Origin of the sequence: Clostridium ihumii AP5, assembly GCF_000612845.1 — a bacterium.
Classification (GTDB): Bacteria; Bacillota; Clostridia; order Clostridiales; family Clostridiaceae; genus Clostridium_J; species Clostridium_J ihumii.
The window spans coordinates 1-57,671 of record NZ_CCAT010000040.1 but is presented as its reverse complement, the minus strand read 5'-3'; the positions used below and the strand labels follow the sequence as shown (position 1 = coordinate 57,671).

The window sequence follows — 57,671 nt, the reverse complement described above, 5'->3', positions numbered from 1 at the left end:
CTACTTTATTTTTCTCAATTTCAGATACAACTTTACTAATTTCCTCATAAGTTCTTATAATTATATTTGACTTTTCTAATTCATCTTTAACATTATTAGATACTTTTTTATCATCAACAAACAAATACGCTTCATAAAGTGTAACAATTGCATATGAAATTACTACTGGATTAGCTTTTACATCTCTTCCTCTAATATTATAAAGCCATGCTATATCATCTAAGGATGATATTATAAAATAATCTGCATTTTTCTTTTTCATTTCTAACCTAACTGCTTCTAGCTTTTCTTCTCTAGATTTTCCAGCATATTTAATTTCATGAATAAAAATATCTGTACAAGGTATTTCTGGTCTATCTTTCCATATTTCATCTATTAAATCAAATTTTGTTTCAAAATTCAAATTTTTAGATGCAAACATTATTTTCATATTCTTATACATTGCTGTTGAAATTACTTCCCCGTTAAATCCAACCGTAGCATTTTCTTTTGCTATATCTTTTATCCATTCTTGATATGTTGGAACATTAGGTTGTCCCATTTTAAATAATTCTATCTCCGAATTTTTTAATTGATTTGCTGCTTGTATAAAATATCTACCATCAGTCCATAACCCTGCTTTTTCCATAGTAACTACCACAGTTCCTGCAGAACCAGTAAAACCTGAAATCCACTCACGACATTTGTAATGATCTGCTACATATTCACTTTGGTGAGAATCAAAACTTGGTATAATATAAATATCTATATTATGCTTTTTCATCACACTTCTTAATTCTTCTAATCTCTCATTTATTTTTTTCATAAAACCCCTCCTTATATAAGGTTCCAAGTTCAAGTTCAAAGTAATCTCTTTCTCAAATAATAATACTAATCTTACAGTTTATTTCTATATTTATATTCGGAACCAGTTGACAATTGAAAATTGACAATTGACAGTTATGGTTAATATTACTGATTTCATTCATAATATTTAAAATAGAAATACCTAAAAACTACGTTTTTATATTGTTTTCAATTAATTTGCTGTGCAAATTTAATAAAAAATCATTCTTTAAAATTGGAAATCCAATTTTTACATTCACTGTCCATTGTCAATTTCTAAAATATAGATTAATAATTAGCGTTAAAATTCTCAATTGAAACATGAATAACTTAAAGTTTTAACTTGGATTCCTATATAGAGTTACAAGTTTGAAGTTTAAATAATACATTTATCAATTGAAAAACTTTTTTATTTCATCAAGGAACAGGACTTATTTAAATAAGTATTTCTTTAAAAATTAATTTAGAAAATCTTATTAATTTGCGTTTTATTTTCAAGACCTGAACCCAAGGACGGGTTCAGCGACTGCCTAGATAGGATGTCGTGTGAACTAAATTTAGAAATATGTAATTCAAAATTCAATGTATATTTTTTATAAATCAAGGAAGTAATTCGCATTAATAATGGCATTTTATTAATGTGAATTGCTGACGAAGAGTTATGAAAAATAGACTAGAATTTAATTACATAGCTCTGAATTCAGTTCACTTATAGCCGTTTAGTCTTGGAAATAAAATGGCAAATTTATTAGAGTTTCTTTGAGATTTTTATGAATAACGTTTTAAATAAGTCCTGTTTCCTTTACTACCATTATTATCATTTAATATTTGAATAACTTAAAGTTTCAACTTGGAACCCTATATGAAACATTATAATATATATTTTACACAATTTTCTAAACATTTTAAAGGTTTTATTTTTATATTTTTTATTTATATAAAAGAAAATTTCAATATGTTGAAAATTACTTTTAAAACATATTGAAATAAATTCTATTTTTCATCATTTTCACATATTAAAAATTTATCTATCATTCTTTCTGCTAACTTTCTTTGAATATTGGCAGAGTAAATTAATATTAATACTGTTATAAATACTTTTCCGTAATCATCTGATTCCATATTATTTATATTATTTATCTTTTCCTCAATATTTTTTAAATTATCTTCAATTTCATTTTTTTTAATTTCATAAAAACTTTCATATAATTTACTTAACTTTTTCTTTTCATCTTCTTTTAAATTTTCATCTTCAAAATTAGCAATCATTGGATTAAATAACTTTTTTATATCTTGAATACTTAAACTTTGTTTTAAATTATATATTATACACATTAATATTATGTGCTCTTTTGTATATTTCTTTTTGTCAGGTGCCATTAAAAGTTTATCTTTTGCGTAATTATTAATCATGGTTTTAGTAAGTAATTTGTCTTCTTCAGTTCTTTTATTTTCACCTAAATTTTTATCAAATAATGTTATAATTTGATCCATATATAAATCAATATCTGGTATTTTAGATAACTCCATATAATCATCTAGTTTCATTTCATTTAAAGCACTTAAAATTTCATTTTTATTATACATACTTCCTCTCCTTATCATAACTCTACCATTTTTAACTTCTATTTCTAATAGCAAAAGAAATTTAAGAATGAATTTTTTTAAATGGTGGATAATATATTTATTCAAAATTAATCTTCTATAAACAATTCTTTTAAATTTTCAACTTAATTATCTAGTATATAGAGTTCTAAGTTCATATTTTAGTTTCTATATTTATCAAATAAAATATGAATAACTTAAGTTTTCAAATTAGAATCTTATAATATATTTTCTTTTTAAGTATATTGTCACATTATAGATTCATTATGTCAATATTTATATTGTATTTTGTGTTTTGATAAACTATATTATTAAATATTATTTTTTATGTTTATTTTAATTTCATTTGTGTTATAATATAAATATACTAAAACATAGTTTTTAAAACTACATTCAAATTTATTAGGAGGTATTTTAATGAATAAATATTTTCGCGAACCAGTAAGTGGTTTTACACATCTTTTTGGAGCTGTATTTTCTTTAATAGGATTAGTTTCACTAATCCATAGAGAGTTTATAAATAGAACGGGAATCTCTTCCTTAGTTGGAGTTATAATTTTTGGTTTAAGTTTAATATTTCTTTATACTGCAAGTACAATTTATCACTTAGTTGTTTCTTCTGATAAAGTTATAAAAGTGTTAAAGAAACTAGATCACTCTATGATTTTTATATTAATTGCTGGAACTTATACTCCAATATGTCTTATAGGTCTACAATCTTACTTAAAGTGGGGTTTACTTATATTTATTTGGACACTTTCTATAATAGGAATCATATTGAAAGTAAAATGGATAGATTGTCCTAAATGGGTTTCATCTGTTTTATATGTAAGTCTTGGTTGGATAGCAGTATTTATATTATCTCCTTTATCTAAAACAGTTGCTCCTGAAGTTATATATCTTCTAGTTTTAGGTGGAGTCTTATATACTATAGGTGCAGTTATATATTGCATAGAGAAAAAAGGTTCCAAAAGAACTTTCGGTGCTCATGAAATTTTTCATATATTCGTAATGCTTGGAAGTTTAGCTCACTATATGTGCATTTTTAAATATCTAATCTAATTTTAAATATAAATGTAAGGAAATCTCTGTACTTTCCTTGCATTTTTTCTTGTTTTTATGGATAATGATATTGATTATTATTTTAAAGAGAGGATTTTAAAAAATGAGTAATAGAAATAAAGGTATTTTATTTATAATTTTATCGGCATTTGGATTTGCCATGATGTCAACCTTCGTCAAGCTATCTGGAGATTTACCATCTTTTCAAAAAACTTTTTTCAGAAATTTAGTTTCATGTGTTATAGCCTTTTTCATGATAGTTTATCATAAGGAAAGTTTCTTTGGTAAAAAGGAAAATCGTAAAACATTACTATTAAGATCTGCCTTTGGAACCATAGGAATTATATTAAACTTTTATGCAATAGATCACTTAATACTTTCTGATGCCAATATGTTAAATAAACTTAGTCCATTTTTTGTAATAATATTTTGTGCTTTATTCTTAAAAGAGAAAATTAAAATCAATCAAATTTTAGCTGTTATAGTAGCCTTCATAGGTGCTCTATTTATAATAAAACCAGCCCTTAATATAGATATGGTTCCATATTTAATAGGTTTATGTTCAGCTATATTTGCAGCTGCTGCATATACTTTTGTAAGAATTTTAGGTGGAAAAGAAAAATATTATACTGTTGTTTTCTTCTTTTCATTTTTTTCAACAGTAGTTATATTGCCATTTTTCCTTCTTACATATAAACCTATGACACTTATACAATTTTCTTATCTAATTCTAGCAGGGGTGTTTGCAACTATTGGTCAATTTGGAATAACACTTGCTTATAAATATGCACCTGCTAAAGAAATATCAATTTTTGATTATTCTAATATAATTTTTTCAGCAATAATAAGCATGCTATTATTTAATCAAATACCAGATAAATTTAGTTTCTTAGGTTATATAATTATTTTTTCTGCATCATTTTACATGTTCCTATATAATAAAAAGCTAGATAAAGTTGTAAGAAAAAGCTAGGAATACATAAACTTCTTTAGTGGAATACTATTAAAAACAAGTTAAAAGTTATACCTCTTTCAATTAAGAAATTAATTTTTAACTTTCAAACTATAGGAGGTTTCTTATGGATAATAATAAGAGTAGAGTTAAAGAAGATTATAAAACTAGTGCAGAACTTAGAAAAATGTATCCAAAAGATGGTGGCGATGTTGGCATAATCAATGGTCATAAAATTTCAAATCCAAAAGGAAAAAAACATCAATAAAAAATGAGAAGACTAAAATCTTCTCATTTTACTATTTTACAGCAGCTATTACTGACATTTCTACTAATATTTCTTCTCTTGCCATTTTAGCTTCAACACAAGCTCTAGCTGGCTCAAATCCATCTATAACCCATGCATCCCAAATTTCATTCATTTCACTAAACATAGCCATATCTTTTACATATATTGTAGTTGAAAGTATGTGTTTTTTATCTGAGCCATATTTCTCTAATAACTCTTCAATTTTCTTTAAGACTCCTGCAGTCTGTTCCTTCATATTTCCTTCTCCTGAAGTTTGACCACATAAGTATATTGTGCCATTATTTATAACACAACGGCTCATTCTTCCAGTACCTTCAAATCTTTCAATTGTCATAGTCTAATTTCTCCTATCCTTGATAAAAATTTATTATTAATTATCTTGTAGTCAAATTATACTAGACATTTTATATTTTTTCAAATATCAGTGAATGAATTTACTGATGATGATGCTCTCCATGATGATTACACATCACTTGTCTGTCTTTTAAATTTCCTAATTTATATTCATTAATTACATCTTCAATATTTCCTGATGCTCCTCTTATAACTTCTAATCCTTTTAATTTTAAAGCATCATATGCACCTTTACCGATTCCACCTGTTATAACTACAGATACACCCTCTTTAACAAGAAGTTCAGAAAGTCCACCATGATTATGTTGTAGTTCTAAAGCAGATATCTCTTTACCTTCAACTACATTATTATTTTCTAATTCTACAATATAGAAACTTTCACTTCTTCCAAAATGTTGATTTATTACTTCTCCGTTCTTTGGCATAGCTATTTTCATTTTTCATACCTCCACAATATCTTTATTGACTTAATATTACCATAATACTATATGAATTTACCAAATTGCTTTAAGTTTGTATATTGGCATACGCCATTAACTTCTTCATGTTTTCTTTACCTTTCTCCGTTTTTTTCAATATACCTCCAATATAGTATTATAATTTAAGTTTAGAACCAATTAACAATGATGTTGGATATCCCCGGGGATTGAAATCCCCGCTACAATGTTTTATTTGTACTTCAAATAAAATTAATATAATATTTATCCATAAAAGTTCATTTTAGAGAATAAATTCCCCACCATAATGTTCTTACTAACCATAGTTTTAATAGTAACTATCACTATTACTTTTTTATATAGTTTTTAAATATCTCTTTGTGAACTGAAATACGCATAATTAATTTTTTGAACTTGTATTCCTATATAGGATTTGAAATTTAAAATAATCTTTTTACAAATTAAATAATTACTGTTTCCTTTACTACTACTATTCTCATTTATTATTTGAATAATTTCATTTTTCAGCTTGGAACCCTATAATATTATCTTAGAATCAATCAAATTTACTACTCCATTACTTTTAAATTTAATTTTTATTTTTTCATCTCTTTCTGTAGTTTCTATTATAAGAAGTTCCCCACTTTTTAATATTCCTTCTTTTTCATTTACACTAAACATTAATTCTTCTTTTGGAAGATAAAAACATTCAAAACTTACTCCCTTACTTTTTTTATTTATAGTTATTTCTTTAAATCTATTTAAATTAACTATACTCACATTCCCTTTTGCACCATTTTTCAGCATAAGATTGAAATCTCTTGCTTTCCCAAAGCTTTTTGTACTATCTTCTCCTGAAAAATTATGAACTTCAAATGGTTTTAACTTAATTTCATCATCTTCATTATGAGTAATAGCTAATTCATTATCTAATGACAATATATATCTATCAACACCTTCTAAATATGTAAATTCAGATTTTTCAACTTCAACAGTTGCAGAACTTAATCTAAATAAAAATTCTCTTTCATTATAATTTCCATCTTCAGGATATATATATATTTCATTAGTTTTTCCCCCACTCCAGTTAGAAACCTTTTGCATATCTTTCTTTATTAATTTCAAGTTCATATTTACACCCCATTTTCTATATTTTTAAATTGAAAAAAATGAACTCAAAATTTATTGAGTTCATTTTCTATTTTTAATTATAGTTTGCTATCATCTACATTTTTTAACCATTTATCAATTTCATCTATTATAGAACTAACGCAACCATCTTTAAATGGTGATTTAAGATTTGCACATTCTACAAGTTCTAAGAATGATTTTGTTCCACCAACACTACATAATCTTAAATAGTCACTCCATGCTTCTTCTCTGTTATCCATCATCTTTTTCCAGAATTGAAGTGCACATATTTGTGCTAATGTATAATCTATATAATAGAATGGCATTTGGAATATATGTCCTTGTTGGAACCACCATCCTCCTCTTTCAAGGAAATCACAATCTTCATAATTTTTGTGTGGTAGATATTGTCTTTCTAAATCTCTCCATGCATTTTTTCTTTCTTCTGGAGTAGCAGTTGGATTTTCATAAACATAATGTTGGAATGCATCTACTGTAATTCCATAAGGTATAAATTTAATAGCTGATCCTAAATGTATAAATTTATATTTATCAGCATCTTCTTTAAAGAATAAGTTCATCCAAGGCCATGTAAAGAATTCCATACTCATAGAATGTATTTCACAACTTTCAAATGTTGGGAAGTTGCATTCTGGAATTTCTATCCATCTTGATTGATATGCTTGGAAAGCATGACCTGCTTCATGTGTAAGCACATCTACATCACCTGATGTTCCATTAAAGTTTGAAAATATAAATGGTGCTTTATAGTTTGGAATATAATCGCAGTATCCACCGCCTCTTTTTCCTTTTTTAGTTACAAGGTCTAAAAGATTGCTATCAACCATAAAATTAAAGAATTCTTTAGTTTCTGGTGATAATTCTGAATACATCTTCATTCCATTATCTATTATCCATTGTGGCTCCCCTTTTGGTGTAGCATTTCCACTTAAAAATTCAAATTTTTCATCAAAACATCTTAATTTATCTAAATTTAATCTTTTTTCTTGTCTTTCATAAAGTTTATTTGCTACTGGCACAATATAATCTAAAACTTGTTTTCTAAAATTTGATACCATTTCAGGATTATAATCACTTCTCATCATTCTTACATAACCAAGTTCAACGTAGTTTTTATATCCTAATTTTTTAGCCATTTTATCTCTAACTTTAACAAGTTCATCATATATTCTATCAAATTCAGCTTCATTTTTTACAAAGAAATCATATTTAGCTTTAGTAGCTTCTTTTCTAACTTCTCTATCTTTATCTATAGTAAAAGGTGCAATTCCTGGAAGGTTTCTTTCTTCACCTTTAAACATAATCTTAGCTGAAGCTATTAATTTTGAATACTCTGTTACTAATTTATTTTCTATTTGCATATCTTCTATAATTTCTGGTGAAAAAGATTTTATTGAAAACTCTGCTAAGTTTAAAAATTGTTTTCCAAATTTTTCACTAAGTTGTTTCTTAAATTTAGAATCTACTAATGCTTTATAGAAATTAGAATTTAACTCTTCATATAATGGATCATATTCATCCCAATACTCTCTTTCCTTAGCATAAAATGGTTCATTTGTATCAATATCATGTCTTATATTTGAAATTATTCTCATACTCATTAAATCATTTCTAAGAGTATTTATGTTTTTCATATCTTCAATTTGTTCTTCTGCACTATTAGCATTTTTAAATTCTTCTATTAATGCAGTAAGATTATTTTTGTACTCTTCATAATTAGGTCTTTCATATTTGTAATCTTCAAATCTCATACTTTCTCCTCTTTTCCTTTATCTTTTAAAATAAATCTTATTTCAATCCCTCACTTATATACTAAAGTAAAATTTAAAATTTTCCAATATATTTATGAAATTTTTTTTATTTTTTTATTTTTCTAAATTATATTATTTTTTTATAATTATTTTTTCAAATATTTAACACTAATTATGTGAATCTTTAAAATTCACATATATATTTACTAAAAATTTCATAATCTATAAGGAAACAAGTTTAAACTTTAAGTTATTCATGTTTCAGTTGAGAATTTTATTTTTAAGTTTTAATCTATATTTTTTAAAATTGACAATGGACAATTGACAGTGGACAGTGAAGGTGAAAATTGGATTTCCAATTTTAAAGAATGATTTTTTATTAAATTTGCTAAGCAAATTAGTTGTAAACAATATAAAAACGTAGTTTTTAAGCATTTCTATTTTTAGATATTAAAAGCGAAGTGAGTGATATCAACTATAACTTTTCACTTTTCACTCTTAACTCTTACTTGGTTCCAAATATAAAAATAAAAATAAACTGTAAGCTTAATAATATCATTTGAGAAAGACATTACTTTAAATTTGAACTTGGAACCCTATATAAACATTGATTTTTCAATTTTTCTATTAAATAATATTTTTTAAGTTTACAAATAACATATTTTAAAATTTATTCATTAAAAGAATAATCTATAATAACTTTTAACTATATTTTATGTTAAGATGTTTTTAGATATTTATTTTGGGAGGTATATATTATGTATTTTGATAAACCTGGTATAGAGAATACAGAAAAAACTATAGAATTAGCAATAAAAATAGCTAAAGAAAGAAACATTAAAAATATAGTAGTTGCAACTAGTACTGGTGAGACTACTAAATATTTTAAAAATACAGATGACTTAAATATTGTTTGTGTAACACACGCTTATGGTTTTCAAGAAGGCGGAAAAATTGACATAACAGATGACGAAAGAAAAAATCTTATAAATAAAGGATTTAAAGTTTTAACTACAACTCATGCTTTAAGTGGTGCTGAAAGAGGACTTTCTAAAAAATTTGGTGGTATATCCCCTATAGAAATAATGGCTCATACTTTAAGAATGTTTGGTCAAGGAACTAAAGTTGCTGTAGAAATAGCTATCATGGCTTGTGACAGTGGATTAATTCCTTATATGGAACCAGTTATTTCTATAGGTGGTAGTAGCCGTGGTGCTGATACTGCTTTAATTTTAAGATCTGCTCATGCTAATAATATTTTAGACACAAAAATTGATGAAATAATTTGTAAACCTATTCTTTAGTCTGTTAATTATATATTTTTTCATTCTACAAATGTACGTAAAATAACTAGTATTGAACTTTGTTGTTTTACGTACATTTATATTTTATTTTTTTTATCATTCGTATTATTTTAAAGCATTTTGCATATTCAATGATTTTAAGTTTCATTTTCTTAATTTCAAGTTCTAAATTAATTACTTTTTTTCTTAAACTTGTTCATATGTTATAAATTTTTAATTTCACATTAATTCTTTACATTGGAATCAATAGAATCGCACTCAAAACATGTGATTATAACTATTAATTGTAAATTTTTAAAATCTACATCAAAAAATATTTTATAATTAAAGCTTATTTTACACATCTCTTTTTATTAAATAAAAAATGTTTTGTTTTACAACTTTAAAGCCTTAAAATACAATATTACTCGTTTGAAATTTCATTTTATATATTTTTCTTTTTATTTTTTATTGACATTGTTCGCAACATTGCATATATTATATATTAAATTTAATTTTAATTAAGGGGATGTTTTTTTATGAATACAGATTTAATTTATACAATACCAAAAGATTTACATACTAAAGAATATCTTAAAACATTGCTTATTAATCATCCTGAGATAAAATTCGTATCTCTTTTAGGAGTTGATTTACTTTTTAACGATATAGACGAAAAAATTCCTGTAAATTTATTTTTAGACGATTTAGATACATTTTTACATAGTACAGCTATAAAAACAGATGGTTCATCTGTTAATCTACCTGGAATAGCTACACTTAATAATGCTCAAGTTGATATTAAAGTTGATTTAGATTCAACTTGGTTTGTTGATTATAATAATGAACATATAGATACTATTACAAATAAACCTGTTGGAACATTAAAAATTCCGTCTTTTCTTTTCCACGAAGGAATTGCCGTTGATTCAAGAAGCATATTAAAAGAAACAATAGCTTATTTAAAAAGCGATTTACTTGAAAAATTCAAAGATTCTAAAGTGCTTAACTTTTATGGTATAAATTTTGAAGATATTTTAGATGTAGATGTGACTATGGCAACTGAATTAGAATTTTGGGTTAAAACTCCAAATGAACTTGCAGATATAGAAGAACTTTCTACATCACAAGTTTTAAAAGAACAATATTGGAAAAGAACTAAAGGTTCTGTTCGTACTGCCTTAGAGCAAACATTACTGGCTATGGAAAAATATAACCTTAAGCCTGAAATGGGACACAAAGAAGTTGGTGGAGTTAAAGCTCAACTTGATAATAGTGGAAATTTGACTCATATAATGGAACAACTTGAAATAGATTGGAAATATTCTGATGCAATAACTTGTTGTGACAATAATTTAATAGTTAGAAATTTAATAAAAGAAATTTTTAGACAAAATGGACTTGAAGTAACATTTATGGCAAAGCCTATTGATAATGTTGCTGGAAGTGGAAAGCATATTCATCTAGGTATAACTTTAAAATTAAGAAATGGTAAAAAAATAAATCTATTTCATAATGATGATGATTATATAAGTCCTTTAGGTTATGGAGCTTTAATGGGTGTATTGAAAAATTACGAAGTCATTAATCCTTTCATATCAAATTCAATAGATGCACTTAAAAGGTTAAAACCTGGCTTTGAAGCACCTGTTTGTACTTGTACATCACTTGGATTAAGTAGTGATCTTCCTTCAAGAAATAGAACAGTTCTTATAGCTCTTATACGTGAGGGAGATAATCCTTACAGTACACGATTTGAACTTAGATCGCCTTGTCCACACACTAATAGTTACTTAGCTACAACTGCATGTATACTTTCTATGCTTGATGGAATGACTTATGTTATCAAAAATAATAAATGTAGCGAAGAATTATTGAATGAAATTTCTAAAGACTATGAAAATCCTGCATCTTACTTAGAAAGAAATCGTAAATATAGAACAGAGTCTAATATATTTACTGATTATTCAACTATGGAACTTGAAAAATATTTTGGTATTTCGCCAAAAACAGTGCTAGAAAATTTAAATGCTTTTGATATGTATAGAGATAAATTAGAAGTTTTAAAATATGGTGATATTTTAACTAGCGCCATAATAAACAGTTATAAACTTGGTGTTCTTGATAGATATTTAAATGAACTTACAGGTAGAGTAATTCCACATTATACAAAAGATATTCGTTCGTTTAAAAAATTAACTCATGATGACTCGTGTGCATTTGACGTAGAAAATTGGAATAAAGTTCAAACATTAAAAGAATATTTAATGAAAGATAGCTATGATAATTTAAGTTTATTTTCAAAATTGAAAAATGCTATAAAGAATAATAATTTAGAAGATGTTTCTAATTTACAATTAGAACTTGACGAAAAAATGATTATTCTTAGAAAATTATATAACAAATATAAACAAAACATAATCTAAAAGAAAAAGTACATATAATTTATATGTACTTTTTCTATGATAAAATTTATATATATTTTCCACTTTCTTCATCTACAATTAATGTAACATCATCATGAAGTTGTAATATAGATGCTGGCAAATTAGGTGTGATACTTCCATAAACTGTTTCTCTTATTATCTCAGCCTTTTCTTCGCCACTTGCAATTAATATTATTTTTCTAGCACTCATTATAGTTTTCACACCCATACTAATAGCTTTAGTAGGTACATCTTCTAAACTATCAAAAAACCTTGAATTAGCTTTTATTGTATCGTCCTTAAGTTCTACTAAATGAGTATGTGCTTTAAACTCTTCACAAGGTTCATTAAAACCAATATGGCCATTTCTTCCAATTCCAAGCAATTGTAAATCTATTCCACCAGCTTCATGTATCTTTCTTTCATATTCCTCACATTCTTTTTCAACATCCTCAGCTAATCCATTTGGAATATTTATATTCTCTTCTTTTATATCTATGTAATTAAACAAATTATTTTTCATAAAATAATTATAACTATTTTTATTCATTGGATTTATACCATAGTATTCATCTAAATTAAAAGATTTTACATTTTCAAATGTTATTAAATCTTTATTAAAAATGTTTATTAGCTCTTCATATGTACCTATTGGTGTAGATCCTGTAGCAAATCCAATAACACTTTGCGGTTTTAAAAGCACTTGATCTCTTATAATTTTAGCAGCTTCAAAACTAATTTCCCTGTAATTTCTTAATTTTATAATATTCATTTTATCACCTCTGTTTTTAGGATTCCAAGTTCAAAGTTAAAATAACCTCTTTATCAAATTACAATTTTAAAGCTTTAGTTCATTCCATTATAATATTGGGACCAATTAACAATGATGGTGAATATCCCAGGGATTGAAATCCCAGCTACAATGTTTTATTTGTACTTCAAATAAAACTAATATACTATTTATTATAAAATGTTCAATTTGAAGAATGAATTCCCCATTACAATGTCTATTTAGTGGTTATAATTATGTTTTTCTATTTTTTTCAATTACTTTATTCTGCAAATTTCACATTCCATATCCACTATCAATTATTCATTGTGAATTTTTTAAAATAAATCAAAACTTAGAATTAAAATTATCAATTAATAAATTTGTAGACTAAACTATTAACTTGGAGTTCTATACTTTTTTAATATTTACATTATACTACATTTTTCTTATTTTTCTAAATTTTATTAACCAAACTTCATATATTTTAATAAACTAATTGTAACAATACTTTTATAATTTGGAGGTCTTGATATGATTTGTGCTTTTGGTGGATTAATTTTCATTTTCATAGGAATCATTTTTTGCTTATATCCTTCAAAAAAAGAAAGAACATTTGCTTATGATTCTTCAAATACTAATGATAAATTATCTTTTAAAAAAGAAAATTTTTATGGCAAATTTTTAATAATTCTAGGAGTTTTTTTGTTGTTGCTAGGTACACTTTTGTTTTATTTTATAGATAGTAGTATTTTTATGTATGTAGAATTCATAGTATTTATATCATCTGTAATATTATCTATCTTGTTTTGGGATAAGTATATTAAATTGTTAATTAAAAATTTGAATAATAAAAATAAATTTTAAATAAAGGAGTTGTTATAAATACAATGCTTTCTATAATTCTTTCATTATTTTCACTATTTGCTGGCATTCTCTTTATAATATACAGTCCTAGAAAACCTAGCTTACCTACTAAAAATGATTACTACGGAGAAGTCCAAAGATACCTTGGAAAGTATTTAATAACACTTGGAATATTTTTAGGTTTAATTGGTATCTTCTTTTATTTATTAAAAAATCCAAACTTCCTTATATATGAAATAATTTTAATAATTATTTCAATATATCTATTTCTTATTTCATTAAAATTACAAATAAATAAAAAATAAATTAAAGAAATTAAAAACAAGAGATAAACATAAAATTTCAATTAATTTTATTTCTATCTCTTGTTTTTATAAATATTGTTATTCTATTCCTCTAACAGAGTCTACTATGCTTTCTTTAAATAGTTTTCTAAGGCTAATAACGATGCTATTACACATAATTAATACAGTTCCAAATAAAGTTATTATTACAGTTGCATATGGCAAACTACATTGAATACCCCTTATTCCTTGTCTTTTTTATTTAAATATAAAATGCCCTTTAGTGATATTCCAACTAATTTTTCACTTTCATTTTTTTATAATTTTAAAAGCCATAAATCTTATAAATTTATGGCTTCTTTAAGTTATTTATTTATCATAGATTTTATTTTATCTACATATATGTTTTGGAAATTTTCATTTTCTCCTAGTCCTTTAAGATATGTATTAACTTTAAATCCTTCTTTTTCTAAGATTGATTTCCATGAATCCTCTTCATCTGATGCCATATCATTTTTTGCATGATCTCCTGCTACAAGCATTAATGGCATTAATGTTAATTCTTTTACTTCTTTTTCTTTTAAATCTTCAAGTACATCTTCTATTAATGGATATCCTTCAACAGATGCAAAGAATAATTTTTCTAGTCCCATTTTATGTGCTATATATTCAAATTGGAAATAAGCTGAATTAGCTCTATGTGCTGTTCCATGAGACATAAGAAGAACTGACTCATTGTTTGGAAGTTGAGATTTTAATGCTTCTACAGCTTTAAAATAGTCTTCATTATCATATAAAAGTGGAGTTCCAAGTTCTAATTTTTCAAAGTCCTCTTTATATACTTTAACTCCATCTCTTATTTTGTCATATTCTTCACCATATATTATGTGTAATGGTTGAACATATACTTCTTTAAAGCCTTCATCTTTTAATTTATCTAATGCTTCTTTAACTGTATCTATAGATAAATTATCCCTATTTTTTAATTTCTTTATTATCATATTTGAAGTAAATGCTCTTCTTACTTCAAAATCCTTAAATTCATTTCTTATTTTATTCTCTGTAGCTTCTATACAAGATTCTAATTGGCATTTAAAACTAGTACCAAAACTAACAACTAATATTGCTTTTTTCATTTCCCCAATCTCCTTTGTTTTTACTCTACATATTTTGTTGGTATAGCCTTAACTAAAATAAGTGCTAGTAATATATTAAATATTGCTGCTGCTGTTAATATTGGAATCATTGCAATTATTCCTGCTTTCATTTCTGCTGGTACAACAAATGATACAATATATGTTGATATTGGAGCATTTAATAATGTTCCTACAATTAATAAAACTATATCTGTAACTTTAGATTTTTTAGCTTTAAAATAATTATATATGTATCCAAAGACTAGCATTGTAACTGCCATATTAACTGCTATTACACTATGTACTGGTATAGTTAATGGAAACCCACTTGTTATAGCTGTTAAAAGATGTCCTATTGCTCCTATAATTGCCCCATACACTGGTCCTAACATCATTGCGCCTAAAAATCCTGGCATAGAATCAAATGCTATACTTCCTCCAAATATTTTAATATTTGCACCAATAAAACTTATTGCAATAAACATTGCCATCATTACTAACTTTTTAGTTTTGTTATCCTTCATCTAAAATTTCCTTCCTTCGTAACTGTGACTTTAACTACATCAATTTCAGAGGTTAAAACCTCCTCTACAGTAATTTAATAAACTGTACTCTAATCTTAAACTTCATTTTATAAATTATATATTCAAATAGTATTTAACTATATAATTTACTAATTCTTCTTCATTGTTAAACACAACTTTATAATTAGTTTTATTTCTACCTATTACTATAGACAAAATATTTCTTTCTTTTGCTGCTTCTAACTTTTCAATAGTTCCACCATTTACTCCACTATCTTTTAGTAGTATTGCTGAAACTTTAAACTCATCTATAAAGCTTAAATTAAGCTCCTTAGAAAAAGGTCCCTTCATTCCTATTATATCTTCTACTTTTACACCTTTTTCTTCACATTCTGTAATTACTTTTAGTGTTGGTAGTACTCTATGAATTATCCTATTTTCTAGATTTAAATTTAATATTTTATCTATATTTCTACTTCCTGTAGTATTTAAAATACAGCCTTCTATATTCTTTAATACATCATATAAAGCTTCATAATTTTCAACTTCTACTACATTTTCTAAATGAATATAATCTTCTACTATAGACTTTCTTTCAAATCTAATATAATTTATATTTAATTCACTACAAACTTCCATAGCATTTTTAGTAATTTCTAAAGCATATGGATGTGATGCATCTACAAGTGTATGAACATTATTCTTTTTTAAAGTTTCCTTTAATTCATCTTTCGTCAAAGGCTTTTCATTTAACGCTTTATACTTATAATTTTGAAGTAACTCTCCACCATAACTACTAGCTACAGACAAAAACAAATCATCAGTATACTTATTAAGCTTTTCTACTATAACCTTACCTTCACTTGTACCTAAAATAAGACCTATCACTTAAACCACCAACCCTTCATATTTGGAACCAGTTGACAATTGAAAATTGACAATTAACAGTTAGCAATTAACAATGATGGTGAATATCCCCGGGGATTGAAATCCCCGCTACAATGTTTTATTTGTGTTTCAAATAAAATTAATATAATATTTATCCATAAAAAGTTCATTTTGGAGAATAAATTCCCCATTATAATATTCTTACTAATCATAGTTTTAATAGTAACTATAACTATTACTTGGGATATTTTTTTATATAGTTTTTAACTAATTTGTTCTACAAATTATTATAAAGATTTATTTAAAAAACTGAGACTTCAGTTTTATCCTTCATTGTTAATTGTTAATTTTTGTACAATAGTTTAAATCTCCTATTTAAACGTGATATCCTCTTGGTGTTATGAATTTATCGCCTTTATAGAAACTGTTAGTGTTTCCGATTATTACTATAGACATCATATCTACTTTTTCATCAGTAAAGTTACCTAATTTATATAAGTTTACTTCTTGACCATCTCTTAATGCATGTTTTACTACTGCTATTGGAGTGTCCTCATTTCTATATTCTTTTATAATTTCTATAGCTTCTTTTAAATAATGAGGTCTACCATTACTTTTAGGATTATAAAGAGAAATTATAAAATCTCCTTCAGCTGCTAATTTTATTCTTTTCTTTATTAAATCATATGGAGTTAATAAATCACTTAAACTAATATTGCAGTTATCATGCATAAGTGGTGCTCCTATTATAGATGCAGCTGCACTTGAAGCTGTAACTCCTGGTATTATTTCAACTTCTACTTCATCTTTATTTTGAAGCTGCAAAATAAGTCCTGCCATTCCATATATTCCTGCATCTCCAGTACTTACAACTGCAACAGTTTTGTCTTTTGCAATTTCTAGTGCTTTTCTACATCTATCTTCTTCTCCACGCATACCAGTTGCAAAAACTTCCTTATTTTCTAGAAGTGGTTTTATCATTTCTAAATACTTTGTATATCCAACAACAACATCTACTTCTTCTATTACTTTTTTTGCTTTTAAAGTCATATAATCAAGTCCGCCTGGACCAATTCCTACTACATATAATTTTCCCATTATTTCTTCCTCCAAATTTTATAATTTTCCTATACATAAAGTCATTCCATTTAACTTTAGTTTATCTATAAGTATTTCTGCTCCACTTAATTCTACTGAAGGTTCACATACTGATCCTACACCAATAGTTTTTCGTACAAAATCGCTACCTTCATATTTATGTTCTACTTTTCTTATATCATCTATGGAAAATATATTTAAATCACAGCTTAATCTTTTTTGTAACCTTAATATAGCCTTTTCTTCTGCTTTTATTTCCACGGTTCCAATAACTTTTACACTTCTTATATCTAAGTTATATTTCTCTAAAACTTCAAATACAGTTTTCTCCATAGTATCTTCATCATAATCTTTTCTACATCCAATACCTAAAACTATATTTTTTCTTATAAGCTTTAATGTTTTTTTAGAAGTATTTAAATTAAGTTTATTTGTAACATACATTACTCCATCTACACCCTCTAAAGAATCTCTATATCCCTTAGGTATATCTAATTTATTATCTTCGTCATAAAAGGCAACTTTTTTTCCTTCTACTAAAAGTGCAGCAATGTCTTTGCAATCTTTTAAACTATCTATAATTAAGTTGTTTTCTTTTGCAAATAAATCTGGTGCTTTAATATTTAAGTTATCTGTAGCTGTGGTTATTATAGCTTCTGCTCTTAATGTTTCTGACACTAAAGCTGTTAGCTCATTAGCCCCACCTAAATGTCCACTTAAAAGACTTATTGCATACTTTGAAGAATTATCAACAACAACTACTGCTGGATCTTTATCCTTACTTTTTATAAAAGGAGCTATTCCTCTTACTGCTATTCCTGTAGAACTTATAAATATTACTGCCTCATAAGATGTCATTGCTTCTTTGCATACATTATTTAATCCTAAAGTTTTTACTTCAGATTTAAAATATATTTTTATATTCTCACTAAACTCTTGTAATTTTTCTTTTAATACTAAAGAATTACTATCGCCATTTTTTGTTACACTAATTATTGCTATTTTCATCTTTTGCCACTCTATATTCATGTGAAAAGCTCTTGTCATAAAGTAAACTTTTCTCATAATCGCAATCTATGAAATCTCCAACTAAAATTTGTGCTGTTTTTGTTATGTTAGCTTCTTTTACTTTTTCTGCTATGTCATCTAAAGTTCCAATAACATATTTTTGGTCACCCCAAGTAGCTCTTTGTATAACTGCTACAGGCACATTTCTTCCGTATCCTTTTCTTAACTTGCTAACTACTTTATCAATCATTCCAACGGATAAGAATAATGCCATTGATGCTCCTATGCCTGCAAGTCTTTCTAAATCTTCTTTTTCTGGAACTGGAGTTCTTCCTTCCATTCTTGTAAGTATTACTGTTTGTGAAACACTTGGAAGTGTAAATTCTTTTTTTATAGCTGCTGCAGCTGCTGTAAATGAACTTACTCCTGGAATTACTTCATAACCTATATTTAATTTATCAAGTTCATCCATTTGTTCTTTTATAGCTCCATATATAGCAGGATCTCCTGTATGTAATCTAACTATTTTTTTTCCTTCTGAATGAGACTTCTTTATAACCTCAATAACTTCATCTAGTGTCATTGATGCTGAATTATGTATTTCAACATTTTCTTTGCAATATTCAAAATGCTCTTTGCTTACAAGTGAACCTGCAAATATTATAACGTCTGCTTGTTCTAAAACTTTTCTACCTTTTACTGTAATTAAATCTGGATCTCCAGGACCTGCACCTATAAAATAAATATTATTTTCCATAACTTTGTTACCTCCAAATTGTTTAACTAAGTCTTTAGTTAACTTTTCTCATTTAAATAATAATTCTAATATATAATCTACACTTTCAATGAAATAATTTATTTATTAAAATTCACTGTTTCTATGTGCTATTATAAGTGACATATAGTCTTTATTTGCAAGAATTTCTTCTCTAGTTGATAATATCTTTTCGCCTTCTCTATATGCTCTTTGTACACATACATAATCAAATTTATTTTCGTCTAAGTAGTTTAATACTTTTTCTTCTTGATTATAGAATTTCATTATAACTATGTACTTTTCATCTTTTATTGCATCTAATCTACATCCTGGAACTATAAGTAGTGGTTCATCACCTATTACAAGTATTTTATCTGCTACAGATGCACTAGCACAGAAAGATGTTATTCCTGGTACTGTTTCTGTTTTATAGTTTTGTTCTTTAATATATTTTAATAGATATATATATGTACTATATACAAATGCATCTCCTATAGTTAAAAATGCAACATCTTTACCATCATGTAAATATCCTTCTATTGTTTTAAATGCATCAAAAACTTTTTCTTCTTTATCTGGTTTTCCCATTGGAAAGTGACTTATAATTACTTCTTGATCTTCTCTTATAAAATTTTTGCAAGTTTCATAAGCTATACTCACTCCACCATTCATAGCACTTGGTGCTATAATAACATCACATTTCTCTATAGTTTTAACAGCTTTTAATGTTAAAAGTTCTTCTCCACCTGGTCCTACACCTATTCCATATAAAGTTCCTAAATTATTCATACTTTTCCTCCAAATTATCTGTTTTATCTCTTTTTTAATTATTGTATTTTCTCTGCTGTAATAATAAATATTGGATTTGCTGCTATAAGCATCATAGATTTTCCTTTAGTTTTTGATACTGCTACTTGGCATACATCTATTTTATAACCTAAGCTTTTTAATGTTTCTATAGCATTATATAAGTTTCCTATAGTTATAAATGTTAATATGATTTTTCCATTAAGCTTTAGCATCTTTCCATATTCTTCTATAATTTCATTTATATTTCCGCCGCTTCCCCCTATGAAAATTCCATCAAAAGTTCCGCTTACATCTTCTAATGCTTCTAATGCTTCTTTTTCAATTAATGTCATATTGTTAACATTAAATTTTTCCATATTTTTTTTAGTTGTGTCTATTGCATCTTCATCCATTTCAATAGATACAACTTCACCGTTTGTACAAATTTTACTCATCTGTATTGATATAGAACCAGTTCCTGCTCCAACATCTAATACTCTTGAGTTTTCATCTATTTCCATTTTACTTATACTTAAAACTCTTACTTCTTCTTTTGTCATAGGACAATTACCACGAATAAATTCTTCATCTTTTATAAATCTCATTTTTTCACCACTCTTCTTATATTTTACTTTTCTAAATTTCTACATATATTACTGCAATTCCACTAAATTCTCTATCTTTAAGCTCTTCTGGTGTTCCCTTTGTTATAACTTCATCAGGATAAGATAAGTTTTCTCCTACATAAACAGTACATTCTAAATTGTTATCATATAATAATTTACAAAGATTACTTGGAGAGTTGTTTTTATCTGTTAGAAACACTCCACTTTGCCCTCTTTTTATAGTATCTAAAAATTCTTCTTCTCTTCCATGTAAACTTCCTAAATGAATTCCATTCCAAATTTTACAAAGCTTACTCATAAAATATTGAAAAGAACTTATTCCTGGTATTACCTCTATATTGCCAGTAAAATTTTTCTTTATATAATTTGTAATTCCATAAAAACATGGATCTCCTGAAGCTATTATTGATATTTCTTTATTCTTATTTTTTTCTATATAATCTAAAATAGAAGTTAAACTATTTAAAGGTAATTTTTCTCCATGTATATGTTCTATACTTTCAATTGCTCTATTAAATCCTAAAATTATCTCGCTATTTTCCATAGTTTTTTTTGCTATAGGCAATATATAATCACTATGTCCTGGACCTAATCCTACAATATAAACCATACCTTACCTTCTTTCCTCTATAGAGCTAAATAATATCCCTCTTTTCATTGAATACATAATTGCATCAACTTCTAATTCACCATAAGTGAATATTTTCATTCGCTCTATAACTTTTCTTCCTATATTTTCATATAATTCTTCAAAACCATCACCTAAAAGTTCCACAGCTCCTTCAGTAGTTTTTTCACTGTAAACTTTTCTAACAAGTTCTGTGTCATATCCCATAAGTGCAAGTTCTAAGGCTAATGTTTCAAGTCTAACATCACAAACTCTACTATGTGTATTAAATGCACCACTAGCTACTTTACAAAGTTTACCTATGTGTCCTACTATAGTTACTTTTTTTATTTTTTTAGAAACTACACATTCCAGTGCCTTACCTACAAAGTTTGATATAATCACCATATCTTTTGTAGGTAAGTTATATTTTTTAGCAAAGTCTTCACCCATATTTCCAAATAATAATATAAGTTCTTTGCTACCACTTTCAACTTTTTGATTAATCTCAAGTTTTACTGATTCTATAAGCGCTTCTTCTGACATTGGCATAACTATTCCAGTAGTTCCCAAAACTGATATTCCACCAACAATATTAAGTCTTGGATTAAAAGTTTTTTTGGCTATCTCTTCACCATTAGGTATAAATATAGTTATTTCAACACCACAATTTTCTTTAAGTACTCTTTTAACTTGACTTTCTATCATTGCTCTTGGAACAGGATTTATAGCTGGTTCTCCTTTTTTTATGTAAAGACCTTCTCCCATTACAGTTCCTACGCCTTTTCCACCTTTTAAAGTATAACCATTTTCTTTTTTAGTAGCCCTTGCAAAAATTTTTATTCCATTTGTTATATCTATGTCATCGCCACCATCTTTAATTACAGAGCATTCTACATAATCTTCACCAAATACTACATCATGTATTTCCAAATTTAAATCAATGCCTTTTGGTGTTTCTATACCTATACTTTTTAATGGTGTTTTATGTTCATCATATAACATTATTGTAGCTGCTTTTGCTGCTGCTGTTGCACAAGATCCTGTAGTATATCCACATCTTAATTTTTTTCCGTTTGCTTCTACATATAAATCTAACATTTTTTATCTTTGTACCATCATATACATAATCGCATTCATTATTGCAGCAGCTACAGTACTTCCACCTTTTCTTCCTCTTATTGTTATCATTGGTATATCATACTTTTCTAAAAGTTCTTTACTTTCTTTAGCTCCTACAAATCCTACTGGTGCTCCTACTACAAACTTAGGTTTAGCTTTTCCTTCTTCTACAAGTTCTAAAAGTCTATAGATTGCAGTTGGTGCATTTCCAAACACGAAAAATTCTACGCCTTCTTCTACAGCTTTTTCAACACCAGCCATAGATCTTGTTATAGCTCTTTCTTTAGCTTCTTTTGCAACGTCTTCTCTAGCAACAAAACATTGAACGTCACATCCTAATTTTTTTAATGAAGGCTTGCTTATTCCTGAAAGAGCCATGTTAGTGTCTGTATATATTGTTACACCTTTTTTTAATATTTCTTTAGCTTTTTCTATAGCATCTTCACTAAAATGTATTATGTTTTGGTAATCAAAATCTGCTGTTGTATGTATAACTCTTTTTACTACTTTTAACTCCGCCTCATCAAAATTATGTGGAGCCATTTCACTTTCAATTATTTCTAAACTTTTTTCTTCTATTCCCATAGGGCTTTTTACATAATCAATCATTTTTTATTCTCCCTTTGTATGAAATTATTTCGTATAATTCTTATTAACTAATTATTATTATCCATTAAAAAATTCAAAAATGCAATATTAGAAAAGAAATGTATATGACAATATCCACCTAATGTGTTATTTTTTTTATATCCACATTTCCACTCTTTGATTGTTCCATTATAAGTTTCTTTTTTAATGTTATATATTGTATTTTCATTAAGTTCAACTTTAGATTTATGAAATTCATGTCCATTAATGTTTCCATTAATTTTATCTATATAATTTGTACAATATCCAAAATTCTGAAGTCTTTTAGTCATTATACTTTTTCCATTAAAAAATCCTACCATTTCACAAATGTTACCATTTAAATCTTCTATGCCCTCTGTAAGATACATAAGCCCTCCACATTCAGCATAGCATTTTAAGCCATTATCTAATGCATTCTTTATGGATAACCTCATACTTTCATTACTTGAAAGTTCTTTTGCAAAAACTTCTGGATATCCACCACCTAAATATAGAAAATCTATATTTTCTGGTAATTCTTTGTCTTTTAATGGACTAAAGTAAATAATTTCTCCAATTTCAGATAGAAGTTCTAAGTTTTCTTTATAATAGAAACTAAAGGCCTCATCTTTTGCAATAGCAATTTTCATACTTCTATTTTCTATATGAAATTTATCCTCATATTTAGCAGTTTCTTTAAAATCACTTATTAATTCATCTATATCTATATTTTCTAATATATGATTACTACATTTTTCTATTTTAAAATCTATATCATTAATTTCACTGCACTGTACTAAACCTAAATGTCTAGATTCTAAAGATAATTCCTCATCTTTTGGTATATATCCATAAACTTTAATATGACAATTTTTTTCTATAATTTCTTTTAAAAGATTATAATATGCTGGTGATATGTTATTTAAAATTACACCTTTTATATTAGTTTTTTTTACAAAATCATCTTTATAATTTAATATTCCTTGAATTTCAGCTGCTAATGTTGCACTTTGTGCTTTAGGACTTAATATTAAAATAATTGGTAAATCTAATACTTCAGCTACATGTGCTGTTGAGTACTTACTATCAATTCCTTTACCATCAAAAATTCCCATAACGCCTTCAACAACTGCAACATCTCCATATCCCCTTGAAAATGCAGATTTTACTCCCTGTTCACCCATTAAGAATAAATCTAGATTTCTACTAGATTTTTTAGTAATATGTGAATGGAATGCTGGGTCTATGTAATCTGGTCCAACCTTATATCCTTGGACATCGTACCCTTTTTTCATTAATGCTTTCATTATTCCAAGAGTAGTGGTGGTTTTTCCGCCACCACTACAATTAGATGATATAACTATACCTTTCATATCTTCACTCTCTAATTTTCATTTAGCCATTCTGATGCTTGTAATGCATAGTATGTTATTATTAATTTTGCTCCAGCTCTTTTTATAGATGTTAACATCTCAAGCGCTGCTGCTCTTTCATCTAATAAGCCATTTTCACTAGCACATTTTATCATTGCATATTCACCACTTACATTGTAAGCTGCTATTGGAATATTAAACATATCATATGCTGCTTTAACTACATCTAAATATATCATTGCTGGTTTTACCATTATAATATCAGCACCTTCAACAATGTCTGCTTCTATTTCTCTTAATGCTTCACGACCATTTGCTGGATCCATTTGATAAGTTTTTCTATCGCCAAATTGTGGAGCTGAATTAGCTGCTGCTCTAAATGGACCATACATAGCTGAACAATACTTAGCACTATATGCCATTATTGAAACATAATCATATCCATTTTCATCTAAAATATCTCTTATTGCCCCAATTCTTCCATCCATCATATCTGAAGGAGCAACCATGTCAGCACCTGCTTTTGCATGTGATAATGCAATTCTAGCTATTACTTCTACTGACTTATCATTAACAACTCTTTCACCTTCTATAATTCCACAATGTCCATGACTAGTATATTGACACATACAAACATCTGTTATTACAAATAAATTTTTATCTAATTCTTTTATTTTTCTAACAGCTTTTTGAACTATACCATTTTCTTCAAAAGCAGAAGTTCCAACTTCATCTTTATGATCTGGTAATCCAAACACTATAACCCCTCTTACTTTTGCTTTTTTTACATCTTCTATAACTTCTGGTAATCTATCTAATGACCAGTGATAGTTTCCCTTTAAAGATGATATTTCCTCTTTTATATTTTCTCCCTCAACAACAAAAATAGGGAATATAAAATCATTTGTATTTAATATAGTTTCTCTCACCATTGATCTTATTGCATCATTTTCTCTTAGTCTTCTTAATCCTGTTAACATAAAAAACACCCCTTATAAATCTTTCTTACTTCTTAAGTTTTTCATCTATTCATCATTAAAGCTTCAACTTATTTGCATTATTACATTTGCAACCAATTAACAATAATAGTGAATATCATTCACTCCGTTTTTAATATTTAAAATAGAAATACCTAAAAATTATCTTTTTAACTAATTTGCTATATAAATTTAAAATAACAAACTTATCAATTCAAAACTTCAATTCAAAACTTTTTTCATCAAGGAGCAGGAATTATTTAAATAAGTATTTCTTTAAAAATTGATTTAGAAAATCTTATTAATTTGTGTTTTATTTTCAGGACCTGAACCCAAGGACGGGTTCAGCGACTGCCTAGACAGGACGTCGATTCAGCCGTTTAGTCCTGTAAATAAAATATCAAATTTATTAGAGTTTCTTTGAAATTTTTATGAATAACGTTTTAAATAATTCCTACTCCTTGTAATAACATTATTCTCATTTTATATTTTAATTATATAATTCAATAAGTTTATTTATTAAGCCTTCGTTGCTACTTTCATCACATACTATATGATCTATTTGATTTTCATTAAGTTTTATAGACGTTATTGGCCCTATAGATACCACTGTTTTCTTTTTTATATCCTCTACACTAGTTAGCTTTATCATATTTTCTACTGTACTTGGGCTAGTAAATATTACCGCATCACACTCTGAAAATCTATTTACACCTAAGTTGTCACCAACTTCTGGTTCATATATATGACATTCATCAACTATACATCCCTTATCTTCTAAAGCTTCTACTAAAAAGTTTCTTGCTTTTTTAGATCTTGGAAGAAGTATCTTATCATTTGGTTTTATGATATCCTTCATTTGTTCAAATAGTTTTTCAGCTACATATTCTTTAGCACATAACACAGGAATTACACCATACTGTCTTACTTTTTTATCACTTGCTGGTCCTATTGTAACAAACTTAGCTTTTATATTTCTTATATCAATTTCTTTTTCTATTAAATGTTCAAAGAATACCTTTGCTGCATTTGCACTTGTTATAACTATGTAATCATAATGTGGTAATTTTTCTACATATTGATCTAAATTCTCTCCAGTTGGCTTTATCTTTATAGAATTTATTTCTGTAACTTCAGCACCTAAGTCAACAAGTTTTGCTCTTATTTCTTTGCTTTGTTCTTTCGTTCTTGTTACACAAATATTTTTGCCAAATAAAGGTTTATTTTCAAACCAATTTAACTTATCATTGAACTTAACAACATCACCAACAACTATTATACTAGGATTAGAAAGTCCACCTTCTATAGCTTTTTCCTTTATATCCTTTAATGTTCCAATTGCTTTTTTTTGCTTTGATGTTGTTCCCCTCATAACTACTCCACAAGGTGTAGTCTCATCCATTCCATTTTCAATTAAGCTTTTAGTTATTAATTCTAACTTTTCAAAACCCATCATAAAAATTAAAGTTCCTTTTAGCTTGGATATAACTGAAAAGTCTAAGTCCATATTATCTTTGCTTTTTGCTGTAAAAATATGAAATCCTCTTGCAATTCCTCTATGCGTTACTGGAATTCCACCATAATTTAAAACTGATATAGGTGATGTTACCCCTGGTACAACTTCAAATTCTATGTTTTCCTCTAATAAAGAAAGTGCTTCTTCTCCACCTCTTCCAAAAACATATGGATCTCCACCTTTTACTCTTCCAACAATATGTCCTTCTTTTGCAAGTTTAACTAGCATATTGTTTATTTCTTCTTGACTCTTATAATGACATCCTGGCTCTTTTCCACAATAATAAATTTCAGCATTGCTATTTACATATTGTAAAAAACTTTCTCCACAAAGTCTGTCATACATTATAGCTGTACAATTTTTAAGCACATTTACAGCTCTTAACGTTATAAGTTCTTCATGTCCTGGACCTGCACCAATTAAATATACTTTGCTCATATAAACTTCCTCCTATGAATTTAATATTAAAGAGGCAAGTTCCTCTCCTAATTTTATATTATCTTCTACTTTCCCATTAACTTCTTTTTTTACAAGTTTCCCATTTACTTCATATATTCCAATGATATTCATATTATCATCTTTTATTTCAGCATATGCACCTATTGTTGAATGACAATCACCCTTTAATGCTTTCATAAAACTTCTTTCAGCATCTACACATATTCTAGTTCTTTCATCATTTAATGATGTAAATACTTCTTTGTTTTTAAGTGTTTCATGAACCTCTATTCCTAATGCACCTTGTGCTATAGCTGGAACTATTTCTCTAACATCAAAATAGTTAGTTATTATGCATTCCATGCCAAGTCTTTTTAATCCAGCTGCTGCTAATATAATTCCATCTAAATTTTCTTTCTCTATTTTATCAAGTCTTGTTTGAACATTTCCTCTTATTGGAACAATTTCTAAATCAGGTCTTAATGCCTTCAATTGAGTAGCTCTTCTTCTACTACTTGTTCCTATTTTAGCTCCATTTTTTAACTCATTAAACTTAACTCCATTTAATGAAACAAATGCATCTCTAACATCTTCACGTATTGGACTTGCTGCTATTATAAACCCTTCTGGCAATTCATAAGGCATATCTTTCATACTATGCACAGCTGCATCCGCTTTTCCTTCAAGCATTAGAACTTCAAGCTCTTTTATAAAAAGTCCCTTGCCCCCTATTTTATCAAGTGTTACATCTAATCTTTTATCTCCTAAAGTATCTGTTAATACTTTTTCACACTTTACATTATGAGTTTTCTCTACAAGTTCCATTACATACTCTGTTTGAACTTGTGCTAATTTACTTTTTCTAGTTGCTATCTTCAAGGCTAAGACCTCCATAAAATAATTTTAAAATTTTTTCTCCATATCCTTTATTAAAAAAGTATAAAAAATCTTTTGTGCTTATAAAATTCATGACTTCTATTTTTTTCTTCATATCATCTATTGAATTTCGTACTTTCAAAGAAAACTCTACATAATCATCATATTTCATTAAACTCTCGCTCATAATATCTCTTACAAAAACAGATGTTTTTGGACTTTTCCCTTTAGTATGAAGTGCAAATACTATATTTTTGCTTTCTCCCATCGTTGGAGTTATACAAAGACTTTTCTCTACTTCCGTAGTATCTATATAGATTTTATAAGTTTTTTCACAATGATTCCTTATTGTATCGTTTAAGTTTTTATCACTGGTAGCAATAACTACTATATGACATTGATTTATCAAACTTTCACTATACATTTCACTAGATAGTGAAAGTCTTTCATATTCTAATAAACTTTTAAATTCACTGCAAAATTCTTGTGATATTACTTTTACACATGCACCTTTATTTAGGAAAGACTTAGACTTTATAAAACCCGCCTTTCCTCCACCTATAATAAGTACTTTTAACTTATTTGATTTTACTGATATAAAGCTCAATTCATCATTCATACAAAACACCTTTTATTACATTTTTATGCTTTTTAGTGCATCTATTAATTTTAAGTTTAAATTTTCATCTTTTATAGCGACTCTTATAAATTTATTATCTAAACCTTTATAATTATCACATTTTCTAATTATTATTTCTTGTTCTTTTAATTTTTCATATAATTCATTACAATTAATATCTCTAAGTTTAATAAGTATATAGTTTCCATATGTATTATATACTTTATCTATAAATTTAATATTTTTTAATTCATTAAGCATCATCTCTCTCTGAACTCTTATCCAATTTATAGATTGTTTTATGTATTCTATGTCTTTTAATGAATACTTTACAGCCACTTCTGCAAAGCAATTTACATTCCAAGGATTTTGCATTAAATTAAAATAATCAATGATTTTTTCATTTTTTGTTATTCCAAATCCAAATCTTACTCCTGGAAGCCCATAAAATTTTGTTATTGCTCTTACTATGAATAAACAATTATAATCATTAACAAGATCTATAAAGCTATTATTTATATCCAGTGTAAACTCAATAAATGCTTCATCTATTAAAATAATTTTTTTATTTTCTTCACAATAATCTAATATAGCTTTAAATTTTTCTTTATCAATTTTACATCCATTAGGATTATTAGGATTTCCTATAATCAATCCCTCTGTAGTTTTTACTTTTTCTAATATATCTTCATAATCATAATTAAAGTTTTCTTTTAAATATGAATATTTTAAAGTTACTCCATGCTTTCTTGCATTATCTTCATACTCAACAAAAGAAGGAACCACAATAGTTATTGATTTTAATGATTTTATTGCTAAATCCAAAATTTCCGATGCACCATTACCAAGTAATATGTTTTTATCATTAAATCCAAATTTTCTTTCATTTTGTCCAAAATAACTATAAGATTTATCTAGATACTCTTTTATATTACTTTTTAAAGCTCTATACTTTATATCTGGATAAACTGTAAGCATTGATACAGCTTCTTCTATATGCTCACTAAAACTTTTAGGAACACCTAAAGGGTTTATATTAGAACTAAAATCTATTAATGTTTTGCCCTTTAGTATTCCATCACTATAAATATCTCCTCCGTGTTTCAAAAACACCACCTCAATCTTTGAAATTATTATTTAAAATAAATTCATAACATATTTAGACTTTAATCTAAAAAGCTCCATTATTAAATAAATCATATATGCATATATTGAAATTAGTACAATAACCATTATAAGAACTAATAATACTTCACTTGCATACATAAGCTTTACTGATTTTTTTATATGTTCTTCTGTTAACTCATTTATATTATCTCCAATAGTTGGTTTATAAACAACTTCTCCAAAATATACATTTGTTCCACCAAGTTGAATCTTCAATGCTCCTGCTGTTGCTGCTTCTGGGTAAGCACAATTAGGACTTTTATGATTTTTTCTATCTCTAATCATAATTTTAAAGCTCTTAATTATATTTCCCTTAACAACAAAAGCACATAAACACATAAGAAGCCCTGTTAATCTTGCAGGTATAAAATTAAATACATCATCTACCTTTGCTGGGAAGAATCCTATATTCTTATACTTTTCATTTAAGTATCCAACCATAGAATCCATAGTATTTACACCTTTATACATCATTGCAAGTGGTGCACCACCAATTAATGCATAAAATATAGGTGCAATTATTCCATCTGAAGCATTTTCCGCAATTGTTTCTATATCTGCTCTTATTATTTCATGCTTAGAAAGTCCACTAGTATCTCTTCCAACTATATATGAAAGCTTAATTCTTGCATCATCTATATCATCTTTTTGCAAAGAATAATATACTTCCATAGCCGCTTTATCTAAACTTTTTGCTGCAAGTGTAGTCCAGATTATTAATACATTTAATATATGAAAAATTGGCCTACTTATAAGTGCAAATCTTAGGAGTATATATGGTATAAAGTAAGTCACTAAACATACTATTATAACCATAATTCCTCCAGCTCTTTTCAATTTTTCATTGTTACCATATTTATCTCTAAATTTCTTTTCTATTTTACTTATAAGTTTTCCTATATATATTATTGGATGAGGTAGCCAATTAGGATCACCTAATATAAAGTCTATAATCATGGCTACAAATACATAAATAATATTATTCATTAAATTAAAATTAAACAAAATATCACACCTAACTATAACTAGGACATTATTTTAGTCCCATAATTTTATATACTTTTTCCATATCTAAAGATGCACGAACTATATCTGCTAATTTATTTAATTCTTCTTCTCTTAAATTTTCATATGTAGAAGATTCTTTACATTCTATTCCTTTTTTACTTCTTAATTTATTTACTATAACTTCTCTAAAATCTACATTATCAAAAACTCCATGTAAATATGTACCTATAACATTTTTCTCATTATTTATAACACCATCTACATGACTACATTTCTCTTCATTCTCACTTGTTATTTCAAATAAAGGATTTGCATTTTCACCTAATTTTGTAACGCCCATATGTATTTCATATCCATATACATTTATTTTTTCTCTATCTGTTATAAAATTATTCTTATCTATTACATGTCCTTCAACTCTAGTTGTAACTTTTTTATCTTCAAAAGTAGTTTCAACATCTAAAAGACCTAATCCCTCTGTTTGTAGGTTTTCACTTTCTACTCTGTTAGGATCATTAATTTTTTTACCTAACATCTGATATCCACCACAAATTCCTACAACTTCACCAGTTTTGCTATATTCTTTTATTCTATCAAAAAGCCCACTCTTTTTTAGAGCATTTAAATCTTCTATTGTGTTTTTACTTCCTGGTATAATTAGTAAATCTGGATTTTTAAAATCATCTACAGACTCTATAAATCTTACTGATACATCTTCCTCAATTTTTAAAGCATCTATATCTGTAAAATTTGATATTCTAGGTAATTTTATAACTGCTATATCTATTTTGTCTGTTATTTCTTTATTTAACTCAACAGCTCCATCTTCATCTTCTAAAGCTAATCTAAAATGTGGTACAACGCCTATACAATCCTTTTTAGATATATCTTCAAGCATATCTATACCTGGTTTTAGTATATCCACATCACCTCTGAATTTATTTATAATTGTACCTTTTACTCTTTCTTTTTCATCATCTTTTAAAAGCACTAAAGTTCCAACTAATGATGCAAATACTCCACCTTTATCTATATCTCCAACTAATAATACTGGGGCATCTACAAGTTCTGCCATTCCCATATTAACTATATCTCTATCTCTTAAATTTATTTCTGCTGGACTACCTGCCCCCTCCATAACTATAACATCAAACTCTTTTTCTAATTTTTCAAAATCTCTTTTTAACATATCTCTAAATTGAAGTTTCATATTATGATATTCCATCGCAGTACTATTTCCATAAACTTCACCATTAACTATGATTTGACATTTTTTGTCACTAGTTGGCTTTAAAAGTATTGGATTCATATATGCTTCTGGTTCTAATCCACATGCATATGCTTGAAGGACTTGTGCTCGTCCCATTTCTTTACCATCTAAAGTTATGTATGAATTTAAAGACATATTCTGAGATTTATATGGACATACCTTATATCCATCTTGAGTTAATATTCTACAAAGTGCTGTTACTAATATGCTTTTTCCAACGGAAGATGCCGTTCCTTGAACCATTATTTTTGCCATGATTAAACATCCTTTCTAATACTGAGAATTTTCTATTTTTAGTATTTAAATTTTAAATACACTAAATTTAGTATAAATATTGAAAATTTAAAATGCATTTTCAATATTTTGCATAAAATAAATAGATATGCCATAAAGGGCATATCTATTTGTATAATTAAATAAATTATATACTAAATAGTTCTTTCCCTCCGAAAGCTTTTCTAATTTAGGCAGGTCTCCTGGCTCATGAGTCATCCTTGTCTTATCCTTCCCTATTTATCTCAAAATAAGTGGTTTTTTAAGACTCGTCATCAATTACAGTAGCGGGGGCTGCTATGGAATTTAACCATATTCCCTTTTCACTTATGTATAAGCACCTAAACACAATATTACATTGTTATTATTTTAATTATTTACGTTTTGATTATAAAATTAAATGGAAAACCTGTCAAGTAACACACTATAGGGTTCCAATATCAAATTTTAAATCACATCTTTATCAAATGATAATATTAATCTTACAGTTTATTTTATTATCATGATTGAAACCAATTAACAATTAACATTTATCAATTAACAATGATGGTGGATATCCCCGGGGATTGAAATCCTCGCTACAATGTTTTATTTGTGTTTCAAATAAAATTAATATAATATTTATCCATAAAAAGTTTATTTTGGAGAATAAATTCCCCATTATAGTATTCTTACTAATCATAGTTTTTAACTAATTTGTTCCACAAATTATTATAAAGATTTATTTTTAAAACTGATACTTCAGTTTTATCGTTAATTGTTAATTTTAGTACTATACCTTAAATTTTTAAAGTTCTATAGATTTTATTACATTTCCACATATATCTTTTATATAAAAAATATTGTCTTCTAATATTCCATAGCTATGCGGATTATTTTCTTTTGGATAAGATATTGAACCTGGATTGATTACATAAATATCATTTTCCTTTTTAGCTACTGGTATATGAGTATGTCCGTATATTAATACATCGCCTTCAGCTATGTTCAGCATATTTTTTTCACTGTATATGTGCCCATGTGTTATAAACACTCTCTTATTATCAGCTAGAATCACATTGTAATCCATCATGCAAGGATATTCTAAAAGCATTTGGTCTACATCTGCATCGCAATTTCCTCTTACACCTATAATTTTATTTTTATATTTATTTATAAGATTTGCAACTTCCTTTGGATTATATTCTTCTGGCAATGGATTTCTTGGGCCATGATATAAAACATCTCCTAAAATAACCATATAATCAGCATTCTCTTTTATAAATGCATCTACTCCTAATTTTGCGTATTTTAATGATCCATGAATATCTGACATAAAAAATAATTTCATTCCTTCAATTCTCCTTTTCATAAGTTTAACTAATAGAATAATACTATATTTTTCTAACTTTTATCTATTTTCATTGCATTAAATTCTTCTTTAGTCATTCTAAATAAAACTTCATTTTCTTTTTCTTCTACTATTGAAAATCCTACTTTTTTTAGTGCTTCAATTCCTTTTATATTCATTACATTGTCAAAAATAACTTCTCCACCAAATTCATTGAAGTAATAATCTAATATTAAATTTATTGCTTCAACTCCATATCCTCTTCGCCTAAAATTACTTTGTATTTTTACATTTAAGTCTGCACTTTTTAATTCATCATCATACCCATGAAAACTAACTTCCCCTACAGGCATGTCTTGAAAATTATATATAAGGGTGTAAAAATTCTTATTGTCACCTGGATATACCATTCTCTCATACCATGATATCCATCTTTCCTCATCAAAATTTATAACTCCACCAACATCACCCATGGTTTCTTTATCATTCCATAAAGTTTTTATATAGTTAAGCTCATTAAATTTTGGTTTTTTTATATAAACATTTTTTCCTTTTTTGATAATTTTATTTATCATACTTTCACCCCATTTATTAAAAATTTAGATAATTTTAGTTATGGAACTTTATGTCATGTAGACTCTTAATAAGCTATGGTGATTATAAAGTATTAGTTCATCTTCTTTACTTAAAATATCGTAATCTCTATATAAACCTTTTATACTTTATTATTTTTACTATATTTTTACATATAATTAATTATATCATAAATATTTATATCTTAATTTAAAATACAAAAACAAATAAATTATTTTTTATTTATTAGTTAATTTTTCAATATATTTTTCTAATTTTTGAATTAAACTTAAAATTTAAAACTATTTTACAATTTAATATTTTTTTCCTTATACTATCTTTTATTTTCTAATATTATATGTTATACTTTCCTTGACAAAAAATTTTATTTAAAATTTAATATGGTTATACTATTTATGGTACTAAATTTATAGTTTAATAGGGAAAGTGGTGCAAATCCACTACAGCCCCCGCTACTGTAACGGAGACAAATTTTGACCACTGAGTAAATTTTACTTGGGAAGGTAAAAGGAGAGTGACCCGTAAGTCAGGAGACCTGCCGTAAATTCTATCACACAACTTCGGGCGGAAGAAAAGTGTCGTTTATTGAATCTTAATGCTTGCTTATATAAACTCACACTTTGGTGAGTTTTTTTGTTTTTTCATAAATATATTATAATTAATTAAGATTATAGAAACAGACTTCTGCCTTTGCAGTTTGTTTCTCCTTTAGATTTTAAGTTATTTTATTATAAGTAACTTGAATCTTACAATACTATTTGGGAGATGATTCACAAATGTTTAGAGTAATAGGATTAAATAAAGATGTATCTTTAGATATACGTAGTAGATTTAGTATTAATTCTTCTGAACTTGAAAATTACTTACTAAAATTAAATATTTTTCTCGATGAAGTTATAATACTATCAACATGTAATAGAACAGAAATTTATTTTAATTCTTGTGAAAAAAATGATGATCTTTTATTAGACAACATATTTAGAACGTTAGATTGGAACTTAGATGATAAAAAATATACTTTTATATCTACTGGTGAAAATACTGTTCGTCATATAATGGAACTTTGTTCTGGTTTTCATTCTAAAATCTTAGGTGAAGATCAAATTTTAGGTCAAGTAAGAGATTCTTATTTTAAATCATTAGAACTTAACACTATAAAAGGTGAACTTGGTAGATTATTTTTAACTGCTATATCTTGTGGAAAAGAATTTAGAACAAAAACAGCATTGTATAAAATACCTGTTTCTTCTTCTTCAATTGCCATTAAAGAAGCTATTAGCAGTAATAAACGTAATTTTATGATTATTGGATTTGGAGATGTTGGAAAGCTATGTTTTAAAACTCTTACAGGTAATGAAAATAATTATGATAAACTTTACATAGCTTGTAGAAATGTTGAAAAAGTTAAAAATGATATGCTTCTACAAGACATTAATTCTAAAATAGAAGTAATAGATATTAAAAGTAAAAATACTTACTTAAACTTTATAGATGTTTTAATTAGTTGTACATCATCTAAAGAGTTTGTAGTACATAAAAGTGATGTTGAAAATTTAAATGAACTTCTAATTTTTGACCTTGCTGTTCCTAGAGATATTGATACCGCTATAGATAATTTATCTCATATCAAATTATATGATATTGATATGATTCATCTTATAGATGAAAAAAACAAAACTTTAAGAAAAAATATTATGAATGAACATTATGATATTATAAAGACTCATATGTATGAATATTTAAATTGGTATAAACTTAGAAGTCTATCTCCACATATTATGAAAATGGTTGAGTATAGTTCTAATATTTATAACCCACGGTTTAAAACTTACAAGCAAAAAAAGTTTACTAAAGACAATGATAAATTAGTAGAAACTTTAATAAAAAGTACTAGTAATGCTTATGTTAATAAAGCAATTGAAGTTTTAAAGGAAGAAACTTTAAATGGTAATGGAGAAGAAGCACTATATATAATAAGTAAAATTTTCTCTGATAAAAATTAACACATAAAAATTTTTGTATTTTTTTATCATTTGCACTTAATAATGTATAATTATAAAGAAAAGCATATAGGTTACAATAAAACTTATATTATTTTAAATACATATTGATGTTTAAATAATATCAATTAAACACGGGAGGATTTATCATGAATTTACAAAAAAGCACTGAAATTTTTGAGGAATCAAAAAAATACATACCAGGCGGAGTTAACAGTCCTGTTAGGGCATTAACAAATATGGGAATAACTCCACCAGTAATAAAAACTGGTAATGGCGGAACTATTACTGATGAGGATGGAAATACATATGTAGATTTTATAGGGGCATGGGGTCCAATGCTACTTGGTCACAATGATCCAGATATTATAAATGCTATACAAGATACAGTATCTAAATCTATTGCTTTTGGAGCACCAACAGATTTAGAGTTAAAACTTGCAAAACATTTGTGTACAACTCTAGATAACATAGATTTAATTAGAATGGTTAACTCTGGTACTGAAGCTACTATGAGTGCTGTTAGACTTGCTAGAGGTTATACTAAAAAGAATAAAATAATAAAATTTGCTGGTTGCTACCACGGTCACTTTGATGACTTTTTAGTTAGTGCTGGTTCTGGAGTAATGACTGAAGGGATTCCTGGAAGTGCCGGTGTTCCTACTGATAGCATAAAAAATACTTTAATAGCTACTTATAATAGCATTGAAAGTATAACTGAAATATTTACAAAGTATGGTGATGATATTGCTGGTGTCATTCTTGAGCCAGTAGCTGGAAACATGGGTGTTATAAAAGCTTCACCTGAATTTATGAAAGAACTTGAAAGACTTTGTAGAAAACATGGTTCATTATTAATATTTGATGAGGTTATGTGTGGATTTAGAGTTGCTTATAAAGGCGCTCAAACATTATTTGATGTAACTCCAGATATAGTAACTTATGCAAAAATTATGGGTGGTGGACTACCTTGTGGTGCATATGGTGGAAGAAAAGAAATTATGGAGAAACTTTCTCCAGTTGGTCCTGTTTACCAAGCTGGAACAATGTCTGGAAACCCAGTAGTTATGGCAGCTGGACTTGCAGCAGTTACTAAACTTTATAATCACCCAGAGTACTACACTCACCTTGAAAAATTAGGTAAAAAATTAGAAGCTGGAATGATTAAAATAGCTAAAGAAAAGAACATTCCATTAACTATAAATAGATGCGGTGCTATGATGACTGTATTCTTTACTGATTTAGATGAAGTTAGAAATTATGAAGATGCTAAAACTTGCAACACTGAATTATTTAATAAATACTATCTTCATTTACTAGAGAATGGAATATATGTTGCACCTTCTCAATTTGAAGCTATGTTCTTATCAGTTAAACATACTGAAGAAGATATTGATAAGTACTTACATGCATTTGAAACTTTTGAAATATAAAATTTAATTTTGTTTATTTTTAGGGAGTTATTAGGTTTTACCTCAAAGTCCATTCCCTCTTAACTCCCATTTTTTTATACTATAGTATTTTATAAAATTATAGTAATTATTTTTGTGTACTTCTTGCTGTAATTTTATTGAAATTATAACATTTAATTCATATTTATAAGGGGGTATTTTTTATGAGAAAGAAAACTTTTATGTTTTTAACACTATTTCTTTTACTTTTAGTGCCTAGCACAGCCTTTGGAATGCACATAGCTGAAGGTTTTTTAAGTCCTATGTGGTGTGCAGTTTATTTTGCACTTTCAATTCCATTTGTTATAGTAGGAATTAAAAGTATTAAGAAAAAAACTAGCACTAATAAAGATTTAAAAATGTTACTTGCTTTAGTTGCTGCATTTTGTTTTATTTTATCAGCACTTAAATTACCATCTGTTTCAGGAAGTAGTTCTCATGCTACTGGTACAGCTCTTGGTGCTTTAATTTTCGGACCATTTGCTATGAGTGTTATTGGTACTTTAGTTTTACTATTCCAAGCATTATTACTTGCTCATGGTGGTCTAACAACATTAGGTGCAAACGTATTTTCAATGGGAATAGTTGGTCCTTTTGTTTCATTCTTTATATATAAATTATTAAAGAAAAAAAATAAAAAATTAGCTATTTTCTTAGCAGCATTTTTAGGTGATTTATCTACATACTTAATAACTTCTATTCAAATGGCGTTATGTCACTCTGGTGGAAATGTATTAGCTGCATTTACAAAATTCTTCTCTATATTTGCAGTTACTCAAGTTCCGCTTGCAATAATAGAAGGAATATTTACTGTTATAGTTTTTGAGTTCTTAGCTAATCATTCTAAAAACGAATTACAAACTTTAGAGGAGATGATGTAATATGAAGAAAAAAAATATTATAATACTTGTTTTACTGTGTGTTCTTCTTGTAGCTGGACCGCTTGTTTATTATGGTTCTAGAAGTGAGTTTGTTGGTGGAGATGATCAAATGGAAGAAGTTATTTCAGAAATTGATAGTAGCTATGAACCTTGGGCTAGTAGCTTTTGGGAACCACCATCAGGTGAAATTGAAACATTATTATTCTCATTACAAGCAGCTATTGGTGCAGGATTTATTGGTTATTATATAGGAAAGAAGTCTAAATGCTCAAAACAATAATAGCTTATTCTAAAATTAGTAAAGAAAGTCATAGGCATCCAGTTGAGAAACTGTGTCTATGCCTTTTTCCAATGATTTTAGTTGGTTTTTGTAATAAACCTCTCCCTATAGCTATAAATATAATTGTTTTTTTAATATTACATATCATTGCCAATAATCCTAGAAGTATAGTTTTTAAATTTGCTCTTACAACTTTTAGTTTTGCTATATTATCATCAATCACATTTATTTTTATTTATAATATTGAATATATAGTAGTTATAGTATTAAAAGGTATATCCGGTGGATTATGTATATCATATTTGGCACTTACTACTCCACTTGATCATATTATTGGATTATTATCTAAATTTGATTCTTTAAGAGACATATGTGATATTGCCAAAGGTATGGAAACATATATATTATTAATTAATGATGAAGCTTCTAGTATATATACTGCAATGAAATCTAGAAATGGCTTTAACTCTTTTAAAAGTCAACTTTTCAATATGGGAAAACTTGCTGGTCTTCTGTTTTCAAACACACTTAAGCGTTGGCCTTTAATAAGAGATAGCTTAAATAGTCGTTGTTATAAGGGCTATCATTATTATAAGTCATATGAATTTATTATAAATTATAAAATGTGTCTCTTTACATTTACATATACTATCTTCTTACTAATGTTAATATAAGTAAACAATGTTATTTCAAAACATGATAATATTGTTTATTTATTTGTTTTGTAACCAAAATGCCACATTAAATGGTATAATATATTATATAGGGAGTTAAATAAAATTTAAGTATATTATATTAGTTGGAGGATGATTTCATGAATATTGCTTTTTTTCTTACTCCAAAAAGTCAAGTAGTCCATGAAAAAATAACTTCTACATTACGTAGAGCCATGGAACGTATGGAATATCATAGATATACTGCTATTCCACTAGTAGATGATAAAGGAAAATATATTGGAACTTTAACGGAAGGTGATATTCTTTGGAAAATAAAGAATGACCCTGATATTAATTTGAAAAATACTGAAAAAATATTAATAAAAGATGTGCCTAGACATGTTCAAGCAAAGGCTGTTTCAATAAACTCAAATATAGAAAATTTAATTATTGCAGCAAAATCTCAAAATTTTGTTCCTGTAGTTGATGATTCTAATATATTTATAGGAATTATAAAAAGAAGTGATATAATTTCTTATTGTTATGATCGTATTTTTAATGATAATAATATAAAAAGTTCAAAAGCTTATCAATTACTAGATTTAGATCTTGAACTTGAAGATGTTGCTAATAATTAAAAACTCAGTTAATACTGAGTTTTTTTATTTAAATCTATTTACTTTTATTATCATATAATTCTTTTGCTTCTTTATAATGTTTTTTAAAGCTTCTTATAAGATTAAATACTATAATTGCTACCACATTCATAGTAATAACAAAAATCATAATATTTTTTCTTTCTGTATTTTCTCTAATTTGAGGTATTAATGCTATTGGTATAAGTACTGTTAATATCATGTATAGTATGTATTTTTTATCTTTACTTTCTTTTAGACTGTTATATAAATATTTTAACCAAACTAAAGCCGTAAATCCCCCACATATAACTGGTAAATATTCTCTCATTATAATATATTACTCCTATAATAATTATTCATTTACGTGCATTAAAGCTTTATCAAAGATGTATTTTACATGATCATCATCTAATGAATAATAAACCACTTTTCCATCTTTTCTAAACTTTACAAGCCTTGCACTTTTTAATACTCTTAACTGATGAGATATAGCTGATTGTGTCATTTCTAATGTTTCTGCAATGTCGCATACACACATTTCTTTTTGAAACAATACATAAATTATTTTTATTCTAGTCATGTCGCCTAGTGCTTTAAATAATTCAGATAATCTATTTAATGTATCTTCCATAGGAATGTTATTTTTTACTGATTCTACTATATCTTTATGTATTTCTACACAATTGCATGTTTCTATATTTTCCTCCATTTTATCACTCCTCGTAGTAAATTTTAAAGCATACCAATACAAATTATATCCATATAATAAATTATTATATCATAAAAAGCCAAATAAATCTGAATAAGTCTTATAAATTGCAAAAAAACAGATGGTGTAACACCATCTATTTTAATACAATTTAAAATAATAAATTTATATGTTTTAAAATACTATTAGTCATTAATAAATTCTATAGGTATTTGTATGTTATTTATTTCATTTATTGTTATGTTAAAATAATCCTTTCCTGTATATAGTGGCTTTATTTGTGATATTACAAATTCATTTTCAAATAAAGATAATATTTTTTCACTACTACTTTTTTCCTTTGCTTTAATTATAGCAAAATTATCTGAAAGCATTATGCTATTTTCTTGTACTAGTGCTATAGATAATTTTGTTGATCTGAAGTCTTGCTTTAATGGTAAAATTATATCTCCCTTTTCAATAATAGGAATATCCTTTTCTAATTTAATATCATTTTCTTTGAAACTCTTAGTTATCCTATGTATATTTTCATCTATACACTTTTCATTTACAAACTTGTAATCCTTTGCATTTAAATTAGAAATTGACATTCTTTTCTTCGGTAAGTTTACTTCTGCTATCTGATATAAATAAAATGTTTCACTATTAATATCCATTACAGTCCCCCTAAGCAATTTTTACATTTCTACTATAATTATATAATATTTTCTAAATTTTATCCATATAATTTTCTATAAAATCAAAAAATATTGAATTTTATTTATTTTAAAGGAATTAATTCTTTTTTGTAGAATATATATTTTGACTTATTATTTGCTATTTTTTAATATTTCCCTAAAACTTAACATTTTTTATTATTACAGAAAGGATATGTTGTTATGAAAATATCAAAAAATAAAGCTTTAATTTCTGATATTGCTCTTCTAATTGTTGCTATTATATGGGGTGGCGGTTTTATTGCAGTTAAAGATTCTGTAAATTTAATATCACCATTTTATCAAATGACATTAAGATTTTCTTTGGCATCGTTATTTATGGTAATATTATTTTTTAAGTACTTAAAACATTTAAATAAAAACTCTATATTTCAAGGTATTATTATAGGCTTTTTTATGTTTTTGGGGTTTGCTCTTCAAACTGTTGGAATTGTATATACAACAGCTAGTAAAAGTGCTTTTTTAACTGCAACATATGTATTACTAGTTCCATTTTTTAATTGGCTTATATTTAAATATAAACCTGACAAATATGCTCTTATAGGTGCTTTTATTTGTATAATAGGTATTGGTATGTTAACACTTCAAAAGGATATAAACATCAATTTTGGTGATATTTTAACACTTTTATGTGGTATTGGGTTTGCTGCTCAAATCATTGCAACTGATATATATGCAAAAAAAACTGAACCACTTAGTCTTACAATAGTTCAATTTATAACTGCAAGTATATTATCATTTATTGTTGCAATTATCTTTGAACCTAAACCAACTCTAAGTATTAAAGTTATGCCTTCAATTTTATACTTGGTGATTTTTAGCACTATGTTATGTTTTATAATTCAAAATATTGCTCAAAAGTATACAACAGCATCTCATGCAGCTATAATACTTTCACTTGAAAGTGTGTTTGGTTCCATTTTATCTATAATTATTTTTAAAGATAAATTTAGTTTAAATATGATTCTAGGTTGCCTATTAATATTTATTGCTATAATAATTACTGAAACAAAGCTTAGCTTTTTGAAAAAGAAATACTAAAAAAAGCGACTAAACATTTTACTAGTTTAGTCGCTTTCTTTTCTAATCTTGTATTTCTTTTTCTAATTCTTCTAATAATTTTTCAAATCTTTCTATAGTATCCTCAAGAGGTTTTGGTGTAGCCATATCTACTCCCGCTTTTTTTAGTATATTTATTGGATAATCACTACAACCTGCTTTTAAGAAATCTTTGTATCTTTCTACATCTTTTTCTGTTCCATTTAATATCATACTGTAGAATGAGTTTGCTGCTGCAAATCCTGTTACATATTGATAAACATAAAAATCACTATAAAAATGTGGGATTCTTGCCCATTCCATATCTATTTCTTCATCTACAATCATTTCTGGTCCAAAATATTTTTGATTTAAATCATGATAAATTTTACATAAATCTTCTGATACCAAACTTTCTCCATTTTCTATTTTTTCATGTGTTATAAGTTCAAATTCTGCAAACATTGTTTGTCTAAACACAGTTGTACGTATGCTTTCCAACTCTTCATTTATTAAGTATAATTTTTTCATTTTATCTTTTTCATTGCTTATTAGATAATTCATAAATAAACATTCATTAGTTATAGATGCAACCTCAGCACAGAATAATACATAATCTGAGTATATATATGGTTGGTTACTTCTTGAATAATATGAATGTATAGAGTGTCCCATCTCATGTGCTAATGTTGATGCATCATTAACTTGATTACTATAGTTTAAAAGCACATATGGCATACTTGTATAACTTCCACTAGAGTATGCTCCACTTCTTTTTCCTTTATTTTCATAAACATCTACCCATCCATTTTTTATACCACTTCTAAATATATCTAAATATTCCTTACCTAATGGATTTAAAGCCTCTACACATAAATCTACAGCTTCATTATAACTTATATTAAACTTAGGTGCATCTATATTTGGAACATATAAATCATACATGTGAATTTCATCTAACTTCAATAATTTCTTCTTAAGTGCTACATATTTATGTAATACAGATAAATTTTTATTAACTGTATCAACTACATTATGATACACCTCTAATGGTATTTTATTAGGCTTTAATGAGCTTTCAAGTGCTGATTTATAGTTTCTAGACTTTGACATAAATATAAAATTTTTATTTGCAGCAGTATAAGTTGATGCTAATGTATTTTTAAATTTTCCATATGTCTCAAATAACAATTTAAATGCACTTTTTCTAACATCTCTATTTTTGCTCTTAATATAAACTGAGTAATTACCAGCAGTAAGCTCTACATCTTTTCCATCTTCATCTTTTATAGTTCCAAAAACCATGTCAGCATTTGTAAGCATACTGAAAGTATTATATGGTGCATCTAAACAATTACTAACTGATGCTAATATCTTTTCTTCCTTGTCACTTAATACATGTGGCTTTTCCTCTAATATATCTTCAAGGAACTTTCTATACAATTCTAATCCATCTACTTTTTTTATTACTTCATCTAATTCCTCTTTTGAAAAAGTTAATATTTCTGGAACAAAAAAAGATATTATGCTAGAAAACTCTGAATAGTAACTTTTTATCTTATCTAAAATTGATTGATATCTAGAGTTCGTTTGATCTTCATCATTTCTTAAATGTGCATAAACATATAAATTCTCTACTAATATAGATGTATCTACAAATTTATTTAAGTATTCTAATAACACTTCACCATTTTTTAGTTTACCTTTATAATTTAAAAGTTCTGGACAAAGTTTTTTAGCTTTTTGAAAATCTTCTTCCCATTTTTCATCACTTTCATACATTTTTTCTACATTCCATTTGTACTTACTTTCAACTTCACTTCTTTTTTTTAATTTTTCTACTCTTTCCATAACTCTCCTCCTAATTTGTGCATTAATATTATAAATTCTATACTTTTATAAAATCTCCTCTTATTTTTTTATGTTTGCTTAAAATAGAATAAAAGGTTATTCATTTTTAAAATAACCTTTTATTTTTTAATTATTTATGCTTTTTATGCTTTTTCTTATGATTTTTCTTTCCTCTATTCTCATCTTTATTGCTATAGAAATCTTTTCCATAGTTTAATTCTTCAAAATCACTTCTAAATTTATTTTTGTATCTTGAATTTTCATTGTTAGTGTACATATAATCATATTCACAATAATCATCACTTAATTTTTCTTCATCGCCATCTTTTCTTAGTTTATAACTATAAGTCCTTGCTAAATCATTGTCTATTTCTCTTTCTAATACATTATAATTTGTATTTTTTATATCATCTATTTCACTATTTAAATCTTCATTATCACTATAATTATATTCTTCTTCTATTTGATTTTCTTCAAATATTTCATCTAAATTCTTTTCATCTTTTAACTTATATTTGTAAACTAATCCATCTGAATATCCTCTCATTTGTGTTTTATTATCATATTCATATGGATGATGAATTTTAACAGGATAATAATATAAGTCATCATCTTCATCATAATATGCTTCAAAATCTTCATTTGGCTTTGAATTAAAATAATTTGATTTTCTTATATCACTATGATTTTCTTTTTCTATTTCTTTGTTTTCATTAGGTAAATCATAAGAAGTTATTTCACTTCTATTTTGTACTAATACTTTTGCTCTTTCTTTAGAAAAATCTCCACTTTGATCAAAAGCTTCAACTGTTACCTGATAAGTAGCTTTAGGATTAAATGGTTGGCTTAATTTTATAGTGAATTTTGTTGCATTCTTTCCAGCACTGCCTACATACTCTGAATTCAAGAATATATTGTATCCATTTAAATCTTCATCTGTATTCTTGTTCCAAGAAACATATATATTGTTGTTTTGATGATATGCTTTTAATCCCGTAACATTTCTAGGTTGCACTAAATAATCTAAATTTTTAGGACCATAGTTTAAATCCACTGGTGGATTTACACCACTTATATTTCCTGTTTGAGTAAATTGCCATATTGTCCATCTTGTCCATCCACCTTGATCTTTAGGGTAAAGAGGATTTCCTGGCATTTCAGGATACATAGCTATCCATAATGGCATATCAGATAATATATATCCTTTTTTAGAGTGATAAAAATTATTATATAAGTCTATAAAAAAAGCACCTGTATAAATCATTAAAACCCTTCTAGTTTTTCTTTCAAATCTCTTTCTAAATCTATCAACCCAATCTAAAAGAGCATCTGTAGAAATTGACTTATCTATAGGAGTTTCTATGTCTATAACTGGAAATAATTCACCATAATTTCCAACGCCATAAGCATCTTCTAATGCACCAATAAAATCATCACATTGCCTATCTGCTGTAGTCAAATCATATGATGGCACAGCATAATGATATCCTCCACTTATTATGCCTACTGATTTAAATCCCTTTACATAGTCAATAAATTTTCTATCTATTCTAAATCTACCAGTTCCTGATCCTGATGCTCTTGCATAAGCATATGGTGTTTTTGTTGCTAATAATTTATAATCTATGTTGCCTCTATATTCATTTACATCTGGACCAATTATATTTTCCGGACTCCTATTTTGCATATATTCCTCCATAAAATAAATTAATTCACTTATATAATATTATTTTATAGCAAATATTGTTACATTTTATTTAAAATATTAGTTTATTAACCATTAATTACATTATTATCAAATCCATAAAAATAATCTTTAATTTTTTCTAGTTGTGTATAATCTTCTTCTTTTATTATCTCAAAAATTTGTTCTGCTAAATCTTGCTGATAATTTTCAAGATTTACTTCCTCTAAATATTGAATTTCAGTACCACCATTTTTTTCAACAAATGAGTATCTGTATATAACTTCTGTGCCTGCTTTTTTACTAATAATACCTAATGCTTTATTAGGCAGAAACTCTATAACTTCTGCAGTATTTTTTATTTTATTACTATCATTCAACATTATAAATTTTATTTTACTACCCTCATTAATTTTTCCTTCTGTTATTAATTCTATATTTATAATATAATCCCAAATAATACACAAAAACTTTAATTCACTAAAAACTGAAAATACATTTTCTAACTTACTTGGAATAAAAATTGAATTTGAAAATTTATACATTTATTAATCCTCCTTGTATAATCTAGTTCAATTATATCACGTTTTACAATTTTTGTAATATTTCTTTTTTCATTAATATTCTTTTCATATTAAATTTTAAAAAACTATTCATTTATTTTACAATTTTATTTAACATATTGTGAAATTTATTGCTACTATCTTTATTTGAAAGATAATTTTTTTAAAAATTAAATAGAAAAAGATATTTTCTTGGACTAGAAAATATCTTTTTTTATTTAATTCTTTATATAATTTTAATATTTACTTATTTATTTTTCTTTAAATATTGGATTTAAATTATTATCAAATATACTCATTGGTATATAAAATTTTACATTTCCAAAATCCTTTGACAATATCTCTCCAGCTTCAAACATGACTACTAGATTGCCCCTATATATATAATACTCTTGATTTTCTTTTATGCTTTTAAAATTATAATCATATTTATATTCAGAATTAGAGTTGTTTTTCTCTATTTCTTTTTTAATTATATTATTTATATTAGTAACATAATCAAAGTTATCTTTAAATACATCTTTTAATTTATAGTTTTCACCAGTAGTTAAATCTAAATTATATCCTTTATCATATAATATGTAATTTGTAACTGTTCCATCATTTGCTGAATAAGTTAAATCTAAGCTTATTATGTTATCATTCAAAAAATAATCTATATTGTATACGGATACCCCTATGTTAGAACCGTTTAAGCTACTTTTACTTTTATTGATAAAATCTTTAATATCATTTTTAATTATTGTATTAATTTTATTTTGTATTATAGGATTTTTCAAATTCTCCATTTGAGGATAGTATATATATTCATTTATATTATCTTCCATTTTAACTTCTTCATTTTTATTTATCATAACATTATCAACCTTCACACTTATATCTTCTTTTAACATATCCTTTACTTTTGAATATGGTATTGTAAATTCTCTAATACCTGATACATATGGTGCAATATCATATAAGTCATAATATATTATAATTCCATCTTTAGTTAAATAAAACCTTTGATTTATAGGTATTCCATTAATTGATGATGCAACATTATCATAATATAATCCTGGTTCTTTATTTATTTCTTCCTTTACTTCATCTACTATAATTTTTCTATAGTCTACATCATTTTTAAAAAGATCTTTTAAATATATTAAATTTCCAGTATTCATATCAAAATTATATGAATTTTTAAGAATCATATCATGAGCTCCGCCAGTATAATAATATATATTTTCTATAATACTTATTATATTTCTATTTTCATATTCAACCTGAAAATCTGTTTTAAAAGAATATTTTCTAAATTCTCCATCCTTTTGAGCTGTATAATTTTCTTTAGCTTCCTTATTTAACTTTTCCTCTAACTCTAAAATCTCTTTAGATAATTCTTTGTTCATACTTTTTTCTGTTATTTTATTTCCATATTTTATAATGGGAATTTTAATATCAACATCTATATAATCATTAGTATAATTTATATTTTTTGATATTACACTTTGATTATATGGCTGAGCATTTACAAGTCTAGGTGGATTAACTTCCACAGTTGGATTTTTTTCATTTTCATCTAATGCTAAAACATTCATATTTAGCATTAAACAAGCAATTATTATTGACACTATGTACTTCATAAGTCTCTACCTCCTTATTAAAGTTATTGTGTCCAATAATTGTTTGTACTACTCAATAAAATTTATTAAATTTCTAAAAATTAAAAGGCATAAAATTAATTTATGCCTTTTAAATCTCTTGATTTATTTAACAACTATTCCATTCATATTTAGATATTCATCGCTTATTATGCTTTTAGATCCTAATATAGATAGATTTTCTATATACTTATATCCATTTCCTATAGAATCAGAAATAGCTGTATTACTTGATACTGAGTTTGCTAAGATAACTGCATTTCCATTTTTTCCAGCTAAGGCTGCTACAGATAATGCATCTGGATAATTGTTTCCTACTGCTACATAAACATTTTTAAAGTTTATATCATAATAGAATTCTTCAACTACCTTTTGATTTGTTTCATATCTATCTAATCCAGAAATTCTCTTTGGATTAGGTACTTGTGATTGTACATTGTTAGATACAACACCATCTCCACCAATTATATATGTTCTATGGAATTTCTCATCATTTATATAATTTCTAGTTTCATCTAACATACTATCTTTAGGTGTTAATATTATTGGCATATTAGATCCCGCTGCTATTGATGCTATAGATAGTGCATCTGGATAATCTTCCCCTGTTGCTACAGCTATGACACCTCTATGATCTATATGTTTTGCTACTAAAATAGATGTTTCATATCTATTTATTCCACCTATTCTCTCTGTAGTTATGTTCAGTTTATTTAGTTGATTTTGTATATTTTCACTTATAACACCTGATCCACCTACTATAAATATCTTAGATGTACCAAGTCTTTTAAGTTCATCTACTAATTTTGTATCTAATGTGTCTTTTCTAGTAAGTAATATTGGTGCATTATACTTAGTTGCTAATGGTACAGCACATAATGCATCTGGATAGTCTTCTCCACTAGCTAAAACTACATATTTTCCTTCATTATCCTTCCAACCTTTTTTACTAATTTCGTAGGCTGTTTCATATCTAGTTAATCCATGAATTCTATTTCCACTTATAGGATCCATAACTTTTACATTACTTTTAGCTACAAATCCTCCATCTTTAGTTGTTACTGATATAACAGCTGTTCCTTCAGATATTGCCTTTACATTTCCATTTGAATCTACAGTTGCAACTGCTGTATTACTACTTGTCCATGTTACTTCTTTATTAGTTGCATTTGAAGGTACTACAGTAGATACTAATTTTTGTGTATTGCCATTAATTAAAACTGTACTAGCTTTATCTAAATTTACTCCTGTAACTTTTGTAACTGGAGTATTGCTTACCCCTAAATGTTGTATTATTCCATCATATATTGAGTTTGCTGCAGCTTGTCTAAATTCACTTGTTTTCATTCTTGCTTCAGCAGATGGATTACTTATAAATTCTAACTCTGCCAAAATTGCAGGCATACTACTTTCTCTTAAAACAAAAAAGTCAGCTTCTCTTACACCTCTATTTACTGTTCCCAAATTTTTTATTAAATTATTTTGAACTTTAGATGCAAAATTTTTGCTTACATTTCCATCATTAGCTTCTATGTAGCTATAAGTTTCTGTTCCAATTGCAGCTGGTGTTGCTGAATTTGCATGTATAGATACAAATACATCTGCACCAAATGCATTTGCCATATTTGTTCTTCCACCTAAATCTGATAATAAATCTGGTCCTATTGCAACATCTGTTGTTCTACTAGCTTTAACTTCTATATTGCTGTTAGCTTCTAATTTCCTTATTACTCTTAATCCTACATCCAATACTACTTCTTTTTCTGTAAGACCTGTTGGTCCTATAGCGCCAGGATCTCTTCCACCATGACCTGGATCTATAAAGACTTTATATTTCCCTCCATTTTTTAGAGTTTCTAAATCACTTTTTACCTCATTACTATAATATGTTATTGGATTATTAAAATCTTTTACAATTAAAGTAAATACATAATTTACACCTTCTGATATACCATATATAGTTGCCATACCATTATTTTTTGCTTCTGCTATACCTTTATCATTGACTGATACTATATTTTTATCAGATGTTAACCACCTTGATACTATATTTTCGTCAATGTAACGATTTAAGTCAGATGTTTCTCCAACTTGTAATCCTAGTGCTTCTATTTCAGCACTATAATTACCATCATACTTTAATATTTCACTTTCAAAGTTATATATATCATTTTCCATAGCAAATGTAACTGTTGGCATAAATGAAAAGCTCATAAAAATGAAAATTAAAATTAGTGCTGATAATTTTTTAATTTTCCTAATATTATTGCTTAGTATTTTCAAAAAATCTCCTCCTTCTTCCTTTTTCTATAAAAACACTCTCCTTAAAATTATAATTTAAAAACTTTTTTAATGCAAAGTTTTTAATTAAATTTAAAAAAATTTTATATTATTTTAAAGCTAATAAAATTTTGATGAATAAGTTAAACTTATTCATCAAAATTTAATTTATACTTTAATTTATATTTAATCCATTTCTTAATAAATACTCATTACTTATTAATTTATCTGTACCTATAACAAATACTTCAGATATATCACTTTTTTTACTTTCAATAAAATTCTTTAGTTCAAAATTGTTTGTATTTCCATCTGTTAGCATTACAGCATTTCTATTTTTACCTGCTAATGCACTACAAGATAATGCATCTGGATAATTACTACCGATAGCTAAATACACATCATTATAATCTATATACTCCTGAAATTCATTTATAATATTTCTATTTGTTTCATATCTATTTTTTCCTGAAATCCTTTTAGTATTTGATAATTGTTTTTCTACATTTAAAGAAACTGCACCTTCTCCACCTATTACATATGTTTTATTAAACTTTTCAATATCCATATAATTTTTAACTTCATTTGGCAAATAATCCTTATTTGTTAAAATTACAGGACTCTTTAAGCTTGCAGCTATTGAAGCTATTGATACAGCATCTGGATAATTATTTCCTGTAACTACAGTAGCTATTCCATTGTTGTTTACTTTTTTAGCTACTAAAATAGATGTTTCATATCTACTCTTACCACCTAATCTTTCAATTTCTAAATTATTTTTTGCAATTTCATCCTCTACTTTTTTTGATATCGCACCTTTTTCACCAATGATAAAAGCCTTTTTTGCTCCCAATCTTTTTATCTCATTTATTAATTCATTACTTATAGAATCTTTTTGACTTAATAATACTGGTGCTTTATATTGAGAAGCTAATGGTACTGCACATAGTGCATCTGCATAATCTTCTCCACTAGCTATTACTACATATTCTGATTCTCCATCTTTCCAACCTTTTTTACTAATCTCATAATTAGTTTTATATCTATTTAATCCTGAAATTCTTTGTGCAACTATATCGTCAGTTACTTTTAAATTTAAACTATCTTCGCATTGACTATCCTCAGATATTGCTTTTATTATAGCTGTTCCTTTGCTAATTGCAGTTATATTTCCACTTTGATCTACCATTGCTACATCTTTGTTACTAGTGCTCCATCTTATTTTTTTATCTGTAGCATTGCTTGGTTCTATTGTAAGTGATAATTTTTCTGATTGTCCCTTTTTTAATGTAAGTTCATGTTTATTTAACTTAACATTTTCTACACTTATATGCTTTTCATTATCTATATTTAAATATTCTAATATTCCCACATAAATAGAATTCGCTACACTTTCCTTATATTCTTCACTTCTCATTTTATTTTCAATTTCAGGGTTACTTATAAAATCTATTTCTGATAAAATTGAAGGCATATTGGTAGAATTAATAAGCACTAAATTATTACCTTCTTTTAACTTTCTATCATTTGATTTTAAATTATTTATCAAATTATTATGCACATATTGAGCTAATTTTTTGCTTTGTATTGATCCAATATCCGTATCATTATATGATTCATAATAATATGTTTCTGTACCATTAACTTCTGGATTTCCAAAAGAATTTACATGTACACATACACATACATCAGCATTAAAATCATTAGCCATTTTAGATCTAATGTGTAAATCTTTATCTTCATCTTTATCAAATTCAACATCAGTAGTTCTACTACACTTAGCAATTATTTTATCATTTTCCTCAAGTCTTTTTAGAACTCTTTTAGATATATCTAATGTAACGTCTTTTTCTTTAAGTCCTGTTGGTCCTGTTGTTCCTGGGTCAATTCCTCCATGTCCTGGATCTATAAAAACCCTATACTTATCATCTGGATTTTTTCTTTCTATTAAATTACTATAGTACTTTTTAGCTTTGAACTCATTGCTAACTATAATTAAAAACTTATATCGTGCTTTACTACTAATTGCATATACATTTGCCGTTCCATTGTTTTTAGCCTCTATTATTCCATTTTCATTTACTGATATTACATTCTTATCAGAAGTTTCCCATTTCAATCCTTGAATTTTTTCATGCATGTAATAATTTAGATCTAAATTTTCTCCAACCTTTAAAGTTAAAGCTTCCATTTTTATTTCTTTATTAACTATATTATTTTCTTTGATAACAGTATTTTCATCTATTCCATAAACACTTAATATACTTGTCATATTAAGTAAGAATACTGTCAAAATTAATAATGAAATTTTTTTTAAATTACTTTTTTTAAACATTTTATTCTCCTATTCTCCTTTTAATATCTTATTATGCTATAATTCTATATTAATTTAGCATTATCCTCTTTTTACTTTTCAAATTATATGTACTAAAAAAAGTGACTAGTACTAACACTAATCACTTTTATTACATAAAATTTATAACTTATATATTTATATAAATGCACAAAGCAAGAATCCCAAAGTTATTATAACTCCTGAATACAATAAATCAACTAGACAATATCCCATTATATCTTTAGCTCCTAATCCTGCTATACCCAATGCTGGTAATGCCCAGAATGGTTGTATCATATTAGTCCATGCATCGCCCCATGCAATTGCCATACAAGTTACTGCTGGTGAAACTCCTAATGCTTGTCCTGCTGGAAGCATTATAGGTGCTTGAACTGCCCATTGACCACCACCTGAAGGAACAAAGAAATTAACTATACCAGCACTTAGGAATGTAAATAGTGGGAAAGTAGTTTTACTAGAAATAGAAACAAATGCTTGTGAAATACTTCCAGCTAAAGATATTCCTGCTGCACTTTGACCAATCATCATTCCTGTTATACCTGCATAGAATGGAAATTGAAGTATTATACCAGCTGAACCTTTTGCTGCTTCTCCAATAGCATTCACATAGTTTTTAGGTGTTTTGTGAAGTAATATACCTAAAAATAGAAATATCATATTTACTATATCCAGATTTAAGTTTACACCATTGTTTATAAAGTAATATATTATATATATAAATCCTAATACACAAAGAATTATAGATATTACTGGACTGTTTTCCACTTTATCTGCTGGAGTTAATGCTGTAACACTTGCAACTTCTTCTTTAGCTTCATCTAATAAAGATGGATCAATCTCAACTACATCTTTTTCACCAGGATGCATAGCTCTATTTACAAGTGGTAATGTTATTAGTAAAACAATTAGAATACATATCATTGCTGGATTAAAAAGTGTTTGACTTGTAGGTATAGGTTTATCAATTACGCCCATTGTAAGTTTTTTAACCGCATCACCACCACCTGATACTGTTAATGGTATAGATCCTGAAAGTCCAGCATGCCAAACTAAAAATCCTGAATAAGCTGAAGCTATTAAAAGTCTATAGTCAACTTTCTTAACTTGTTTAGCTATTTCTTTTGCAAATATTGCACCTATAACTAAACCAAATCCCCAGTTAACCCAACAAGCTATTAATGAAACAACAGTAACTAATATAATTGCTTGAAATTGATTTTTAGGAATTCTAGCTAACTTCTTTAGCAATTTATTAAATGCTGGAGCATTTGCTAAAGCATGTCCCAATACTAATACTAATGCCATTTGCATTGAAAATGCTAATAATGACCAAAATCCATTTCCCCAATGTTGAATCATTGCAAAAGGTGATTGTTTTGTAATGATTGTACCTAGAATAAATACAAGAATAGTAAGTGCCGCTGCAAAAATAAACGGATCTGGTAAATATTTTTGTACCAATTTTACACATCCGTTTGTAAATTTTTTAAACATTTTGATTCCCCCTAATTAAAAATAGTAAATAAGTACATAATAATTCTACTATATTTATATAACTCATAATGTAAATCTTTACATTCGTAATAATAAAAATACTAGTTCCAAATTATATATTAATATAATCTTATTTAACTATAGAATTCCAAACAAAATCTCCCCTTTTGGAATTTGAGTATATGTTTATTAAAACATATCTTTATAAAACTTAAACTATATAGTTAATTTTATATTCTAAATATTTAGAATAATACTTGAATTCTTATTTATTATACTCTCATTTAGTATTACTATCAATTGATAAACTATATACTAAACATTAATCTACATGATTTATTCTGTGTTTATGGCTATATTCAAGATTTTCTATATATTACTATTATTTATATTTAAACTATATATAAGTTTTAAATCAAATGATATACTTCTATTTATGCTCAATTTATAAAATAAATATATTATATCTAAAAAATAAAAAAATATCACTTAAAAGTGATATTTTAAGATTATATTTAATTTTTATACAATTCTAAGTTCAAGATTTAAATAATATGTTTATCAAATAATAATTCTAGAGTTACAAGTTATTCCTATTTTTTATATTTGCAATAAGTAAGTTGAAAATCAAATTTTTACATTCATTGTCCATTTTAAAATATAGATTAAAACTTAGAGTTTAAATTCTCAATTAAAACCTTAGTAACTTTAAAGAATAATACTATTAAAAAATTTTTTAATTAAAGCTTATTTTCTCATATGTATTTACTTAGTTTGAAAAGTTTAAATAAGGGAGTATAAGGTCTTCCTTTCTCCCTTATGTTAACTTTCTACATTTCAAATAGATCAATCTCCTTCTATTGAGTAACCTACTAAATTTTAACACAATTTCATATATAGCTAATATGGCTAATTTAATAATAAATTTAATAATAATTTTTCTAACTTTGTCTTCTACATCATCATAAACCTTAGGATCTTTTATTCATACATATTCTAATAATAAAATTTAATTTAATACAATATATTTTTAAATATATTAAGTATTAAATATCTTGTAGTGTCTTCATATTTCTTATTATAATTTATTAATATTAACTAGGTCTAATACATAACTATTTTTAAATTCACCTATACTTTTAACTTTCTTATTATAAAAAATGATTACTTTATCATATTATTTAGACCTATACTTATAGGAAAAATAAGAATTCTAAAAAAGCATTTAGTGATTTTAATATATTAACTTAGATTTATAATATATTAAAATTTAAAATTTAATTCTATAAATTAAATAGTATTTCTTATACTCTATAAGATTTATTTATAGTTATATATCTTATATATTTTATATTTATGCTTTAAAAAGTCTATTTATTCCTACTATTTATTTTTTATTTTTCCTTTTTTATCTTTTATATAATTAACAAATCCTTTTATGTCTTTTCCTTCTACATACTTCATTGTGCAAGAGTTTTTCTTATTATGAAAAAATATTCTATATCCAAGTTTTTCTTCATTGATCTCCACATTATATATATCCTTATATTCAATGAAATCATCATATACCTTAAAAAATCTTTTTCCTAAAAATCTTACTTTTTTATTGGTTGCAACTAATATACCGGTTTTTAATGAACCTTTTCCATTTATATTTCTTTCCAAAGCTCCATCTACATAATTTATTATCTCTTCCCCATCTTCCAATCTTTCTTTTACTAAACTTAACAAATTTTCTATTCTACCCATAATAAAAAACGTACTCCCCTCTTTAATACTTAGATTATATAGTTTTAACCTAATGTTTTATACTATATACTAAGTTTTATACTTAAAATATATTATATAGTGTTCCAAGTTAAAATTCAAAGTAATCTCTTTCTCAAATGATACTAGAGATATTACAATTTATTACTATATTTATATTTGGAACCAGTTGACAATTGACAATTTACAATTGTCAGTTATGGTTAATATTACTCATTTCATTCCTAATATTTAAAATAGAAATACCTAAAAACTACGTTTTTATATTGTTTTCAATTAATTTGCTCTGCAAATTTAATAAAAAATCATTCTTTAAAATTGGAAATCTAATTTTTACATTCATTTTCAATCTTCAATTAAACTAATTAGAATTCTCAACTTTAAGTTATTCAAATATTAAATGATAATAATGTTAGTAAAGGAAACATGACTTATTTAAATAAGTCCTATTCCTTGATGAAATAAAAAAGTTTTTCAATTGATAAATGTATTATTTAAACTTCAAACTTAGAATCCTATATTGTAACCAATTAAAAACTGTAAATTTCTATACAACAAAAAAACTCAGCATAAATGCTGAGTTTTGGTGGCTCACCGGGGAATCGAACCCCGGACACCATGATTAAAAGTCATGTGCTCTACCGACTGAGCTAGTGAACCATAATGGTCAAGTTACCTTGACCTATTCTACCTGGCGACAACTTACCCTCCCACACAGCTTCCCATGCAGTACTATCAGCGTCTTAAGGCTTAACCTACCTGTTCGAAATGGAAAGGGGTGTTACCCTTAAAACTATAATCACCAGATAAAGACGATAATACTAAAAAAATTTGTTTATTTGTTGACTTGTTGACTTTTACGGATTATTTGTTTTTTTAATATTATCTAATAATATGTTAACCATACCATTTATTTTAATTCATTTCTATAAATAATATATAGAAATTATTAGAAAACATAATTTGTTCTCTGAAAATTGCA

52 protein-coding genes, 1 tRNA gene, 1 rRNA gene, 1 pseudogene and 2 riboswitches (1 of these 57 running past the window's edge) are annotated in these 57,671 nt (G+C 26.3%); of the genes and pseudogenes, 13 read left to right on the top strand and 42 right to left on the bottom strand.

Annotated elements, in window-relative coordinates:
• A protein-coding gene (locus tag BN346_RS05185) for an aminopeptidase P family protein (RefSeq protein WP_034440184.1) crosses the window boundary here: on the bottom strand, positions 1–805 show its start. 983 nt of this gene lie to the left of the window's left edge; only the first 805 of its 1,788 coding nucleotides appear in the window; the start codon lies at positions 803–805; its stop codon lies beyond the left edge, outside the window.
• 1,013 nt (positions 806–1,818) lie between these two features.
• Complete coding sequence (locus BN346_RS05180) at positions 1,819–2,412, bottom strand: DUF1836 domain-containing protein (protein WP_034440182.1); 594 nt, start codon at positions 2,410–2,412, stop codon at positions 1,819–1,821.
• 435 nt (positions 2,413–2,847) lie between these two features.
• On the opposite strand from BN346_RS05180, the gene trhA reads away from it, so the two are divergent.
• The 3 genes from trhA to BN346_RS21895 all read left to right on the top strand — a co-directional run bounded on the left by trhA (position 2,848) and on the right by BN346_RS21895 (position 4,712).
• Positions 2,848–3,492, top strand: coding sequence for a PAQR family membrane homeostasis protein TrhA (gene trhA, locus BN346_RS05175; RefSeq protein ID WP_034440180.1), 645 nt, complete (start codon positions 2,848–2,850; stop codon positions 3,490–3,492).
• A gap of 103 nt (positions 3,493–3,595) precedes the next feature.
• A complete protein-coding gene (locus tag BN346_RS05170; RefSeq protein WP_034440178.1) occupies positions 3,596–4,465 on the top strand; it encodes a DMT family transporter in 870 nt (289 codons plus the stop codon).
• 106 nt (positions 4,466–4,571) lie between these two features.
• Complete coding sequence (locus tag BN346_RS21895; protein WP_187372125.1) at positions 4,572–4,712, top strand: hypothetical protein; 141 nt, start codon at positions 4,572–4,574, stop codon at positions 4,710–4,712.
• 31 nt (positions 4,713–4,743) lie between these two features.
• Here BN346_RS21895 and BN346_RS05165 read toward each other — a convergent pair whose 3' ends face one another.
• The 4 genes from BN346_RS05165 to BN346_RS05150 form a co-directional block, all read right to left on the bottom strand.
• Positions 4,744–5,088, bottom strand: a complete 345-nt coding sequence (locus BN346_RS05165; RefSeq protein ID WP_034440176.1) for a RidA family protein — start codon at positions 5,086–5,088, stop codon at positions 4,744–4,746.
• A 100-nt stretch (positions 5,089–5,188) separates the two neighbouring features.
• On the bottom strand, positions 5,189–5,545 hold the full coding sequence (locus BN346_RS05160; protein WP_034440174.1) for a NifB/NifX family molybdenum-iron cluster-binding protein: 357 nt from the start codon (positions 5,543–5,545) through the stop codon (positions 5,189–5,191).
• Between the two features lie 537 nt (positions 5,546–6,082).
• Complete coding sequence (locus tag BN346_RS05155) at positions 6,083–6,676, bottom strand: HutD family protein (RefSeq protein ID WP_051540047.1); 594 nt, start codon at positions 6,674–6,676, stop codon at positions 6,083–6,085.
• Positions 6,677–6,753: 77 nt separating this feature from the next.
• Complete coding sequence (locus tag BN346_RS05150) at positions 6,754–8,448, bottom strand: M3 family oligoendopeptidase (protein ID WP_034440172.1); 1,695 nt, start codon at positions 8,446–8,448, stop codon at positions 6,754–6,756.
• A gap of 758 nt (positions 8,449–9,206) precedes the next feature.
• On the opposite strand from BN346_RS05150, the gene BN346_RS05145 reads away from it, so the two are divergent.
• The gene (locus BN346_RS05145; protein WP_034440170.1) at positions 9,207–9,752 is read left to right on the top strand and encodes a pyruvate kinase alpha/beta domain-containing protein; all 546 of its coding nucleotides are present in this window, start codon (positions 9,207–9,209) and stop codon (positions 9,750–9,752) included.
• A 518-nt stretch (positions 9,753–10,270) separates the two neighbouring features.
• Positions 10,271–12,157 (top strand): type I glutamate--ammonia ligase, encoded by a 1,887-nt coding sequence (locus BN346_RS05140; RefSeq protein ID WP_034440168.1) that lies wholly within the window; start codon positions 10,271–10,273, stop codon positions 12,155–12,157.
• Positions 12,158–12,203: 46 nt separating this feature from the next.
• On the opposite strand, the gene nagB is transcribed toward BN346_RS05140, so the two are convergent.
• Positions 12,204–12,929 (bottom strand): glucosamine-6-phosphate deaminase, encoded by a 726-nt coding sequence (gene nagB, locus BN346_RS05135; RefSeq protein WP_034440166.1) that lies wholly within the window; start codon positions 12,927–12,929, stop codon positions 12,204–12,206.
• Between the two features lie 531 nt (positions 12,930–13,460).
• Between nagB and BN346_RS05130 the strand changes: the two genes are divergently transcribed.
• Positions 13,461–13,793 (top strand): hypothetical protein, encoded by a 333-nt coding sequence (locus BN346_RS05130; RefSeq protein ID WP_034440164.1) that lies wholly within the window; start codon positions 13,461–13,463, stop codon positions 13,791–13,793.
• Positions 13,794–14,176: 383 nt separating this feature from the next.
• On the opposite strand, the gene BN346_RS22190 is transcribed toward BN346_RS05130, so the two are convergent.
• The 22 genes from BN346_RS22190 to BN346_RS05020 form a co-directional block, all read right to left on the bottom strand.
• Positions 14,177–14,302: a hypothetical protein gene (locus tag BN346_RS22190; protein WP_278245495.1), complete on the bottom strand. Its 126-nt coding sequence runs from the start codon at positions 14,300–14,302 to the stop codon at positions 14,177–14,179.
• A gap of 140 nt (positions 14,303–14,442) precedes the next feature.
• Positions 14,443–15,222: a sirohydrochlorin cobaltochelatase gene (locus tag BN346_RS05120; RefSeq protein WP_034440160.1), complete on the bottom strand. Its 780-nt coding sequence runs from the start codon at positions 15,220–15,222 to the stop codon at positions 14,443–14,445.
• Between the two features lie 11 nt (positions 15,223–15,233).
• Positions 15,234–15,737, bottom strand: coding sequence for an ECF transporter S component (locus BN346_RS05115; protein ID WP_034440158.1), 504 nt, complete (start codon positions 15,735–15,737; stop codon positions 15,234–15,236).
• A gap of 114 nt (positions 15,738–15,851) precedes the next feature.
• Complete coding sequence (locus BN346_RS05110; RefSeq protein WP_034440156.1) at positions 15,852–16,625, bottom strand: cobalt-precorrin-6A reductase; 774 nt, start codon at positions 16,623–16,625, stop codon at positions 15,852–15,854.
• Between the two features lie 375 nt (positions 16,626–17,000).
• Positions 17,001–17,723, bottom strand: a complete 723-nt coding sequence (cobJ, locus tag BN346_RS05105) for a precorrin-3B C(17)-methyltransferase (RefSeq protein ID WP_034440154.1) — start codon at positions 17,721–17,723, stop codon at positions 17,001–17,003.
• Between the two features lie 18 nt (positions 17,724–17,741).
• Entirely contained in the window at positions 17,742–18,731 is a 990-nt protein-coding gene (gene cbiG, locus BN346_RS05100) for a cobalt-precorrin 5A hydrolase (RefSeq protein ID WP_034440244.1), read from the bottom strand.
• The gene (cobM, locus tag BN346_RS05095) at positions 18,712–19,488 is read right to left on the bottom strand and encodes a precorrin-4 C(11)-methyltransferase (protein WP_034440152.1); all 777 of its coding nucleotides are present in this window, start codon (positions 19,486–19,488) and stop codon (positions 18,712–18,714) included. The genes cbiG and cobM overlap by 20 nt, the downstream gene beginning before the upstream one ends.
• A 105-nt stretch (positions 19,489–19,593) precedes the next feature.
• Positions 19,594–20,277, bottom strand: coding sequence for a cobalt-factor II C(20)-methyltransferase (locus tag BN346_RS05090; RefSeq protein WP_034440150.1), 684 nt, complete (start codon positions 20,275–20,277; stop codon positions 19,594–19,596).
• 38 nt (positions 20,278–20,315) lie between these two features.
• On the bottom strand, positions 20,316–20,882 hold the full coding sequence (gene cbiT / locus BN346_RS05085) for a precorrin-6Y C5,15-methyltransferase (decarboxylating) subunit CbiT (RefSeq protein WP_034440149.1): 567 nt from the start codon (positions 20,880–20,882) through the stop codon (positions 20,316–20,318).
• A gap of 31 nt (positions 20,883–20,913) precedes the next feature.
• Positions 20,914–21,513: a precorrin-6y C5,15-methyltransferase (decarboxylating) subunit CbiE gene (cbiE, locus tag BN346_RS05080; protein WP_034440147.1), complete on the bottom strand. Its 600-nt coding sequence runs from the start codon at positions 21,511–21,513 to the stop codon at positions 20,914–20,916.
• Between the two features lie 3 nt (positions 21,514–21,516).
• Positions 21,517–22,611, bottom strand: a complete 1,095-nt coding sequence (gene cbiD, locus BN346_RS05075; protein WP_034440145.1) for a cobalt-precorrin-5B (C(1))-methyltransferase CbiD — start codon at positions 22,609–22,611, stop codon at positions 21,517–21,519.
• Between the two features lie 3 nt (positions 22,612–22,614).
• Complete coding sequence (locus BN346_RS05070) at positions 22,615–23,241, bottom strand: precorrin-8X methylmutase (protein ID WP_034440143.1); 627 nt, start codon at positions 23,239–23,241, stop codon at positions 22,615–22,617.
• Positions 23,242–23,288: 47 nt separating this feature from the next.
• Complete coding sequence (locus BN346_RS05065; RefSeq protein WP_034440141.1) at positions 23,289–24,614, bottom strand: cobyrinic acid a,c-diamide synthase CobB; 1,326 nt, start codon at positions 24,612–24,614, stop codon at positions 23,289–23,291.
• A gap of 11 nt (positions 24,615–24,625) precedes the next feature.
• Complete coding sequence (gene hemB, locus BN346_RS05060) at positions 24,626–25,594, bottom strand: porphobilinogen synthase (protein WP_034440139.1); 969 nt, start codon at positions 25,592–25,594, stop codon at positions 24,626–24,628.
• Between the two features lie 487 nt (positions 25,595–26,081).
• On the bottom strand, positions 26,082–27,545 hold the full coding sequence (cobA, locus tag BN346_RS05055; RefSeq protein ID WP_034440138.1) for a uroporphyrinogen-III C-methyltransferase: 1,464 nt from the start codon (positions 27,543–27,545) through the stop codon (positions 26,082–26,084).
• 12 nt (positions 27,546–27,557) lie between these two features.
• Positions 27,558–28,439: a hydroxymethylbilane synthase gene (hemC, locus tag BN346_RS05050; protein WP_034440137.1), complete on the bottom strand. Its 882-nt coding sequence runs from the start codon at positions 28,437–28,439 to the stop codon at positions 27,558–27,560.
• Positions 28,408–29,040, bottom strand: coding sequence for an NAD(P)-dependent oxidoreductase (locus BN346_RS05045; RefSeq protein WP_034440136.1), 633 nt, complete (start codon positions 29,038–29,040; stop codon positions 28,408–28,410). Before BN346_RS05045 ends, hemC begins: the two co-directional genes overlap by 32 nt.
• 15 nt (positions 29,041–29,055) lie before the next feature.
• Positions 29,056–30,147, bottom strand: coding sequence for a pyridoxal phosphate-dependent aminotransferase (locus BN346_RS05040; RefSeq protein ID WP_034440135.1), 1,092 nt, complete (start codon positions 30,145–30,147; stop codon positions 29,056–29,058).
• 30 nt (positions 30,148–30,177) lie between these two features.
• Complete coding sequence (gene cbiB / locus BN346_RS05035; protein WP_051540057.1) at positions 30,178–31,194, bottom strand: adenosylcobinamide-phosphate synthase CbiB; 1,017 nt, start codon at positions 31,192–31,194, stop codon at positions 30,178–30,180.
• Positions 31,195–31,240: 46 nt separating this feature from the next.
• Positions 31,241–32,740, bottom strand: coding sequence for a cobyric acid synthase (locus BN346_RS05030; protein ID WP_034440134.1), 1,500 nt, complete (start codon positions 32,738–32,740; stop codon positions 31,241–31,243).
• 194 nt (positions 32,741–32,934) lie between these two features.
• A riboswitch (cobalamin riboswitch) is annotated at positions 32,935–33,118 on the bottom strand.
• A gap of 427 nt (positions 33,119–33,545) precedes the next feature.
• Positions 33,546–34,088: a phosphodiesterase gene (gene yfcE / locus BN346_RS05025; RefSeq protein ID WP_034440132.1), complete on the bottom strand. Its 543-nt coding sequence runs from the start codon at positions 34,086–34,088 to the stop codon at positions 33,546–33,548.
• A gap of 53 nt (positions 34,089–34,141) precedes the next feature.
• A complete protein-coding gene (locus BN346_RS05020; RefSeq protein WP_051540044.1) occupies positions 34,142–34,663 on the bottom strand; it encodes a GNAT family N-acetyltransferase in 522 nt (173 codons plus the stop codon).
• 398 nt (positions 34,664–35,061) lie between these two features.
• Positions 35,062–35,239: riboswitch (cobalamin riboswitch) on the top strand.
• A gap of 219 nt (positions 35,240–35,458) precedes the next feature.
• On the opposite strand from BN346_RS05020, the gene hemA reads away from it, so the two are divergent.
• The 6 genes from hemA to BN346_RS04990 all read left to right on the top strand — a co-directional run bounded on the left by hemA (position 35,459) and on the right by BN346_RS04990 (position 40,588).
• On the top strand, positions 35,459–36,685 hold the full coding sequence (gene hemA, locus BN346_RS05015) for a glutamyl-tRNA reductase (protein WP_034440130.1): 1,227 nt from the start codon (positions 35,459–35,461) through the stop codon (positions 36,683–36,685).
• Positions 36,686–36,831: 146 nt separating this feature from the next.
• Entirely contained in the window at positions 36,832–38,115 is a 1,284-nt protein-coding gene (gene hemL / locus BN346_RS05010) for a glutamate-1-semialdehyde 2,1-aminomutase (protein WP_034440128.1), read from the top strand.
• A gap of 182 nt (positions 38,116–38,297) precedes the next feature.
• Positions 38,298–39,014 carry an energy-coupling factor ABC transporter permease gene (locus tag BN346_RS05005; RefSeq protein ID WP_034440126.1) on the top strand — a complete coding sequence of 239 codons (717 nt, stop codon included), beginning with the start codon at positions 38,298–38,300 and terminating at the stop codon, positions 39,012–39,014.
• Between the two features lies 1 nt (position 39,015).
• The gene (locus tag BN346_RS05000) at positions 39,016–39,294 is read left to right on the top strand and encodes an energy-coupling factor ABC transporter substrate-binding protein (protein ID WP_034440124.1); all 279 of its coding nucleotides are present in this window, start codon (positions 39,016–39,018) and stop codon (positions 39,292–39,294) included.
• Positions 39,279–39,968 carry a CbiQ family ECF transporter T component gene (locus tag BN346_RS04995; protein ID WP_034440122.1) on the top strand — a complete coding sequence of 230 codons (690 nt, stop codon included), beginning with the start codon at positions 39,279–39,281 and terminating at the stop codon, positions 39,966–39,968. The genes BN346_RS05000 and BN346_RS04995 overlap by 16 nt, the downstream gene beginning before the upstream one ends.
• Before the next feature lie 140 nt (positions 39,969–40,108).
• On the top strand, positions 40,109–40,588 hold the full coding sequence (locus BN346_RS04990; protein ID WP_034440120.1) for a CBS domain-containing protein: 480 nt from the start codon (positions 40,109–40,111) through the stop codon (positions 40,586–40,588).
• Positions 40,589–40,622: 34 nt separating this feature from the next.
• Here BN346_RS04990 and BN346_RS04985 read toward each other — a convergent pair whose 3' ends face one another.
• The 3 genes from BN346_RS04985 to BN346_RS04975 form a co-directional block, all read right to left on the bottom strand.
• Entirely contained in the window at positions 40,623–40,916 is a 294-nt protein-coding gene (locus BN346_RS04985) for a hypothetical protein (protein ID WP_034440118.1), read from the bottom strand.
• A 24-nt stretch (positions 40,917–40,940) separates the two neighbouring features.
• Positions 40,941–41,297, bottom strand: a complete 357-nt coding sequence (locus BN346_RS04980; protein ID WP_034440116.1) for an ArsR/SmtB family transcription factor — start codon at positions 41,295–41,297, stop codon at positions 40,941–40,943.
• 185 nt (positions 41,298–41,482) lie between these two features.
• Positions 41,483–41,953, bottom strand: a complete 471-nt coding sequence (locus BN346_RS04975) for a hypothetical protein (RefSeq protein ID WP_034440114.1) — start codon at positions 41,951–41,953, stop codon at positions 41,483–41,485.
• Positions 41,954–42,175: 222 nt separating this feature from the next.
• Here BN346_RS04975 and BN346_RS04970 point away from each other — a divergent pair, with 222 nt between their 5' ends.
• A complete protein-coding gene (locus BN346_RS04970) occupies positions 42,176–43,054 on the top strand; it encodes a DMT family transporter (protein WP_034440113.1) in 879 nt (292 codons plus the stop codon).
• Positions 43,055–43,096: 42 nt separating this feature from the next.
• Here BN346_RS04970 and pepF read toward each other — a convergent pair whose 3' ends face one another.
• The 10 genes and pseudogenes from pepF to rrf form a co-directional block, all read right to left on the bottom strand.
• Positions 43,097–44,902 (bottom strand): oligoendopeptidase F, encoded by a 1,806-nt coding sequence (gene pepF / locus BN346_RS04965; protein ID WP_034440111.1) that lies wholly within the window; start codon positions 44,900–44,902, stop codon positions 43,097–43,099.
• 751 nt (positions 44,903–45,653) lie between these two features.
• A pseudogene (locus tag BN346_RS22040) lies at positions 45,654–46,589 on the bottom strand (glycoside hydrolase family 25 protein); the annotation flags it as partial.
• 86 nt (positions 46,590–46,675) lie between these two features.
• Positions 46,676–47,131: a hypothetical protein gene (locus tag BN346_RS04955; protein ID WP_034440109.1), complete on the bottom strand. Its 456-nt coding sequence runs from the start codon at positions 47,129–47,131 to the stop codon at positions 46,676–46,678.
• A gap of 269 nt (positions 47,132–47,400) precedes the next feature.
• Positions 47,401–48,774, bottom strand: coding sequence for a DUF3298 domain-containing protein (locus tag BN346_RS20415; RefSeq protein ID WP_051540043.1), 1,374 nt, complete (start codon positions 48,772–48,774; stop codon positions 47,401–47,403).
• A gap of 123 nt (positions 48,775–48,897) precedes the next feature.
• Positions 48,898–51,075, bottom strand: a complete 2,178-nt coding sequence (locus BN346_RS20410; protein ID WP_051540040.1) for a cell wall-binding repeat-containing protein — start codon at positions 51,073–51,075, stop codon at positions 48,898–48,900.
• Between the two features lie 172 nt (positions 51,076–51,247).
• A complete protein-coding gene (locus tag BN346_RS20405; protein WP_051540039.1) occupies positions 51,248–53,407 on the bottom strand; it encodes a cell wall-binding repeat-containing protein in 2,160 nt (719 codons plus the stop codon).
• Positions 53,408–53,563: 156 nt separating this feature from the next.
• Complete coding sequence (locus BN346_RS04930; protein WP_034440107.1) at positions 53,564–54,922, bottom strand: TIGR00366 family protein; 1,359 nt, start codon at positions 54,920–54,922, stop codon at positions 53,564–53,566.
• A gap of 1,383 nt (positions 54,923–56,305) precedes the next feature.
• On the bottom strand, positions 56,306–56,671 hold the full coding sequence (locus BN346_RS04925) for a PH domain-containing protein (RefSeq protein ID WP_034440105.1): 366 nt from the start codon (positions 56,669–56,671) through the stop codon (positions 56,306–56,308).
• A 602-nt stretch (positions 56,672–57,273) separates the two neighbouring features.
• Positions 57,274–57,349 (bottom strand) — tRNA-Lys (locus BN346_RS04920).
• A gap of 29 nt (positions 57,350–57,378) precedes the next feature.
• Positions 57,379–57,496 (bottom strand): 5S ribosomal RNA (gene rrf / locus BN346_RS04915).
• Between the last annotated feature and the right edge of the window lie 175 nt (positions 57,497–57,671).

What these genes read in the sequence shown, in the direction of transcription:
- BN346_RS05180 (WP_034440182.1), bottom strand. Translation starts at nt 2,412, where the DNA reads ATGTATAATAAAAATGAAATTTTAAGTGCTTTAAATGAAATGAAACTA.
- trhA (WP_034440180.1), top strand. Translation starts at nt 2,848, where the DNA reads ATGAATAAATATTTTCGCGAACCAGTAAGTGGTTTTACACATCTTTTT.
- BN346_RS05170 (WP_034440178.1), top strand. Translation starts at nt 3,596, where the DNA reads ATGAGTAATAGAAATAAAGGTATTTTATTTATAATTTTATCGGCATTT.
- BN346_RS21895 (WP_187372125.1), top strand. Translation starts at nt 4,572, where the DNA reads ATGGATAATAATAAGAGTAGAGTTAAAGAAGATTATAAAACTAGTGCA.
- BN346_RS05165 (WP_034440176.1), bottom strand. Translation starts at nt 5,088, where the DNA reads ATGACAATTGAAAGATTTGAAGGTACTGGAAGAATGAGCCGTTGTGTT.
- BN346_RS05160 (WP_034440174.1), bottom strand. Translation starts at nt 5,545, where the DNA reads ATGAAAATAGCTATGCCAAAGAACGGAGAAGTAATAAATCAACATTTT.
- BN346_RS05155 (WP_051540047.1), bottom strand. Translation starts at nt 6,676, where the DNA reads ATGAACTTGAAATTAATAAAGAAAGATATGCAAAAGGTTTCTAACTGG.
- BN346_RS05150 (WP_034440172.1), bottom strand. Translation starts at nt 8,448, where the DNA reads ATGAGATTTGAAGATTACAAATATGAAAGACCTAATTATGAAGAGTAC.
- BN346_RS05145 (WP_034440170.1), top strand. Translation starts at nt 9,207, where the DNA reads ATGTATTTTGATAAACCTGGTATAGAGAATACAGAAAAAACTATAGAA.
- BN346_RS05140 (WP_034440168.1), top strand. Translation starts at nt 10,271, where the DNA reads ATGAATACAGATTTAATTTATACAATACCAAAAGATTTACATACTAAA.
- nagB (WP_034440166.1), bottom strand. Translation starts at nt 12,929, where the DNA reads ATGAATATTATAAAATTAAGAAATTACAGGGAAATTAGTTTTGAAGCT.
- BN346_RS05130 (WP_034440164.1), top strand. Translation starts at nt 13,461, where the DNA reads ATGATTTGTGCTTTTGGTGGATTAATTTTCATTTTCATAGGAATCATT.
- BN346_RS05115 (WP_034440158.1), bottom strand. Translation starts at nt 15,737, where the DNA reads ATGAAGGATAACAAAACTAAAAAGTTAGTAATGATGGCAATGTTTATT.
- cobJ (WP_034440154.1), bottom strand. Translation starts at nt 17,723, where the DNA reads ATGGGAAAATTATATGTAGTAGGAATTGGTCCAGGCGGACTTGATTAT.
- cbiG (WP_034440244.1), bottom strand. Translation starts at nt 18,731, where the DNA reads ATGAAAATAGCAATAATTAGTGTAACAAAAAATGGCGATAGTAATTCT.
- cobM (WP_034440152.1), bottom strand. Translation starts at nt 19,488, where the DNA reads ATGGAAAATAATATTTATTTTATAGGTGCAGGTCCTGGAGATCCAGAT.
- BN346_RS05090 (WP_034440150.1), bottom strand. Translation starts at nt 20,277, where the DNA reads ATGAATAATTTAGGAACTTTATATGGAATAGGTGTAGGACCAGGTGGA.
- cbiT (WP_034440149.1), bottom strand. Translation starts at nt 20,882, where the DNA reads ATGAGATTTATAAAAGATGAAGAATTTATTCGTGGTAATTGTCCTATG.
- cbiE (WP_034440147.1), bottom strand. Translation starts at nt 21,513, where the DNA reads ATGGTTTATATTGTAGGATTAGGTCCAGGACATAGTGATTATATATTG.
- cbiD (WP_034440145.1), bottom strand. Translation starts at nt 22,611, where the DNA reads ATGTTAGATTTATATGTAGAAGCAAACGGAAAAAAATTAAGATGTGGA.
- BN346_RS05070 (WP_034440143.1), bottom strand. Translation starts at nt 23,241, where the DNA reads ATGATTGATTATGTAAAAAGCCCTATGGGAATAGAAGAAAAAAGTTTA.
- BN346_RS05065 (WP_034440141.1), bottom strand. Translation starts at nt 24,614, where the DNA reads ATGAAAGGTATAGTTATATCATCTAATTGTAGTGGTGGCGGAAAAACC.
- hemB (WP_034440139.1), bottom strand. Translation starts at nt 25,594, where the DNA reads ATGTTAACAGGATTAAGAAGACTAAGAGAAAATGATGCAATAAGATCA.
- cobA (WP_034440138.1), bottom strand. Translation starts at nt 27,545, where the DNA reads ATGAGCAAAGTATATTTAATTGGTGCAGGTCCAGGACATGAAGAACTT.
- hemC (WP_034440137.1), bottom strand. Translation starts at nt 28,439, where the DNA reads ATGGAGGTCTTAGCCTTGAAGATAGCAACTAGAAAAAGTAAATTAGCA.
- BN346_RS05045 (WP_034440136.1), bottom strand. Translation starts at nt 29,040, where the DNA reads ATGAATGATGAATTGAGCTTTATATCAGTAAAATCAAATAAGTTAAAA.
- cbiB (WP_051540057.1), bottom strand. Translation starts at nt 31,194, where the DNA reads ATGAATAATATTATTTATGTATTTGTAGCCATGATTATAGACTTTATA.
- BN346_RS05030 (WP_034440134.1), bottom strand. Translation starts at nt 32,740, where the DNA reads ATGGCAAAAATAATGGTTCAAGGAACGGCATCTTCCGTTGGAAAAAGC.
- yfcE (WP_034440132.1), bottom strand. Translation starts at nt 34,088, where the DNA reads ATGAAATTATTTTTTATGTCAGATATTCATGGATCATTAAAATACGCA.
- BN346_RS05020 (WP_051540044.1), bottom strand. Translation starts at nt 34,663, where the DNA reads ATGATAAATAAAATTATCAAAAAAGGAAAAAATGTTTATATAAAAAAA.
- hemA (WP_034440130.1), top strand. Translation starts at nt 35,459, where the DNA reads ATGTTTAGAGTAATAGGATTAAATAAAGATGTATCTTTAGATATACGT.
- hemL (WP_034440128.1), top strand. Translation starts at nt 36,832, where the DNA reads ATGAATTTACAAAAAAGCACTGAAATTTTTGAGGAATCAAAAAAATAC.
- BN346_RS05005 (WP_034440126.1), top strand. Translation starts at nt 38,298, where the DNA reads ATGAGAAAGAAAACTTTTATGTTTTTAACACTATTTCTTTTACTTTTA.
- BN346_RS05000 (WP_034440124.1), top strand. Translation starts at nt 39,016, where the DNA reads ATGAAGAAAAAAAATATTATAATACTTGTTTTACTGTGTGTTCTTCTT.
- BN346_RS04995 (WP_034440122.1), top strand. Translation starts at nt 39,279, where the DNA reads ATGCTCAAAACAATAATAGCTTATTCTAAAATTAGTAAAGAAAGTCAT.
- BN346_RS04990 (WP_034440120.1), top strand. Translation starts at nt 40,109, where the DNA reads ATGAATATTGCTTTTTTTCTTACTCCAAAAAGTCAAGTAGTCCATGAA.
- BN346_RS04985 (WP_034440118.1), bottom strand. Translation starts at nt 40,916, where the DNA reads ATGAGAGAATATTTACCAGTTATATGTGGGGGATTTACGGCTTTAGTT.
- BN346_RS04980 (WP_034440116.1), bottom strand. Translation starts at nt 41,297, where the DNA reads ATGGAGGAAAATATAGAAACATGCAATTGTGTAGAAATACATAAAGAT.
- BN346_RS04975 (WP_034440114.1), bottom strand. Translation starts at nt 41,953, where the DNA reads ATGGATATTAATAGTGAAACATTTTATTTATATCAGATAGCAGAAGTA.
- BN346_RS04970 (WP_034440113.1), top strand. Translation starts at nt 42,176, where the DNA reads ATGAAAATATCAAAAAATAAAGCTTTAATTTCTGATATTGCTCTTCTA.
- pepF (WP_034440111.1), bottom strand. Translation starts at nt 44,902, where the DNA reads ATGGAAAGAGTAGAAAAATTAAAAAAAAGAAGTGAAGTTGAAAGTAAG.
- BN346_RS04955 (WP_034440109.1), bottom strand. Translation starts at nt 47,131, where the DNA reads ATGTATAAATTTTCAAATTCAATTTTTATTCCAAGTAAGTTAGAAAAT.
- BN346_RS20415 (WP_051540043.1), bottom strand. Translation starts at nt 48,774, where the DNA reads ATGAAGTACATAGTGTCAATAATAATTGCTTGTTTAATGCTAAATATG.
- BN346_RS20405 (WP_051540039.1), bottom strand. Translation starts at nt 53,407, where the DNA reads ATGTTTAAAAAAAGTAATTTAAAAAAAATTTCATTATTAATTTTGACA.
- BN346_RS04930 (WP_034440107.1), bottom strand. Translation starts at nt 54,922, where the DNA reads ATGTTTAAAAAATTTACAAACGGATGTGTAAAATTGGTACAAAAATAT.
- BN346_RS04925 (WP_034440105.1), bottom strand. Translation starts at nt 56,671, where the DNA reads ATGGGTAGAATAGAAAATTTGTTAAGTTTAGTAAAAGAAAGATTGGAA.